This window comes from Paraburkholderia sp. GAS38 (assembly GCF_050434965.1).
GTDB lineage: Bacteria > Pseudomonadota > Gammaproteobacteria > Burkholderiales > Burkholderiaceae > Paraburkholderia > Paraburkholderia phenazinium_A.
The window spans coordinates 57,205-114,875 of sequence record NZ_JBNDJO010000004.1 but is presented as its reverse complement, the minus strand read 5'-3'; the positions used below and the strand labels follow the sequence as shown (position 1 = coordinate 114,875).

The following is a 57,671-nucleotide window of genomic DNA, read 5'->3' as shown; positions in this document are numbered from 1 at the left end:
ATCAGCACAACGTGGATGTGACCTTGCGCGAGTCGATCCAGTTGCCGGTCAACGATCCCACGCTGCTGGTATCGGCAATGGCCGCCGTCACCGAACACCTCGGCTTCGGCGTGACCGTCAATCTCACCTACGAGCAGCCTTATCTGCTCGCGCGCCGCTTCTCGACGCTCGATCATCTGACGCAAGGACGGATTGGCTGGAACATCGTGACCGGCTATCTCGACAGCGCGGCGCGTGCGATGGGGCTCAACGAGCAACTGCCGCACGACGAGCGCTACGAGCGGGCCGACGAGTATCTCGAGCTTCTCTACAAGCTGTGGGAAGGCAGTTGGGAACAGGGCGCGGTGCTGCGCGACAAGGCCGGCCGCGTCTATGCGGATCCGGCTAAAGTGCACGAGGTGAAGCATGCGGGGCGCTACTACAACGTCGAAGGCTACCACCTCGCCGAGCCGTCGCCGCAACGCACGCCGGTGTTGTTCCAGGCGGGCAGCTCTGGGCGTGGCCAACGTTTCGCCGCGCGGCACGCCGAGTGCGTGTTCATCTCGCCGCCGAACCGGACGGTCGGACGCGAGACGGTGCGAACGTTGCGCGAGCAACTGGTTCAGGCCGGCCGGCATCCGGACGACGTCAAGGTATTCGTAGGGGCCGCGGTAGTAACAGGTACGACCGAACACGAGGCGCGCGAGAAATACGCGGACTATCTGCGTTACGCGAGCCGCGAAGCGGGTTTGGCGCATTTCGCGGCCAGCACCGGCATCGACTACGCGCAATACGATCTCGACGCGCCCGTCGACTATGCGCCCACCAACGCCATCGAATCGGCCACGCGGACCGCGAAGCAGCATGGCTGGACGCGCCGCAAGCTGCTGGAGATGTTCGAACTGGGCGGCCGCTATCCGGCCATTGTCGGCACGCCCGCGCAGGTGGCGGACGAACTGCAGGCGTGGGTCGAGGAAACCGGCGTGGATGGCTTCAACCTTAGCCGCACCGTCGTGCCGGAAAGCTACGAGGACTTCATCGATCTGGTCGTGCCGGAGTTGCAGAACCGCGGGCTGTACAAGACTGCTTACGACGAAGGCACCTTGCGCCACAAGCTGTTCAGCGAGGGCGACCTGTTGCCCGGACGGCACGCGGCAGCGAGTTTTCGGCGGCAGACGGCCGAGCTCGCGTAGCGGTGAATACTGCACCGACCTGGCGCCCGCGACTGTGTCGCAGGGCGCCAGTGTGTCTCCATCAAGGAACGAAACGGCCCTCTGCGGCAATTTCAGCCAGCGGCTTGCGTGGGCTCGGCGCCTCGCGGGCCTGCAACGCCTCCGGCAGCACACTCTTGTCGCCGGCGCGTCCGATTGCGATAGCCGCTTCGATCGAATACACATCGGGGACAGCTAGCCCCTGGCGGATCTTGTCGCGTTCGATGCCGGCCAGACCGTGCGCATGCCATCCCGAGAGACTCGCCTGCAGTGCGAAGTAACCCCACGCCGCGCCGGCATCGAACGAGTGCGTTGGAGCCGGCACTTCGGCGCTGCCGCCGGGTGGCGTGAAAGTGCTTTTCGACAGCACGATCACGACGGCCGCCGCGTGTTTGGCCCAACTCTGATTGAACTCGTTGAGAAAACCGAGGAAACGCGTCCAATGCTCCGTGTCGCGGCGGGCGTAAGCGAAGCGCCACGGTTGCGAGTTATAGGAGGAGGGCGCCCAGCGCGCCGCTTCGAAGAACGTCAGCAGCGTCGACTCTGGAATGGTCTCTTGCGTGAAGGCACGGGGCGACCAGCGGTCGAGAAACTGAACGTCGATCGGATGATCCGCAGCACGGGAGTTCGATGTGGTCATGGCTCTATCCAGAAAGAAACGAAAGCTGGCCACGCGGGCCAGATTGGTGAAATGCTAGTACGTTATAGACGATTTGGCGCGGATCGATGCGATCATGCCCGCGCGAGGCGGGCATGATCGTCGTTAAAGCGCCGCCGGATCAACGACGTACAAACATGGCCGCCTTAGAAATCGAAGCCCGGGCCGCCCGCGCCCGGACCGCCCGCAGGTGCCGACGGCGCGGCATCCTTCGGCGCTTCGTAGACAGTCGCATCGGTCGTCAGCAGCAGGCCGGCAATCGAAGCCGCGTTCTGCAGCGCGGTGCGCGTGACCTTGGTCGGATCGAGCACGCCCGATTCCACGAGGTCGCCGTATTCGCCGGTCTGGGCGTTGTAGCCGAAATTACCGGTGCCCTGCGAGACCTTCGCCACCACCACGCTGGCTTCCTCGCCGGCATTCGACACGATCTGGCGCAGCGGCTCTTCAAGTGCACGCAGCACGATCTTCACGCCGGCGTCCTGATCCGCATTGCTGCCTTTCAGATCGATGATCGCGTTGCGCACGCGAATCAGCGCCACGCCGCCGCCCGGCACAATGCCTTCTTCCACCGCGGCGCGGGTCGCATGCAAGGCGTCGTCGACGCGGTCCTTCTTCTCCTTGACTTCGACTTCGGTGGCGCCGCCCACCTTGATCACGGCCACGCCGCCGGCCAGCTTGGCGACGCGTTCCTGGAGCTTCTCGCGGTCGTAGTCGGAAGTGGCTTCTTCGATCTGCACGCGAATCTGCTTCACGCGCGCTTCGATAGTCTTCGGGTCGCCGCCGCCGTCGATCACGGTGGTGTTTTCCTTGCCCACTTCGATGCGCTTGGCCTGGCCCAGCTCAGCGAGCGTAGCCTTTTCGAGCGTGAGGCCGGTTTCTTCGGCAATGACCTGGCCGCCGGTCAGGATCGCGATGTCTTCCAGCATGGCCTTACGACGATCGCCGAAGCCCGGAGCCTTGACCGCGACCGTCTTCAGAATGCCGCGGATGTTGTTCACCACCAGCGTCGCCAGCGCTTCGCCTTCGACGTCCTCGGCGATGATCAGCAGTGGGCGGCCTGCTTTGGCGACCTGTTCGAGTACCGGCAGCAGATCGCGAATGTTCGACACCTTCTTGTCGTGCAACAGGATGAACGGGTTGTCGAGAACGGCGACCTGCTTGTCCGGGTTGTTGATGAAATACGGCGACAGGTAGCCGCGATCGAACTGCAGACCTTCGACCACTTCGAGTTCATCCTCGAGCGACTTGCCGTCTTCGACGGTAATCACGCCTTCCTTGCCGACGCGGTCGATAGCTTCGGCAATCCGCTGGCCGATCGATTCCTCGCCGTTAGCCGAAATCGTCGCCACCTGAGCGATTTCCTTGCTGGTGGTGGTCGGCTTGCTGATCTTCTTCAGCTCGTCGATGGCGGCGATCACCGCCTTGTCGATGCCGCGCTTCAGATCCAGCGGATTGAGGCCGGCCGCCACATACTTCTGGCCTTCACGCACGATAGCCTGCGCCAGCACGGTGGCGGTGGTGGTGCCGTCGCCGGCGGCGTCGCTGGTACGCGAGGCAACTTCCTTTACCAGTTGCGCGCCGATATTCTGCAGCTTGTCGGCCAGCTCGATTTCCTTGGCGACCGACACGCCGTCCTTGGTCACCACCGGTGAACCGAAGCTGCGCTCCAGCACCACGTTGCGGCCCTTCGGACCGAGCGTGACCTTGACTGCATTCGCGAGCAGATTCACGCCTTCGACCAGTTTCGAACGCGCGTTGTCGCTAAAGACGATTTCTTTGGCTGCCATCTTGTGAAGCTCCGTTTATTGGTGGACTACGGCGACGATGTCTTCTTCGCGCAGCACGAGCAGGTCGGCGCCGTCGACCTTGACCTGCTGGCCCGAGTACTTGCCGAACAACACGCGTTCGCCGACCTTCAGATCGGGTTCGATGCGCTTGCCGTCGCTATCGCGCTTGCCGGGACCGACGGCGAGCACTTCACCCTGGTCGGGTTTTTCGGCGGCGCTCTCGGGAATCACGATGCCCGAGGCGGTTTTGGTCTCCTGATCGAGACGCTTGACGATGACGCGATCATGCAAAGGACGTAGGCTCATTTAGACATTCCTGCAGTGGAGATTTGGCACTCTTCGCTGGCGAGTGCTGACCGTGATTGAGTATAAGAATGGGCACGAGGCGGCTCCAATAACGAATCCTCAAATGCTTATCCGCATTTCGCTGTTTAGGTTATGGGGCATGCTGCAAAATCGGCATGCCCTGAAGCAGAGACCAGTAGGGAGTGCCGCGCAAGCGCAGATTTGCATATATGAATTCGTCGTTTTGCCGATGCGGTGTGCATGGCTAATATGCAACGCTTCAGCTACTCGTGCGAAATCCGACATCATGTCCACCGTTGCTTTTCCGTCGACGACCGTCGACACGCCGGCACAAACGGCAGGCGCCGGCCGTCCCGCTGTGATCCGTTCCGCGCAGGACGTCTCGCGTATCGTCAACGCGGGCGCTGCGAAAGGCAGTAACGCACGCATCGTGATTGCGATTGCGCTCGGCGGGGTCTTTCTGGATGCCTACGATCTGACTTCACTCGCTTACGGCATCAAGGACATCGCGCGGCAGTTTTCGCTTTCGCCGGTACAGGTGGGCTTCGTTTCGTCTGCGATCACGTTTGGCGCGATTCTCGGCGCGCTGTTCGGCGGCTATCTGACCGACCGGATTGGACGCTACCGCGTGTTTATGGCCGACATGCTGTTCTTCGTGGTCGCGGCTATCGCGGCCGGTCTTGCGCCGAATGCGTGGGTGCTCGGCGGAGCGCGCTTTCTGATGGGCTTCGGGGTGGGCCTCGATCTGCCGGTGGCGATGGCGTTTCTGGCGGAGTTCTCACGGGTGGCGGGCAAGGGCAACAAGGCGGCCAGCGTGGCCGCGTGGTGCCCCGCGTGGTATGCGGCCACCAGTACCTGCTATCTGCTGATCCTCGGCCTGTATGCGATCCTGCCCGAGCATCATCTGGGCTGGCTGTGGCGTTTGACGCTTGCGTTCGGCGCGGTGCCCGCCATCGCGATCATTCTGGTGCGCAGCCGCTATATCAGCGAGTCGCCGGTGTGGGCAGCGAACCAGGGCGATCTGGACGAAGCCGCGCGCATTCTCAAGCGCTCGTATGGGGTGGATGCGGTGGTCGAACGCAGCAGCGAGCCGGTCAAGGCGCCGCGTGCCGCGTCGTGGCGCAACTATGGCGTGCTGTTTAACCGCACCTACCGCAGCCGCACGATTCTCGCCGCGACCATTGGAGCGGCGTCCTCGTTCGGCTACAACGCGATCATCTTCGGCTTGCCGGTGATCATCACCAGCTTCTTTCATCAAGGGCCGCTGACGACGATCATCGCCGCGCTGACGCTGAATCTGGCCTTTGCTTTTGTGGGCGGATTGATCGGCGTGCGCACCGCGCCGACGGTCGGAGCCTGGAAGATGACGGTGCTGGGGCACTCGCTGCAGTTCGCGTCGCTGATCGGGCTCGCGTTGATCGGCAAGCCGGGCAGCGGCGTACTGGTCGTGCTGGCTATCCTGCTGCTGGGCGGCTATCTGTTCGGACAGGGCTTCGGGCCAGGCTCGCATTCGATGACTTACGCGTCGCTCAGCTATCCGACCTCGATTCGCGGCATTGGTGTGGGGTTCAACCAGACGCTGGTGCGCTCGGCGTCGACGGTGTCGCTGTTTCTGTTTCCGGTTCTCTCGGCCGCGCTCGGGACGAATGTGTTCTGGGTGATCGCGGTGGCGCCGCTGACTTCGCTGCTGGTGTTGCTGGCTATCCGCTGGGAGCCGTCGGGGTACGACATCGACGCGGAGGATTATCTCGATCCGCTCGCGGTGGGCGGGCGTTCGGTTAACGCGGTCAACGCATAACTGACCCGACCTGGTGTGGCCTGGCGCGAGGACGGCACCCGGCGTCGACGCAGGTCGCTGGCTTCCAGGCGCGCTGCATTGGCAGCTAGCCCATATCCATAGCTGCAATGCTTGGTTTGCCGATGCCCGCGGAGAGGATAACTTTCCAGATTGGTCCATCGAGACGAGAGGGGCTCCATGAGCGTCGCAGGTCAGCAGGCAAGAAAAGTGGATGACGCGTCGGTAGGCGCGCGCTACGACGTCGACGTGCTGGTGATCGGCGGCGGCCCCGCCGGCACCTGGGCTGCGATCGGCGCAGCCGCGCGAGGCGCCAGGGTGGTGCTGGCGGACAAGGGGTACTGCGGCACCTCGGGCGCCACGGCGCCGGCCGGTACCGCGCTCTGGTACGTGGCGCCCGATGGCGAGGCGCGCAGCCGCGCCAAGGCGAGCCGCTTTGCGATGGGCGGCGCGTTGGCCGAACACGCCTGGATGGACCGCGTGCTCGAACAGACGTGGGTGAACGTCCAGCAACTGGCTGAGTGGGGCTATCCGTTTCCCGTCGATCAGGACGGCGAACAACGTCGCACCTCATTGCAAGGCCCGGACTACATGCGCCTGATGCGCAAACGCGTCAAGGAGGCCGGCGCGAGGATTCTCGATCACAGCCCGGCACTGGAACTGCTCGTCGACTCTGGCGGTGCGGTGGCGGGCGCGGCCGGCGTCAACCGGCAAACCTCGGAGCGATGGATTGCGCGAGCGCGCGCCGTCGTGATCGCCACGGGCGGATGCGCGTTTCAGAGCCGTGCGCTAGGCTGCAACGTCCTCACCGGCGACGGTCAATTGATGGCCGCCGAAGTGGGCGCCGAACTGTCGGGCATGGAGTTTTCAAACGCGTATGGGCTGGGGCCCGCGTTCTCGTCGGTCACCAAATCGCTGTTCTACAACTGGGCGACCTTCTACGACGCCGATGGCGTGAAGATCGAAGGCGCTGGGTCGTCGCATGGACGCGGCATCATTGCGCGCGAGTTGCAGAAGCGCCCGGTGTTTGGCTGTATCGACAAGGCCGATGCGCAGATCCGCGCATGGATGCGTACCGCGCAACCGAATTTCTTCGTGCCGTTCGACCGGCTCGGCATCGATCCGTTTACCCAGCACTTCCCGGTCACCTTGCGGCTCGAAGGCACCGTGCGCGGCACCGGCGGGCTGCATCTGCTGGACGAGCAATGCGCCACCTCGGTTGAAGGTCTATATGCGGCCGGCGACGCCGCGACACGCGAGCTGATCTGCGGGGGCTTCACCGGCGGCGGCAGTCACAACGCGGCGTGGGCGATGTCGTCCGGCCTGTGGGCCGGTGCTGGCGCGGCCGGGCATGCGCGTCAGGTGACGGGCGCGGCGCGCGCGCGTTCGCTGCGGCATGCCGGAGGTGTTGGCCTGCACGATGGAGGCGGCAGCAGCAGCTACGATAGTCAAAGCGTGGTGCAGGCGGTCCAGGCCGAAGTCTTCCCCTACGAACGCAACTGGACCCGCAGCGCCGATCTGCTCGACGACTCGCTGCAGCGGCTCGATGAGCTGTGGCTGAAACTGCGCGCCAGCGCTCCCGCGCGCGACGTGCAGGAAGCGGTACGCGCACGCGAGGCCGCCGCGATGGTCGCGACGTCGCGCTGGATGTACCGCAGCGCGTTACAGCGGACCGAAACGCGCGGCATGCATCGTCGTCAGGAATACCAGGCACTGGACGATGGGCAGCACCATCGTCTGCTGAGCGGCGGGTTGGACGAAGTGTGGGTGCGCAAGACGCCGGTCGCTGCTTCCCCGGCTGTAGCAATGGGAGCGGCGGCATGATCGAGATCGTCAGCGAATCGCGCTGCACCGGTTGCAATATCTGCGTGCGGGCATGCCCGACCAACGTCTTCGAAGCGGTGCCCGGCGGCATTCCGCGCATCGCCCGCCAGGCAGACTGCCAAACCTGCTTCATGTGCGAGCTTTACTGCCCGGAGGATGCGTTATTCGTGGCGCCGCACGCTGATGGCGCATGCACGGTCGACGAAGCCACCGTAACCGAAGGCGCATTGCTAGGCAGCTATCGCGACGCGGTAGGCTGGGGCCGTGGCCGGCAGTCCACTGCGGTCGCCGACGCGACTTTCGAACTGCTGATTCGAGCCCATTGAAGCGCGCCGTGACCGTGCGTTCGCACTGTAGATGTTTTGCATATGTGCAATGATTGGTTGGAGCGGCGCGATGACGACTTTAGTGTTGATGGATTGGCGTCCACCCAATCCGTCTATCAGGAGTCTTCCATGAGTGCAGCCCTCTCAGCCGCCACGGCCTCGCTCCAGGTCGTGCCGCTCTCGGCGCATATCGGCGCGGAAATTCACGGTGTCGATCTCACGCAGAAGCTCTCGGCCCAGCAGGTCGCCGAGATACGCGCGGCCTTGCTGAAGTGGCGGGTGGTGTTCTTTCGCGAGCAGTTTCTCACGCACGAGCAGCACGTCGCGTTTTCGGCGCAATTCGGCGAACTGACGCTCGGCCATCCGGTATTCGGACACGTGGACGGCTATCCGCAGATCTACTCCATCTCCAAGTTTCGCAAGGCCACGCGCTTCGAGGGCGCCACGCTGCTAAGGCCGTGGACCGGCTGGCATACCGACGTCACCGCAGCGGTCAATCCGCCCTACGCGTCGATTCTGCGCGGCGTCACGATCCCGCCATTCGGCGGCGACACCCAGTGGACTAATCTCGTCATCGCTTACGACAAGTTGTCCGAACCGTTGCGGGCGTTCGTCGACGGTCTGCGTGGCGTGCACCGCTTTACCCCGCCGGCCGGGGCGAGCGGCACGGAGGCGTTTGTGCAGGCGGTGTCGCAACGCACGCTGGTGACCGAGCATCCGCTGGTGCGCGTGCATCCGGAAACCGGGGAGCGTGCCCTGTATGTGAGTCCGAGTTTCCTGAAGCACATTGTCGGCGTGACGCCGCGTGAAAGTCAGGCGCTGCTCGAACTGCTCTGGGAGCACGTGACGCGCCCCGAATTCACGGTGCGTTTCAAATGGGAGCCGGGCAGCATTGCGTTCTGGGACAACCGTGCCACGGCGCATCTCGCGCCCACGGATATCTTCGATCTCGACTTCGACCGCCAGTTGTATCGCACCACCCTAGTGGGCGACGTGCCGGTTGGACCCGACGGCAGGGCATCGATTTCATTGGAAGGCTCGCCGGTCGGCGCGGCGGCCGCCATTGCGTTGAATTGAGGGCGACGCGCCATCGAGGGCGCGTCCCATGCGTTTATACAAGGAAAGCAGGCATGCAGGTCTTACAGGAAACCGCCGCGCAGTCGCGGCTCCAGGCGGCATTGTCCGCGTTGCCCGCATTGGCGGAAGCGATCGGCACAGATGCCGCGCAGCGGGAGGCGCGGCGCGAGTTGCCGTTCGATGCGTTCACGCTGTTTCGGGAGTCGGGGCTAGGCGTGTTGCGTCTGCCGGTGGAGTGGGGCGGTCTTGGCGGCACGCTGGAAGATCTGTTTCAGGTGATCACTACCCTGGCCGCGCATGAGTCGAATGTCGCGCACGCGTTGCGGATTCATTTCGATCTGACCGAAGCCTTGGTGCTGTCGCCGCGCTCCACCTTCAACGATACGCAGATCGAGCGCTTGCAGAAGGGCGCGATTTTCGGCGGCGCATCGACTGAACTGGGCACTTCGCGCCCCGGCGAAATCACCACGAAGCTGGTGCGCGACGGCGCTCACTATCGTGTGACGGGCCGCAAATTTTATTCGACCGGAACCGCGTTTTCCGACTATGCGCGCATCAACGTGCAGGATGAAAACGACCAGAACGTGTCGATCGTGATTCCGGTGGCACGCGAAGGCCTGCAGGTTCTCGACGATTGGGACGGCATGGGCCAGCGCATGACCGCGAGCGGCGGCCTCGTGCTGGACAACGTTCGTGTGTATGCGCATGAAGTCGCGCTACGCGGCAATACGACGCTCGCAGGACGGCACGGCGGCGCGTTGCGGCAACTGCATCTGGTGGCGGTGGCGGCCGGCATCGTGCGCAACATCGTTGAGGATGCGCGCCGCTATGTCACGCAGTTTGGTCGGCCCGTGCTGCATAGTCCCGCACCGTCGGCGCGTGAAGATGGTTTCGTGCAGCAGGTGGTGGGCGATCTCGCGGCGCACAGCCTGTCGATCGATTCGTTAGTGCAGCAAAACGCTCGCACCCTCGACCGCTCCGCGAATGCGATCCGCAAAGGCGCCGGCAACGCCGAAGAGCGGGTGCTGGAAGGCGCGCTAGCTACAGCCAAAACCCAACTGGTGGTCAGCAAACTGGCGCTGTATGCGGGCGAACGTCTGTTCGAAATCGGCGGGGCGTCGGCCACGGCGCGCTCGCATAACTTCGATCGCCACTGGCGCAACCTGCGCACGATCTTCAGCCATAACCCGCTGCTGCACAAGGCGCGGGTCATCGGCGATTACGAGCTGAACGGCGTGACCACGCATCTGACTGAGGGGCGGGTGTTCTGACGCGTGCCGCACGGCACTAGGCGAACGCCACCAAAACCGTCCCGCAGCTTGCAAGCATCGAGCGCACGGTGCTTCAGTCGGCCCCGCATCGCTTCGAGGCGGGTACCGGGAATATCGCAGACGCGGTGGGCAGGGTATTGCGGTGCGAGCCGGCCACCATTGCCCCCAACCCATCTTGCGGCGCTTCGGCCTGGAGGCGACCGTACGGCCTACGCCTGTCGGATGACACCATTCGTGCAAATCTGACCATGCCCTCCCCGTGTAGTGACGGAGCATCCTCCTGCTCGTTCTGAAGCATTGATCGCATGCACCGGCAGAACTGAGCGCCTCGTCGCCCCCTGTGAGCAACCGAAAACGACGTCCCACAACCAGGATGAACGTCCGTTGACATCGAGGCGTACCATGTGTCACATTATAAATATGACACTACTCGATTACAAACCGCAACCGGGTCAGTCGATATTCGACGCTGTGGTTTTTGCTGCCAAGCGCGCCTTCATCAGCGGCGACTACCTGCCCGGGCAGGAGTTTCCGTCGGTCAGGGCGCTAGCGGCGGAACTCAAAATTCACCCAAACACGGCCCACAAGATCATCCAGCACCTTGTCCACGAAGGTTGGCTGGAAGCACGGCCGGGGATTGGGACAGTCGTCTGTGAGCCGCCCCAGGCACGCCCAGGCGAAAAAGCGCAGTTGCTGGGGCACGAAGTCGAGGCGCTGGTGGTTGGCGCGCGTCGCGTCGGTCTGACACAGGCGGAATTGCTCGACGCCATCATCGAACGTTGGAACCGGATCGACATAGCGAGGGGAATACAAAATGATGATTGAGGCCCGGAATGTCGAGAAGCGCTTCGGCTCATATGAGGCGCTTAGTGGCCTGAGTTTTTCGGTCGCGGAGGGGAGTGTCTATGCCCTGATTGGCGCCAATGGCGCTGGCAAAACGACCACGATCAAGATGATGATGAACATCCTCGCGCCGACGCGGGGGGATCTCACCCTGATGGGGACGCCATCACGTGAACTCACAAGCTACCACTTTAGCCAGATCGGCTACGTTTCGGAGAGCCAGGTGCTTCCTGCACAAATGGCCGTGGGCGCCTATCTCGACTACCTGAGACCGTTCTATCCGAATTGGGACGAAGCGCTCGAGAGAGCCATGCTGGAGCGGTTCAAACTGCCGGTGGAGCGCAAAATCCGCGCCCTTTCACATGGTATGCGTATCAAGGTCGCACTGGTTGCCGCGCTGGCCTTCAAACCAAAGCTGCTGGTGCTCGACGAGCCGTTCAGCGGCCTGGACCCGCTGGTCCGCGACGACCTGGTCGAAAGCGTGCTGAGCCATGCCGAAGACCTCACCATCTTCATCTCATCGCACGAACTGAACGAAATCGAGAGTTTCGTTAGCGACGTAGGTTTTCTCGACCAGGGTCGACTGCTGTTCGAAAACTCGATCGAAGTCTTGAACGCGCGCATCCGCCTGATTCGCGTCACATTGCAATCGACGGCCCGTCCTCCCGATACTTTTCCCAAAGCATGGATCGATCCCTGCATGTCAGGCAATGCTCTAAGTTTTGTGCATACGGAGTTTGCTGAAGATCGATTGACATCTGAAATCGCCGCCGTTTTCGGCGACGTCAAGTTCGTTCAGGCCGAGCCGCTGGACTTAAGGTCGATATTTACTGCGTTCGCGCGGGCCGAACAAATCAGGGGGCGATGATATGTGGCTGCATATTCTGAAAAAAGATCTGAGACTGCATTGGCCGTACCTCGTGGCGGTATTGGCCCTGAAGATCGCATCGGCCTCGATGATCGTGCAAATGGGGATGTTCGCCCAGCCACTGCAATTGCTGTTGCCACTTGGGCTCATCGAACTGGCGTGCTCCGGCGCGGCAGGGTTCGCTATCATTCTGGTCGTACAGAGCGACCCCGTTGTGTCGAACAATGACGACTGGCTGATCCGGCCGATCCGTCGAATCGACCTCGCGCTGGATAAAATTAGTTTCGCCGTCCTCGTGACCCTATTGCCGACCTTTGTTTTCAATCTTGGCGTCGGCCTTATGCACGGACTAGATGCGCTACCGGCGATCGGCGCGGCGGCCTATACGGGTCTTGTCACATTTATCGGTGTCGGTCTGCCCGCGTTAGCCATCGGCACGATCACGGCTAGCTGGCGCCAGGCCGCGGGAATCGTTTTCGCGATCTTTCTAACCTGGGCTGTCGGCCTCATCATCGCAGATGGTCAGATGGCCGATCTTGCTGGCTGGCCTGCCCAGCTAGCGCTCCAGATCATCTTTGTCATTGCAACTGCACTCGTCCTTACCCTCCAATACCGCCGCCGGAACACGGCAACGTCGCGTGGTGTCTTCGTCGTGGCGGCAATGTGTGCGTTCGCGGTGATATTCATGCCGAGAATAGCGGCTTACCCGTCCCAACGTATCAGTGCCGATGGCAAAGTGGCGGAGACCGACCCGATCCGCCTGTCGTTCGATGATAAGTCCAAGGTGGAAGTGATCGGCGAGGGCCCGCAGATCATGCCCCCCGTCATCTACGTTCCGCTTAAGGTGGCGGTCGACCCGGACCGTATCGTCACTGTCAATAACATCAACCTAAGTATCGATAGTGGTGACGGCAAGCCGTTATATCGCAGCACCATATCGCTTTTGTCGGGCCAGCCTCCTCACCAGGTCAGCAACGTCCTGGGTGATACCTTCGACGGTTCAAGCAATGGTCACAAATCGAACTATCAAGCGATCAACCTGCCGGCTGACGTGTTCGCTAAATTCAAGAACACGCCGAGACGGGTGTCTCTGACCTATCACCTGAGTTCCTATGCCCCGGCAGCAACCATTAAAGCCTCGCTGCCCTTGGGCGTCCCGCAGAAAATTGCCGGCTTCGGTGTATGCGAAGCACAGGTCAGTCCCGTCAATGACCAGGTCGTCGAACTCTATTGTTTCCCAGCCACGGATAGCTCAAACTGCATCGCAGCAACGGTGCTCGATCTCAACGGCGCTTCGATCGGCGCGCCGCAAACCAGATGTTCGACGACAGCTATGCAGTCGGGTCTCAATACGAAGGCTCTGACCGAACCCGGCCAATTCGTGGTGGCACTCCCTGCGGCGAACGGTGCCGGTATCCAGTCGCTTACCCTTACGACCTATAAGGTAGCGGGTCGCTTCACTCAAACCGTTGTCCTTCCCCAGGTGAGGCTTAAGGATTTGACGGCCCATGCCGGGGCGTGACGATAGATGGGATGTGTGGATCAATCCGCCGGAAAGCGAATGGTTTTCTTGTGAAGGGAGAAAGCCTTCTTCAGCCTCGCGGGATCGCCAGAAAAGCCTTTGCGGAGCACAGAGTCAGGTGGCATCCTCTGCCGCGAGCAATGACGAAACTCGGGCCTGGTAAAGAACTGGCGAACATAGATTGGGTCAGCGTAACGCCGATACAGGGCGTACTCCGTTTCGACGCCCGTATCTTCGAGAAATACAGTTGTTATCGTTATCAGATATCCGATCAGGAGTAGAAATATATGGTCTGTTCAGCCTGACGCGACATCTATGTGCGCGTTAAGGCACCCCCACGATAATTCAACTGGAGATGAACATGACTACACAAGCTACTCTTTCGGAAAAGGGCCGAGTCATCGCCTCGGCAAACCGGGTAAAGGAGGCTTTGGAGCAAACGGACCGGCGGAAGTACGATGACGAACGTGTCGCGGCCAGCACAGGTGGAGCGGTTTACCTGATCATGAATGGCCTGCTTCAGTGGATTCCCAATCCGCCCACGTATGAAAATCTGTTCGTTTCGTGGGACGGTGTCGTCGTTAGCGATTATCTCGTCGATAACGTTCCTCCTGGTCCCGCACTGACTTCGGGGGCTGTACTGTCCAAGGGGGATTCGTCAGCACCCGTGTATCTGGTTACCAACAATCATAAGCAATGGATCCCGGACGAGGCTGCATTCAATAAATTTGCATTCAACTCGGCGAAAATCGCCATAGTGCCCCAAGTCGTCATTGACTATGTGCCCGCTGGGCCGAACGTCGGCTAAACGACGCACGGGCATGGGTAGTCAACGTTCAATTGCGCGAGGCGGCCGGCGCACGATGCACCGGCCGGAGCAGTCATTGGGCGGATCGGGTTCCACGTCCGCAACGGGGAGGACTGTTGACGGAGGCGGACTCAAGCAGGCTCGCGGCAGCTTCCCGCATCGGTGAACTCATACTCCCGACGCGAACCGGACCCTCGCGTCAATCGAGCGACGCACTGACCCGCCAGACGAGGTGCAACCGGAGAAATTCGACGCCCTGTGCGTCCGGTCGGCTATCATGCCTATCCTCTCCGAAGTAGCTCCTTATGATTTCCGTCCGAAATGTCACACTGCGCCGCGGCGTCAATGTCGTACTCGACAGCGCATCCGTCACCTTTACCCCCGGCGAAAAGATCGGCCTTGTCGGCCGCAATGGCGCTGGTAAGTCATCCTTTTTCGGCCTTCTCAACGGCACGCTGCACGAAGACGGCGGCGAGTTTTCGATACCCGCCGCATGGAAGATGGGCCAGGTCGCACAGGAGATGCCGGAGACCGAGCAGAGTGCGACCGACTTCGTCATCGAAGGTGATACCGTCATGCTGGCCGCGCAGGCAGAAGTCGCCGCCGCTGAGGCCAGCGACGACGGCATGCGCATGGCGCACGCCTACATGGCCCTGCACGACGCCGGTGCACACGATGCCCCCGCACGTGCCCAGGCGCTGATCCTGGGCCTTGGCTTCAGCGCTGCGCAGCTCAGCCAGCCGGTCAACAGTTTCTCCGGCGGCTGGCGCATGCGGCTGCAACTGGCGCGCGCGCTCATGTGCCCGTCCGACTTGCTGTTGCTCGACGAGCCGACCAATCACCTCGACCTCGACGCGCTGGTCTGGCTGGAAGCGTGGCTCAAGCGCTATCAGGGAACCATGGTAGTGATCAGCCACGATCGCGAATTCCTCGACGCGGTGACCCAGGTGACGGTGCACGTCGACAACGCCAAGCTGGTGCGTTACGGCGGCAACTACAGCAAGTTCGAAGAGATGCGCGCCGAGCAACTGGTGCTGCAGCAGGCCGCGATGGTCAGGCAGGCGGACAAGATCGCCCACCTGCAGAAATTCATCGACCGTTTCAAGGCCAAGGCCTCGAAGGCGAAGCAGGCGCAGAGCCGGGTCAAGGCGCTCGAACGCATGGAGAAGATCGCACCGGTGCTTGCCGACGCAGAGTTCACCTTCGAGTTCAAGGAGCCGCTCAACGTCCCGAACCCGCTGTTGTCGATGCTGGACGCGAGCTTCGGCTACCCGGCGCCGGCCGGCGCACCGCCGGGCACGCCGCCGACGGTCATCGTGCGGGGCATCAACCGATCCGTGCTGGCCGGGCAGCGCATCGGCATTCTCGGCGCCAACGGCCAAGGCAAGTCCACTCTGGTGAAGACGGTGGCGCACGAGCTGGCGCCGATTGCCGGTGAAATCAGCGAAGGCAAGGGTCTGAACATCGGCTACTTCGCACAGCAGGAACTCGACGTGCTGCGTCCTCTCGACACGCCGATGGAACACATGATCCGCCTTGCCAAGGACACGCCGGCACACATGCGTGCCCCGGGCCAGAGTGGCACCGACCAATCGCTTCGCACCTTTCTCGGCACTTTCAATTTCAGTGGCGACATGGTCCATCAGGCGGTCGGCACGATGAGCGGCGGCGAAAAGGCGCGGCTCGTGTTGTGCATGATCGTGTGGCAGCGCCCCAACTTGCTGCTGCTCGACGAGCCGACCAACCACCTCGACCTGGCCACACGCGAAGCGCTAGGCATGGCACTCAACGAATTCGAAGGCACAGTGATGCTGGTCAGTCACGACAGGTCTCTGCTGCGCGCGGTATGTGACGAGTTCTGGCTCGTTACCAAGGGTGGCGTCGAGCCCTTCGACGGCGATCTGGACGATTACCAGCAGTTCCTGCGCGACGAAGCCCGTCGCATGCGCGAGCAGGCTGCGGGGGAGCAGAAGGTCGTCGCCTGAGTTGACCCCCAAGGCAGTTCCAGTCTGGAAGCTGTCATCGCGCTCGCATCGCGCGTTGCGTTCGCACGTGCGCATCCAGCGCGACCTGACACGCTCGCCAGCACCGAAACGGTGCGCCTGTACCGTTGCGCCGAACGCGATATATCGATAGCAGGATGTGTTGGTTCATTAGCCAATCCGTCGTTGCTACGATCAAGCTCTCCGGCCGGTCTCCCGGGCAAGGACCGATCCCTTCCGACATCTCCGTGTCGCAGGTTTCCTGCGCGTGGAGACGGCCGCATGCAACTCCCCTGAAAACACCTGCACTGCTGGCGAAAGGAAGCGAATTACATGGCTGGGCTGAATCGACGCGAGTTTCTGATTTCATCGGGCGCTGCATTGGCTGCGGCAGGCATGCCGACCCTGGCGCGGGCCCAGGGCGAGAGCGCCGCACCGAAGCGGGGCGGTACGCTCAACGTGCTGATCAACCCCGAGCCGCCTGTGCTGGTGTCGATCTTTCAGACCACCGGACCTGCGCTGGCGGCCAGTTCGAAAGTGCTGGAAGGCCTGCTGGCATACGATTTCGATCTGCGTCCGCAACCTCAGCTCGCCACCGCCTGGACGGTCAGCCCGGACGGCCTGAAATACACCTTCACGCTGCGGCAAAACGTGAAGTGGCACGACGGTCAGCCGTTTTCTTCGGAGGACGTCGCGTTTTCGATCGACCTCCTGAAGTCCGTGCATCCGCGCGGACGCAGCACGTTCGCCAACGTGACACGCGTCTCCACGCCCGACGCGCGCACCGCCGTCATCGAATTGTCGAAACCGGCGCCGTACCTGCTCAAGGCGCTGTCCGCCGGAGAATCGCCGATCGTGCCGAAGCATCTGTATGCCTCGGGCGATCCGCTCAGCAATCCTCACAACAACGCGCCGATCGGCACCGGCCCATATCGCTTCAAGTCGTGGACGCGCGGCGCCAATATCGTCTACGAGCGCAATCCCGACTACTGGGCGCCGGGCAAGCCGTACATCGACACGCTGATCTTCAAGGTGATTCCGGATGCGGCCGCGCGTTCGGCGGCCTTCGAAACGGGCGCGCTGGATCTGGGCGGCGAGAACCCGGTGCCGCTCACCGACTTGCCGCGCCTGACGCAACTGCCGCAGCTTGCGGTCGAAACGCGCGGTTACCGCTTTCTCGAGCCGCTCTCCGAGGTCGACTTCAATCTCGACCATCCGATCCTCAAGGACCTGCGGGTGCGCCAGGCCATTGCCCACGCGATCAATCCGCAGGTCGTGCAGCGCACGATCGCTTACGGTTACGCCGACCTTTCGCCGACCCCGATCACGCCGGCCTCGCCGTATCACGATGCCAAACTCGCGCCGTACGCGTTCGATATCGAAACCGCGGAGAAACTGCTCGACGCCGCGGGCTATCCGCGCAAGGGCGGCGGCGTACGCTTCAGCCTGACTCACGACTACCTGCCGTATGGCGACCTGTACCAGCGCCAGGCGGACTATGTGAAATCGGCCTTGTCCAAGGTCGGCATCGACGTCACGGTGCGCTCGCAGGACTTGCCCGCGTTTCTCAAGCGCGTCTACGCGGACCGTCAGTTCGACTTCACCAGTATCGGCGTGAACACGCTGTTCGATCCGAGCGTGGGCGTGCAGCGTCTCTACTGGTCCAGGAATATCCGCCCCGGCGTGCCGTTTTCGAATGCGCCGCATTACAGCAATCCGGAAGTGGACCGTCTGCTCGAAGCCGCCTCGGTGGAAACCGACGAGAGCAAACGCGTCGTGCTGTATCAGCAGTTCCAGCAAATCGTCTATCGCGACCTGCCGATTCTGAATCTGGTCGCGCCGCGCATGGTTACACTCGCCAACCGTCGCGTGCACAACCATACGGTGAGCGCCCAGGGCCTCGAAGGCAATCTGGCCGACGTGTACCTGAGCGCCTGACCGGGAGCCGCCATGAGCCGACGTTTGCGTTTCAGCACGATTGCGCGGCGCACAGCGTGGCAGGCATTGCCGACGGTGGCCGGCATCGTCGTCCTGAACTTCTTCCTGCTCAAGCTGATGCCGGGCGACGCGGCCGACGTGATCGCCGGCGAGTCCGGTTCCGCGACCGTGGAAACCATGCAGGTGCTGCGTGCGAGGTTCGGTCTCGATCAGCCGGTCCTGCATCAGTTGTGGTCGTACCTGTCGCATCTCGCGCACTTTAGCCTCGGTTATTCGCCGCGTTACGACATGCCGGTGATGCAGCTGATCCTGTCGCGCTTGCCGAATACGCTGCTGCTGATGGGCGTGGCGTTGTCGCTGGCGCTGGTGGTGGGTGTCACGTTGGGCGCGGTGATGGCGCATTGGGCCGGCAAGTGGCCCGACCGCGTGCTCTCGGTGCTGGCGCTGCTGCTCTATTCGACGCCGGGTTTCTGGATCGGCCTGCTGGCGATCGTGCTGTTTTCGGTGCGGCTCGGCTGGCTGCCGAGTGGCGGCAATCTGACCATCGGCGTGCAACTGCATGGCTTCGCGTACTTCGTGGACGCGCTCAAGCATGTCCTGCTGCCGGCTGCCACGCTCGCGACGTTCTTCGTCGCCATCTATGCCCGCCTCACGCGCGCCGCAATGCTCGAAGTGCAGCGGCAGGATTTCGTTCGTACGGCGCAGGCGAAGGGGCTGCATCCGTGGCGCGTGACCGTGCGTCATGTGTTGCGCAATGCGCTGATGCCGCTCACCACGATCGTCGGGATGCACTTCGGCACGCTGCTGGGCGGCGCGGCCGTCACGGAGACGGTGTTTAGCTGGCCCGGCCTCGGCCGGCTCGCGCTGGATGCCGTGATGGCGCGCGATTTCAGCGTGCTGCTGGGCGTGCTGTTGCTGTCCTCGCTGCTGGTGATCGTCGCGAACGTGGTGGTGGATCTGTTGCAGGTGTGGCTCGATCCGCGTGTTGCCTGACGCTGGCCGCCGCTTTGTTTTGTTCAAGAGGCATTGAATGGCTTCCGAATCTCCCAACCTGATTTCCACCCCGGATGATGGGCCCGCAGCGACCTCGTCATGGCGCAGTCAGTTGGGCGGGGCCTTGTTCGGTCAACGTGGCGCGTCCTCGAGCGTGGCCGGCGCCGGAGTGGGACGCGGCGTCTGGCGTGCGCTGCTGCGCAATCCGTCCGCGCTGGCGGGGCTGGTGCTGCTCGCCGCCTTCATCGTGCTGGCGCTGTTGGCGAACCGCCTGTTTCCCGGCGATCCGCTCGACATGGTCGCCGCGCCGTTCGAATGGCCGGGTGCGGACCCGCAATACTGGCTCGGCACCGATTCGCTCGGCCGCGATGTGGCGGCGGGCATTGCCCACGGCACGCGTGTGTCGCTGCTGATCGGCGCTTCGTCCGCGGCAATCGGGCTGGTGATCGGCACGCTGGTGGGGGCGGTGGGCGGCTTTTTCGGCGGTGTCGTCGACGATCTGCTGGTGCGCGTGACCGAACTGTTCCAGACGGTGCCGTCGTTTCTGCTGGTCATCGTGATCGTGGCAATTGGCAGGCCGAGCGTGACGACCATCGCGCTCGCCATTGGCGTGGCCTCGTGGCCGACCGTCGCGCGGATCGTGCGCGCCGAATTTCGCACGCTGCGTCACGCGGATTTTGTGCTCGCGGCACGCAGCCAGGGCTTCAGCAATGCGCGGATCATCTTCGGCGAGATTCTGCCCAATGCACTGCCGCCCGTGATTGTGACGGCCTCGGTGATGGTGGCGAGCGCGATCCTGATCGAGTCGTCCCTGTCGTTTCTCGGCATGGGCGATCCCAACGCGGTGAGCTGGGGCAGCATGATCGGCGCGGGGCGCGACGCGTTACGCACGGCGTGGTATCTGACCGCGATCCCTGGTGTGGCGATCGTCCTCGCGGTACTTGCACTGAACCTGCTGGGCGAAGGACTGAACGACGCATTGAATCCGCGCTTGCGGCAACGGACCTAAGGGCGCGACGTGGCCAATCTGCTGGAAGTACGCGACCTGCGCGTGAGTTTTGGTGCCCATGAGGCGGTGCGCGGCGTGAGCTTCGAGATCGCAGCGGGCGAGACGCTGGCGCTCGTCGGCGAATCGGGCTGCGGCAAATCGGCGACGGCGCTCTCGCTGATGCGGCTGGTGCCGCCACCGGGACGTGTCTCGGGCAGCTTGCGCTTCGACGGCCGGGAGTTACTCGATCTGCCGCCGCGTGAAGTGCGGGCCATCCGCGGGCGGCAGATCTCGATGATCTTCCAGGAGCCGATGACGTCGCTCAATCCTGTGCTGTCGATTGGCGCGCAGATCGTCGAGACGCTGCGGCAACACGAACCGCTGTCGAAGCGGGACGCGTGGAAGCGTGCGATTGAACTGCTCGACCTCGTGCAGGTTCCGGAGCCGCAACGTCGGGCCTTCGATTATCCGCACGAACTGTCCGGCGGCCAGCGTCAGCGGGTGATGATTGCGATGGCGGTGGCATGCCGGCCGCGTCTGCTGATTGCGGATGAACCGACCACGGCGCTCGACGTAACGATCCAGGCGCATATTCTCGAGCTGCTCGATTCGTTGCGGCGCGAATTGTCGATGGCGTTGCTGCTGATTACTCACGACCTGGGCGTCGTCGCGGAGCATGCGGATCGCGTCGCCGTGATGCTGGCAGGCGAGAAGGTCGAGGAAGCACCGGTATCGAAGCTCTTCACGCAACCGCAGCATCCGTACACGCGCGGTCTGCTCGGCGCTTCGCTGAATCTCGCGGACGATCTGCATTACCGCGGCTGGAAGTTGCCCGAAATCCGTCATGGTGTCAGCGACGACGGCAAACCGACCTTCGCCGTCGTACCGCGCGCGGCACGCACCGGACAATACGTGGCCGACTCCGCACCGGGTTTCTCCGCGCTCGGCGATCCCCCACCTTTGCTGGCGCTGCACGATTTGCGCATCGACTATCCGCAGCGGCATAGCAAGTCGGTGTTACGTGCTGTCGACGGCGTCTCGTTGCAGATTGCGCGCGGCGAAACGGTGGGGCTGGTGGGCGAATCCGGTTGCGGCAAATCGACCCTCTCGAAGGCCATCCTGCGCCTCGTGCCGGCTGCCGGCGGCGAGATCCGCTTGCGCGGCACGGACCTGGTGCCGTTGCGCGAACGCGAACTACGGCCGCTGCGGCGCCATGTGCAAATGGTGTTCCAGGACCCGTATGCGTCGCTCAATCCTCGCCGGACCGTGGCGGAGATTCTAGACACCGTGCTGGTGGTGAACGGCGAGGGCGACCGGAACCTGCGTCGTCAGCGCGTGGCAGCGATCCTCGATCGGGTCGGCTTGCCGAGTTCGGCGCTAGGCCGGTTTCCGCACGAGTTTTCCGGCGGGCAACGGCAGCGCATCGGCATCGCACGCGCGCTCGTGCTCGAACCGGATCTGTTGATCTGCGATGAACCGGTGTCGGCACTCGACGTGTCGATCCAGGCGCAGATTCTCAACCTGCTGGTCGAACTGAAGCGCGATCTGGGGCTCGCGTATCTGTTCATCTCGCACGATCTATCCGTGGTGCGCTATATCGCGGACCGCGTGCACGTGATGCAGAACGGCCGCATCGTCGAGAGCGGGCATCATCGCGAGATCTGGCGTCATCCGCAGCATCCTTATACGCGCACGCTGCTCGATGCGATTCCCGGCAAGGATGCGACGCATGAAAGCCTCGACGCGTCGCGGATTTTTACTACCTCGCTTACCGCGTAACCACACGCAACGCAGCTTGCTTCGGGCCGCTGTTGTGGCGGCAGATTCGTTAGGTCTCCATTCATGTACCACGCGCAATGTGTGGTGCCGATTTCACTCGCCGGTTACCCAGGGACGCCGCACCTTATAGCGCAAAACGCGCTTCGTGCCGCTCCCTGCTATGCATATAAGAATTATGTGGTTCCCGCATTTTGTCTTTTGATTAATATGTGAAGCAGTATCGGTCGCTGCGCTGCTGCGTGGGCCGCATCGGTAAGACGCGTGGCTCGCGCAACGCGCTTGATAGGTATCGGGCGCAGACGATCAAAGGAAACATCATCATGGCTGAAACGTTGGGACGCGCACCTGCATCGACTGACTGGTCGGAGGCGGAGCCTGCCGCTGCGAACCGGCAGCAAGCAGTTGCTTCGCGGGCAGATGGCTTGCGGCGCTTGACCGGCGAGCGGGCGCTGCAAGTCATTTCGTGGGCGATGCCGCTGGCGGTCTTCGCGATCTGGGAGGCGCTGGCACGTTGGGGCGCCTTGTCGCCGCAAGTGTTGCCGGCGCCGACCAAGGTCGCGCAAACCGCATTCGAACTGGTGAAGCACGGCCAGTTGCTGCCTGATCTCGCCATCAGCCTGTTGCGCGCCGCAACCGGCTTCGTGATTGGCGGGACGCTGGGTTTTGCGCTCGGCACGGCGGTGGGTTTCTCGCGACTCGCCGAGGCGTTTCTCGACCGCAATATCCAGATGTTACGCGCCGTGCCGTTTCTCGCGGTGTTGCCGCTGGTGATTGTCTGGTTCGGTGTTGGCGAGGTCGGCAAGATTTTTCTGGTCTCGCTGGGCGTGATGTTTCCGATCTATATCAACACGGTGTCCGGCATCCGCCAGGTGGACCCGAAACTGATCGAGCTCGGTCGCGTCACCGGCCTGAGTACTTCGAAGCTGATTCGCCGGATTGTGTTGCCGGGCGCGTTGCCTTCGGTGCTGGCCGGCGTGCGCTATGCGCTGACGACGGCATGGCTCGCGCTGGTCGTTGCCGAAACGATCGCGACCACGAGCGGCATCGGCTTTCTGGCGATGGACGCCCGCGAATTCCTGCGGACCGATGTGATCGTGATGACGATTGTGATCTACGCGCTGATCGGCGTGCTCGCCGATACGATTGCGCGCGCGCTCGAACGCAAGCTGCTTGCGTGGCACAGCAACTACGCACGCGGAGCGAAGGCATGAGCGCGGTCGAAGCGTTCGCACAGGGGGAGCGCGAGGCCGCTGTCGTGGTGCGCAACCTGCGGCGCAACTATGGGCCGCGTACGGTCATCGACCGTCTCAACCTGCGGATCGACCGCGGCGAGTTCGTCGCGCTGCTGGGTGAAAGCGGTTGCGGCAAGACGACGCTGCTACGTTCTCTGTGCGGGCTCGATGCGATCGACGGCGGCACCATCGACGGTCCGCGGCTGCCGGCCGTGGTGTTTCAGGAGCCGCGTCTGTTGCCGTGGGAAACGCTTTGGCGCAATGTCTCGCTGGGTCTGCCGGACGCCGGCGCCAAGGCGCGTGCGGCGAGTGCGCTGGGCGAAGTCGGTCTCGCCGATCGTCTCGACGACTGGCCGCGCAACCTGTCCGGCGGCCAGGCGCAACGCGTGGCGCTCGCTCGCGCGTTGGTGCAGGAACCGCGACTTCTGTTGCTCGATGAGCCGTTCGCCGCGCTCGACGCGTTGACCCGCATCAAGATGCATCGCCTGATCAAATTGCTGGTGGAACGTCATCAACCGGGTGTACTGCTGGTGACGCACGATGTCGACGAGGCGATTGCGCTGGCCGATCGCGCGTTGATCATGCGCGACGGCGCGATTGCCGCCGAATACCGCATCTCTCGCGAAGCGAACGCGCAGCGCGCTCATCCCGCTGCGACTGCCTTGCGCGAAGTGCTGCTGACCGAGCTGGGGGCGGGCGCCGAGTCCGACGCATAACGCTGCGGAGGTCCGCATGCACGGCCTTTTCGAAACACTTCTCTTTACTGTATCCATTCATGCCCAAGTTTTTTGAACCGTCGATGTCACGGGTATCCCGGCGTCGCTTCCTGCAAACCACGCTGGCAGCCGCGACGCTCGCCACCGGGCTCGGCGCCTGCGCGCGTCGCAGCACCGATACCGTGCGCCTCGGTTGGGGCCTGGGAGGTTTGCCGCAGCTCGCCAAAGAGCGCGGCGAATTTGCGAAGCTGCTGGCGAAGGACAATATCAAGGTGGAATGGGTCGGCCCGTTCCCGAACCATGCGCCGTCGCTGCAGGCGGTCACTGGGAATAGCGCCGACTTCGGCTTCGGTGGCAGCACCACGCCTGCGCTGGCGGCGATGATCGCCGGTTCGCCGCTGGTATTCACGCAGTTTTGCGTGGTCGATCCGCGCACCACGGCGGTGATTGCCAAGGACGGTTCGGGCATCGATCGGGTCGAAGATCTGGTGGGTAAAACGGTGGCGGTAAACCGTTCGGGGCTCGGCGAATTCCTGCTGCTGGCCGCGCTGGAAAAACATCATGTCGATCGTCACGCGGTCAATATCGTCTACCTGAATCCGCCTGACGCGGCGCCGGCCTTCGGCCAGGGCAAGATCGACGCGTGGTCGATGTGGAGTCCCGGCGTCGACATTGCGCGCGATCAGTACAAGGCGCATAACGTGTTTCTCGAAGGGCGTGACCTCGACTTCCAGATCGACTTCAACTCCTATGTGACCCGACGTCAATTCGCCGAAGACAACGCCGCGCTGGTCAAGGCCGTCAACGCAGCGTATGCGGCCGAGGCGCAATGGGCCTCCGAACATCCGCAGGAAACCGAAGCAATCGCCCAGCAGAAGGGCGGCTACAGCATCGAGGTCCGCGACACGCTGGCGGCGATGAAACGCACGTACACGATGCACGGTGTCGATGACACCGCCTTCCTGAAGAGCTTCCAGACGGCAGCGGACTGGCTGTCGGCGCGCAACGTGCTGCCGCAGAAGATCACCGTCACGGATTATCTGGCGAAGACTTGAGGCGACAGCCGCCTCGGAAATTTTCCACTCCCTTGCGCTCACCCAGTACAGGACTCGCAGTCGATGAACCCACGATTTTCCCCGTTGCTCGCCATGGCTGCCGCGGCCGTCGCCGTGGTGGCGACGCTGGCGCTATCCGGCTGCGAGAAAAGCGCAGCGAACACTGAACAACAGGCCGCCTCGCATCCCGTCTCGGGCGGCTCGCTCACCTGGGGCGTCACGACCGAGCCAGTGTGTTTCGATCCGCATCGAGCCTCGCAACAGAACGCGTTTTTCCTGATTCGCAACTTCGTCGACTCGTTGATCGCGAAGAAAGCCGACGGCAACTATGGCCCGTGGCTCGCGAAGTCGTGGCAAGTCTCGGACGACGGCAAGCGCTACACCTTCACGCTGCGCGACGACGTCACCTTCACTGACGGCACGCCGTTCAACGCGCAGGCGGTCAAGGCGAACTTCGACTACATTATCAAGAACGCGAGTACCACGTCGGCTTCGGCCTCGCTGCTGGTCCAGTACGACCACACCGAGGTGGTCTCACCGATCGTGGTGACGATCGTGTTGAAACAACCGGACTCGACCACGCTCGAATCGCTCTCGAGCGTGAAGCTCGGCTTTCTCTCGCCACAGTCCCTGGCCTCGAACACCGACCTGTGCGCAGGCGGCCCGGGTCTGGTGGGCACCGGCCCGTTCGTGTTCCAGCGTTACCAGCGCGGCCAATCCGCGACCTTCGTGCGCAATCCGCACTACAACTGGGCACCGGGCTACGCGCAGCATCAGGGCGCGGCGTATCTCGATCAGGTGACCTATCGTTTCCTGCCTGAAGCGTCCGTGCGCACAGGGGCGCTGAGTTCCGGCCAGGTCGACCTGATCGAAGGCGTCCAACCCACCGACATTACCGTATTCGACAAGGCGGAAGGCTTCCAGTATCTGACCGGGCCCTCCGCGGCTACATCGTTCACGCTGAACGTCAACTACACGGCCGCACCCGCCGACGACGTGCGCGTGCGGCGCGCGCTGCGCGACGGCTTCGATCTCGACGCGATCGTCAAGAGTGTTTATCTGGGCACGGTGCAGCGCGCGTGGTCGGACATCGGTCCGGACAACGCGGACTACAACGCGAGCCTGAAGGGCACCTGGGGCAATCGCGTCGCCGAAGCCAACAAGCTGCTCGACGAAGCGGGCTGGACCCAGCGCGATGCGGACGGTTTTCGCACCCGTAACGGCAAGCGTCTGTCCATCGAAGTGGGCTATCCGCAGCCCTATGTGCGCGACAGCCGCGACGTGCTGATTCGCGCCATGCAGTCGGAACTGCGCCAGAACATCGGGCTCGATCTGCGGCTGCACATCAATACGGCGGGTGACTTCGCCAACGAAAAGGCCACCGGTATCTGGAGCATCTATCCGAACACCGACAACCCGTCGGACGTTGCGATGGAACTGTGGGACATGCTCGGCGACAAGGGCTTCCTCTACAACGCGATCCCGAACCCGGACCGCACCATCGTCACGGAGATCAATCAGGCGCGCCTGTTGCCGGTCGGCCCGCAGCGCCGCGCGTTGCTCGCGAAGATCCAGCAACGCGCGGTGGATCAGGCGTTCATCGTGCCGCTGTTCGCGCCGGCGTATCACCTCGCGGCGAAGAGTACGGTGCATGGCATCGGCTTCGAGCCTGAACTCGACTCGCCGACCAGTTCGTACGACCTGTGGATCGCGCATACGGCCGGCTAAGGCTGGCACGCGAATGCGCTTAACGGAGAGGCCATGCTGAAGAGAATCGTCGTGCGCTTGCTCACGAGCCTGCTGGTGTTATGGCTTGCCGCCAGTGCCACGTTTGCCGCGATCCACGCGTTGCCGGGCCGTATCGAAGACGTGCTGGCCGGCGACCTGTCGTATCCGGGACTGCGCGAAGCGATCAGCGCGCAGTGGGGACTCAACCGCAGCCTCGGCTGGCAGTACGGTCACTTTCTGGTGCGCCTGCTGCACGGCGACCTGGGGACGTCGTATGTGATGCAGCAACCCGTCACGGAGGTCCTGGGCAGCCAGGTGTGGCCGACTGTCCAGCTTGCGGTGGCGGCCGGCGCGCTGGCTTTCGCGGTGGCGATCGCGGTGGCGACGCTGACCGCCGGCCGGGGGGCGTGGCGCATCCGTATCGCCTCGGTGCTGGAACTCGCTTTCACGTCGACGCCGGTGTTCTGGCTAGGAATGTTGTTGCTGATCCTGCTCTCGTTCCAGTGGCGGCTCTTTCCGGTGTCGGGCGCGGCGGGCTGGCGTTCGCTCGTATTGCCGGCGGTCACGCTCGCGCTGCCGACGGCCGGCGTGCTGTCGCAAGTGATGCGCGAGGCGCTCGAACAGGCGCTCGACCAGCCGTTCGTCACGACCGTCCGCGCGCGTGGGCTGGGCGAATTCGCGCTGCGCGTGCGGCATGTCTTGCGGCACGCGTTGCTGCCGGTCGTGACGCTCGGCGGCTGGCTGATCGGCAGCCTGCTCGGCGGTGCCGTCATCACCGAGAAAATGTTCGGGCGGCCCGGCATCGGCACGGTGACGTTAAACGCGGTGATGTCGCAGGATCTGCCGGTGGTGCTGGCGGTCGTGCTGCTGGCCGCTTTCATCCACGTGGCGATTTCGACGCTGCTCGATGTCGCCTACCTGTTTATCGACCCAAGGCTGAATACCCGATGAGTGCATCCCAATCCGCCCAGCACGAACGGGTGCTGGGCCGCGATACGCAAGCGGGCGCGACGGTGCAGGCCGCTCGCCGCCGGCGCATATTCTGGCCGCCTGGCGTGATTACCGCAGTGGTGTTTCTCGGGCTGCTGGCGTTTGCGCTCGTGCTGCCGCAGTGGGTCACGCACTACGATCCGCTTGTGAGCGTGGTCACGCAGAGTCTCCAACCGCCTGATGCGGCACACTGGTTCGGCACCGATCGCATCGGCCGCGATGTGTTTGCACGAGTGATCTACGGCGCGCGTTATTCGCTGCTGATTGGGCTCGCCAGCATGATCGTGAGTCTGGCAATCGGCCTCGTCTTCGGGATTGCGGCCGGGCTCGGCAACCGCTGGGTCGACGAGCCGGCTTCGCGTGCGTTCGACGTGCTGTCCGCGTTTCCGTCCATTCTGCTGTCGCTGTTCGTGGTGACCTTCCTCGGGCAAGGGATCGTCAATATTGCCATTGCTGTGGGCATTGCCGGCATTCCGAAGTTCGGACGCGTGGTCCGCAGCCGCACGCAACAGGTGCGGCGCGCCGATTATGTGACGCATGCCGTGACGTATGGATTCAGCCGGCGGCGGGTGTTTTTCAGGCATCTGCTGCCGAACGTGTTGAGCGCGGTGCCAGTGATTGCGACCATCGATATCGGCGCGGCCATCATCGCGGTATCGGGCCTGAGCTTTCTCGGCCTCGGTCCGCAGCCGCCGACACCGGAGTGGGGTGTCATGCTGGCGGAAAGCCGCGACGTGCTGCGCGTCGCCTGGTGGCCGAGCGTGTTTCCGGGGCTCGCGATCACAATGACGGTGATCGCATTCTCGGTCCTCGGGAAATTTCTGCAACGTAACTTCGAAGGACGGGCGCGATGACGGCGGCTGCCTTGATCGACATTGCGGGTCTGAGTATTGGCTTTCGCCATGCCAACGGCGGCGCGCCGCTCGTGCGAGACCTGGACCTGACCATTCACGCGGGCGAATGCGTTGCGCTGGTCGGCGAGTCGGGTTCGGGCAAGAGCCTGACCGCGCGCAGCCTTCTCGGGTTGGCGGGCCACGACGCGCTCGTGCACGCGGCACGCTTTCGCATCGACGGCCGCGATGCCTTGACGTTCGGCGAGCGCGACTGGCGAGCCTTGCGCGGCACGTTTGCAGGGCTCGTGATGCAGGATGCGCTGGTGTCGCTCGACCCGTTGCGGACGATCGGCGCGGAAGTCGGCGAGGTACTGGCGCATCACCGCTTGCTGCGCACGCGCAAGGCGATCGCCGCGCGGGTGCAGCAGGTGATGGCGGACGTCGGCATCCCCGAGCCGGCGCAGCGAGCGCGGCAGCATGCGCACGAGCTGTCCGGTGGTTTGCGGCAGCGCGCGTTGATTGCAGCGGCAGTGGCGGGTCAGCCTGCGTTGATCGTTGCGGATGAGCCCACCACGGCGCTCGATGTCACCGTCCAGGTGCAGGTGCTGGCCGTGCTCAAGGAGCGCTTGAAGCAGGGCGTCGGCGTGCTGCTGATCAGTCATGACCTGTCGGTGGTGGCGGGAATCGCCGATCGCGTGCTGGTGATGCATGACGGAGTTGTGGTCGACGCGGGTACTCATGACGAAGTGCTGACGCACCCGCGTCATCCGTATACGAAGCAACTGCTGGCCGCGCGGCCGTCTGCGAGTTCGAAAGGGTATCGGCTCGGCTCGGCGCGCTTTGTCGGGAGTACGGATGAAGCGCCGGCGTCCGGGACTGAGCAGACCGCGACGACGACCGCTGGCGCGGTCTCTATCCTGCGTGAGCCGCTGCCTGTTCGTCATCGCGACACGAGCCGAACGGTGCTGGAGGTGCAGGGCATCGGCAAGCGTTATCGCCGCCCCGGTGCGGATTCCAAAGAACGTTTTACCGCGCTCGAAGACGTATCGTTCACGGTCGGTGCAGGCGAGGTGGTCGGGATCGTCGGCGAGTCCGGTTCCGGCAAGAGTACGTGCGCGAGCATCGTGCTGGGTCTGCTGGAACCCGATGCGGGTGAAGTGCGCCTGCTTGGCGCGAAGTGGAACGGCCACGCGATACGCGAGCGCGATCGCACGGCACTGCGAACCCGCTTGCAATACATCCCGCAGGATCCGCTCAGCGCATTCGATCCACGCTACACCGTACGGCGCCTGCTTGAGGAGAGCCTGTTCGCGCAGGGCTTGTCGAAGCCGCAGACGACAGCACGCGCCGTGGCGTTGCTCGAGCGGGTCGGCCTTTCGGCGGCGTTTCTGGACCGGCGTCCACCGTCGCTATCGGGTGGGCAGCGTCAGCGGATCGCGATTGCCCGGGCGCTCGCACCGGAACCGGCACTGATCGTGTGCGACGAACCAGTGTCGGCACTCGACGTGTACGTCCAGGCGCAAGTGCTCGACCTGCTCGGCGAATTGCAGGCCAAGCTCGGCACCGCGCTGCTCTTTATCTCGCACGATCTGGATGTGGTTCAGCACATCAGCGACCGGGTGCTGGTGTTCAAGGAAGGACGACTGATCGAACAGGGCGAACCGGAGCAGGTGTTTGGCAGTCCGGTTCATCCGTATACGCGCTTGCTCGTGTCTGCGGTGCGTGGCAGCGGGGTGGCGGCTACCGCGCTTGCGGAGGCGGACGCGGTGTTCTGAGTCCGCGCGCCGCTAAATGTTATGCATGGGCGGGATGCTGGACGGTCTGGCTCAGGTAGTCGCCATCGCGCTGTTATTCGGTATCGTCACCGCCGGAGATCACGTGCACGGCGACCCGGCCCGCGCTGAAACGGCCACGATGGGCTGAGCGCCGGTCCTTGCGGCAAATGGATCCCGTTCTCCTAAACCCGCTGTGGCAGCGCCTTGGCAAAAAACTCGGTCGCGCAGCGCACGCGGGCCGGTACAAAGCGACGTTTAGGCCAGATGAGGCTGACGTCTCTCACCTCGCTGATGAATTCGTCGAGGACCGTGATCACGTCCGGATGCTGGAGTTCATCGGCAAGAGAGACCTTGGCAAACAGGCCGATGCCAACCCCAGCCAGCACGCCCGCGCGGATAGTTTCGACACTGTTGGACGAGAGATTGCCGTGCACGGACACGCTGAACGGACCGTCCGGCCCGACGAACGGCCAGTTCACCGACTCCACCAGGCCGCCATATAAGAGGCAATTGTGATCGACGAGCTCGGCGGGCGTCTTCGGTATGCCGTATTGCTCGAAGTAGCGGCGCGATCCGACGCATACGAGAGGCGTGCTGGCCACGCGCCTGACGATCGCGTCAGGTTCGTCGACAGGGCCCACGCGGATCGCCAGATCGATCCGGTCGTCCACCATATCCCGCACGAAGTCAGAAAGAACAAGGTCCACCTGAAGACCGGGATTGAGCGACAACAGCTCGGGTATGAGCGGAAGAATGTGCAGGCGCCCGAAAGTCGAGGCGACGGCGATCCTGATCAGACCGGAGGCATTCTGCGTGCTGCTGGTCAGCTCGCTGTCGGCATCGTCCATCTCCTCGACCAGCGGCTTCGTCCGGTCATAGTACCGCTGGCCCTGGTCGGTCAGCGTCACGCTGCGCGTGCTGCGGTTGAAGAGCATCACGCCGAGGCGCCTTTCCAGTGCACCAACGGCCTTGCTGACGGCGGACTGTGTGTCGCCGGTTCGACGCGCCGCGGCGGAAAAACCACCCGCTTCAACGACGGCGATGAAGGCATTCAACTCATGAAACCGGTCCATTGCAATCCTCACGAGGGGCGGCTGTTTGATCCATTCTTTTCTAGCATAGATCTTATGGGCAATTCGCGGATTATCAACGCCGGCGACCGCAATTACCATGAACCTGTCATTCACGAACAGGCAGCAGGTCACAATGTCCACTCTCGCAGGCAAGATTGCCGTCATTAGCGGCGCAACAAGCGGTATCGGTTTGGCGGTCGCCCAGCGCTTCGTCGCTGAAGGTGCTCACGTGTTTATCTTCGGCCGCCGGGAAGCGCAGCTTGATGAGGCCGCCGGACTGATCGGACGCAACGTCACAGCGATTCAGGCTGACGCCGCGAACCTGGATGACCTCGACCGTGTCGCTGCGGTGGTGAGGGAAGAAAAGGGCGCCGTCGACATCGTCGTGTCGAACGCGGGCTTTACGGAGCAGGCTTCCATCGACACCCTCACGCCCGAGCATTTCGACAAGGCGTTCAACCTCATGGCTCGCGGCCCCGTCTTTCTCGTGCAGAAGTTGCTGCCGCTGATGACAGGGAGCGGTTCGATTGTGCTGGTGTCGTCGGCCATGCACGTCATGGGCATTCCTGGCCACACCGCCTACGCGGCGACCAAGGCGGCGTTGCGTTCCTATGCCCGCACCTGGGCCGCGGAGTTCAAGGATCGCGGCATTCGCGTCAACATGCTGAGCCCCGGCGTTACCGACACGCCGATTCTCGACTCGCAGTCGGCGACCCGCGAGGATCTGGTGAACATGTACCAGAGCATGGTCCCGCTTGGCCGGCTCGCGCAGGCCGAGGAGATCGCCAGCGCGGCGCTTTTCCTCGCGTCAGACCAGAGTTCGTACGTGACGGGTGCGGACCTGATGGCCGATGGCGGTATCGGTCAGGTTTGAGACCCGAGGGCCGATGCGAAACCCTTTGGAATGCTTAGTGCTGTAGCCACACATCCGCAAAACTCGCATCCATACCGTCCGGTATTAATGCCGCAGACCTGCCTCGCGCAGCAACGGCAGAACCCGTTGGCCAAAGAATTCGAGGTCCGGCTGAAAGTCGAAGAAACTGAGCTGAACTCCGTCGACGCCTGCCTGGTGCAGGCGGACGATGTATTCGGCAATCTGTTCCGGCGAGCCCACGATGGTAATGTTGCCGCCCACGGCGCGAGCCGCCGCCTGGGTGCGTTGGGCGCTGCCACCGCGCCAGGCATGAGCGTCGCTGTCGAAGCGGTGGAAGCTGCCTTCATCGCCGTGTGCGACGATGGCGTCGTGATAGGCATGTGCCTCGGCGGCGGTTTCGCGGCAGATCACCATGGGGTTGATGAGCGTGCGGATCGCGCGTCCTTTGGCGGCAGCCTCGGCCTTCACGCGCGCCGTGTGGGCAGGCAACGCCTGTAGCGCCGCTTCGATCTCGGAGCCGTTCGGGCTGGTGATGAAGACAATGTCCGAGTAACGCGCGGCGAAATCGATGCCCGCGTCCGAACCCGTTGCGTTGACAAGCAACGGGCGTCCAAAGCGCGGCTTGGGCGTCACGAAGGCGCCGTTCAGACTCCAGTTCGACAACGCCGGCGCAAACGTAAAGTTGTCGGGCTGTGCCCATAGTTGCTGAACGGCGTCGAGAAACTCGGCGGCCAGTTCATAGCGTTTGTCGTGTTCGATGCGTTGCCAGCCGAACATCTCATGTTCGACCGCGCGATGGCCGGTCACGACATTGATCCCCCACCGTCCCTGCGAGATGTGATCGAGCGTAGCGGTGAATTTCGCAAAATGAAGCGGATGCCATGGACCATAGAGGACGTGACTGGTCGCCACCAGAATGATCCGTTTCGTGAGCGCGGTCATCGCCGCCAGCGACATGAACGAATCCAGTGCTTCTCCATTGAATACGCCGCCATAGCCGCCTTTGGGCAGCCATTGCGACAGCGCAAACACCAGATCGAAGCCGAAGTGCTCGGCCCGCTGCACTAGCGCGGCGTTGTAGTCGAACGACCAGTCTGTGCTGCGCGGCAAGGTGGAGGCGCTCCAGCCGCCCGCCTGGATCGGCAGAAACAGGCCCAGCATCAGCGGTTGCGCGAGTACGCGCGACACGGGACTGTCGGCGAAGCCGGCAGGCGAGGGCACCGGGACAAAACGCGCAGGCGAAGCGTCTGTGGAAACCGGGACAGTTATCGAAGGATCAAGCGTTTGCTCAACGGGCGTCGAATGGGTCACAGTAGGTATCCATAGCGGCTCGCGGCATAACCGGAGTGCGGCGCGGCGAAATGACGGGAGAGCTTAATAGTTAAGCACGCAATAACCATCAACTCCAAAGAACGAATTCTGCTATTCAATTGAGCCGCATTTCTACGTGGCACCGCGCTGCTATAGCGTCGAAAATGGCGGATACGCACCGGCTCAGGAAGGCACGTACCTCGCCCGCCCGATTACATATGCAATCCTGAATTTAATCGTTCAAATGAGCGTGCAACGCTTGCTATCGTGCAGCGTCCGGCAGATATCGTAGAGCGCGCCACGTTGGTTCGCGCTCTCTTTCGTAAGGAGCCAGCATGCCGCATCGCCACCCGTTTCATTCCGGCCGTCGCACGGCGTTGCTCGGCCTCGCCGGCAGCGCCGCAGGCGTGGCGTTCGGGCCGTTCGCCTCGCTCGCCCACGCCGCTGCAGAAACAACGGCCATCGCACCGCGCCGCGGCGGCCGCTTGACCTTGCTGGTGAATCCCGAACCGAACGTGCTGATCAACTTCGCGACCACGGCCGGCGCGGAGCAAAAGGCGAGTCCCAAGGTAACCGAGGGGCTACTGAGCTACGATTTCAACGTGCGGCCGCAGCCGCAACTGGCCACCGCGTGGACGATCAGCGCCGACGGCTTGCAGTACACCTTCAAACTGCGCCAAGGGGTGCGCTGGCATGATGGCGAGCCGTTCACCTCGAAGGACGTTGCGACGTCGATTGGTCTGCTCAAGCAATACCATTCGCGCGGCCGTTCTACGTTCGCCAACGTCGTCGAAGTCCGCACGCCCGATCCGCACACCGCGCTGCTGCAACTATCCAGGCCTGCGCCGTATCTGATCTACGCGCTCGCAGCGTCCGAGTCCCCCATCGTCCCGGCGCATCTCTACGACAGCGGCGATCCGCTCAACAACCCGCATAACATCGCGCCGATCGGCACCGGGCCGTTCCGCTTCAAGAGCTGGGAGCGCGGCAGCCACGTCGTACTCGTGCGTAACCCCGACTACTGGGATGCCCCCAAGCCCTATATCGACGAACTGGTCCTGCGCTTTATCGGCGATCCGGCGGCCCGTGCCGTGGCGCTGGAAACCGGCGAACTCGACCTGGCCGGCGAAAACCCGGTGCCGCTGCTCGACATCCAGCGGTTGCAGGCGCTGCCGCATCTGGCGCTGGAATCGCGCGGCTATAGTTACGATGCCGCTCAGACCCAGTTGCAGTTCAACCTCGACAACCGCTATCTCGCCAACCCGAAGGTGCGTCAGGCGATCGCCCATACGATCGACCGCGAGGCGATCCTGCGGGCCGTCTGGTACGGCTATGGAATTGTCGCGCCTTCGCCGATCAGTCCATTGCTGACGCAGTTCTACGATCCGCATGCGCCCACCTGGCCGCACGATCCCGCCAAGGCGAACCAACTGCTCGACGAGGCCGGACTGCCGCGCCAGTCGAACGGTTATCGCTTCGCGCTGAACGTCGACTACAACCCGTACGATCCGACCTTCGCGCGGCTGGCCGACTATCTGCGGCAGACGCTGCGCGGCGTAGGCATCGAGGCGACGGTGCGTTCGCAGGACTTCGGGGCCTACGTCAAGCGTATCTACACCGACCGCGATTTCGATCTGGACGCGAACTTCCTCGGCAATACCTTCGATCCCACTGTCGGCGTACAGCGCCTGTATTGGTCGAAGAACTTCAGGAAAGGCGTGCCGTTCTCGAACGCGACGCACTACAGCAATCCGGAAGTCGACCGCTTGCTCGAAGCCGCTGCCGTGGAGAACGACCCGCGCACCCGCGTGGCGTATTTCAGGCGGTTCCAGCAGGTGGTCGGGCAAGACCTGCCGATCGTCGATCTGGTGACGCTCAAGCAGGTGACGATCTATAACCGGCGCGTGCACAACCATACCGTCACGGCGGATGGTCTGGACGGCAATCTCGCCGACGTGTTTGTGGCCTAAGCCTCAGAAAGCGGCACGATAAAGTGCTCGCCATTTCTTATCAATGGAAAGCGGAATTCAGACATGACGCAAGCAGTGAACCCCGATCACGACGCCCTCAACACGCTGAAGCTGCTGGGTCCGGCGCCTGATAACTGGGTGCCGGATCGCGAGGGTGTCGATCACAATGTCCTGATTGTCGGCGCTGGCCAGACGGGCGCGGCATTTGCGTTCGCGCTGCGGCGCGCGGGAATCGGACGTGTCAGCGTGATCGACGCGGCGCAGGACGAATCGAAAGCCGGCGTGTGGCTCACGCGGGCGCGCATGAACAAGCTGCGTACTCCGAAGTCTTTGGTTGGCCCCGAGACCGGTTTGCCGGGATTGAGTTTTCAGGCATGGTACGAGGCGCGTTTCGGCAGTGATTCCTACGCAACCATCGACCGGATTCCGCGCACGCGCTGGGCCGAATATCTGGCGTGGTTCCGGCACTTTCTCGACATCGCTATCCGTTACGACACACGTCTCACGCGCATCGAGCCTGTGGATGGACTGTTTCGCGTGCTCCTGGAGGTGAGCGACGGCAAGAAGGTTCGGCAGGTCGTCGAAACCGCCCGCAAGGTGATTCTGGCCAACGGCGTTGCCGGCAATGGCGGTGCGTACGTGCCCGCCGTGTTGAAGCACTTGCCGGCGGCGTTTCATGCGCATACGTCCAGCGAGATCGATTTTGCCGCGCTGCGTGGGAAGTCCGTAGCCGTACTCGGCGGCGCGGCGTCCGCGTTCGACGCTGCCGCAACCGCGCTCGAGGCCGGCGCAGGCGACGTGCATCTGTTCGTGCGGCGCGCCACGCTGCCGTCTGTGCCCATCACGCGAACCCGTGCTTATCCCGGCGCCTACGACAACTATTTTCAGTTGCCCGATGCGATCCGTTGGGCTCAGGCACGGCGCTTCCGGCGTTCCGGTTCTACGCCGCCGGTCGATGCCGTCGAGCGTGCCACGAACTTCGCCAATTTCCATCTGCATCTCGGCGCGCAGTGGAGCGAGGCGCGCATTGCTAACGGCGCGATTGAGGCAAGCGTGGCAGGGGAACGGCTCACCTTCGACTTTGCCATTGCCGGGACCGGTTACTTCATCGATCCCGCGGCGCGGCCGGAGCTAGCCGATTTCGCCTCGCATATCCGCTTGTGGCGAGACCAATATGTGCCGCCCGTGGATGAGACCGACGACTATCTCGGGGCGCATCCCTATCTGGGCGCCGCGCTCGAATATCTGGAGAAAAGCGCGGGCGACGCACCTTACCTGCGCGATATCCACGTCTACAACCCGGCGGGTTTTGTCAGTTTCGGCTTACCGGTCGGCGACGTTCCGAGCATGCGGCGCGATATTCCGGCGGTCGTGCAGCGCATCAGCCGCGACCTCTTTCTGGCGGATCTCGATGCTCACGTCACGCGGATGAACGGCGACGTGCCGGCGGATTTCGACGCGGCACTGTATGCGAACCGTCTGTGGCAGGGCGATCGGGCAGATGTGACGTGACGGTCAATGATGCCGGCGGAGGGGCGAAACTTCCGCCGCTGGCAGCGATGGGCGCTTACCTTTCGTCGGACGCCTGCAATTGGGCCGCCGCACCAAAGCGCCGATAAAGCAGGCGTGCCATGGAGTCCAGCAAAAAGCCCAGCGCGCCGATCACGAGAATCACCGCGGTCAACTCGGAATAGGCGAGGCGGTCACGGGTATCGAGAATCAGATAGCCGAGCCCCGAACTGACGCCGAGCATTTCCGCCGGCACCAGCACGATCCACACAATGCCGATGGCGAGTCGCACACCGGTCAGCACATGCGCGGCAATGCCCGGCACGTAGACATGCCAGAGCATTTCGCCGCGTGTCGCTGCGAGGCTCTCGCCGAGTTGCACCCAGCGCCGGTCGATCTGCGCGACGCCGGCCGCTGTGCTCATCACGAGCGGCCATACGGCGGCGAATGCCAGCAGGAAATACACCGCACGATCGCCGACACCGAGCGACATCACCGCTATCGGCATCCACGACAGCGGCGAGATCATGCGCAGAAACTGCAGGGTGGGCGACAGTGCCGTGTCGAGCGCGCGCACCCGCCCCAGCAGGAATCCTAAAGGAACACCGACCAGCAGCGCCCAGACGAGGCCAACGGCGATTCGTCGCAAACTGGTGACGATATGGACCAACAGGCGATCGTCGACGATCAATGACGGCAGTGTCGCCAGCGCTCGAGTGGGGGAAAACTGCGCGGCCAGACCGTTGGGGTCGGCGAGCAGCGTAATGGCGAGCCACCAGATCACGACGACGCCCACGAGGCCCGCCAATCCGGACAGCGCGCGCCGCACCCAGCCATGCGCACGCGACGCGGGCCGCGCGGCGCGCACAGTGCCCATACGGACAGGGGCGGACACGGTCTCCAGAGGCGCGTTAGACAACGATCGTCTCCGTGCGCTCAAAGCCCTCCGGCAGACCGAACGCGCTCATGCCGCCGACGGCCGCAATGCTGTTACGGACAAAGCGGTCGTCGACCAGATCGCGCGCCACAAACGCCGGATCCAGCTTGCCCAGAAACTGGCCGTTGCCTTCGAGCTGGGTCGCTTTCAGGCGCTTCACCAGTTCCTCGGTGTAGTCGGGATATGGGTAGGGCTGGAAGTCGATGCGCTTCGCGTGCCAGTCGGCGTGGACGATGGCGCGGTCGGCCAGATAGCGGCCCTGATCCGCAGCAGACGGCGCCAGCACGTTGCCAAGTACTTCTGCCGAATGAGGCGTGTAATGGTTCTTGCCGGACTTGGACAGCAACTGCGCCGCTTCCTGCGGATGCGCGCGCGTCCACAACTGCGCCTTGACTACGGCATCGACCACCTTCTGCGACCAGGCGGCCCGCTCAGTCAAATCGCGCTCGTGCATGAAGACGACGCAGCAGGCGTGATTCTTCCAGACGTCGCCGGTAAAGCGCAGCACCTTGCCGATCTTGAGACCTTCGGCCGCGGCATTGAACGGCTCGGCCACGATAAAGCCGGCGATCTGTTTCGATGCCAGCGCGGGCGGCATGTCCGATGGCGACATCACGGTGAGCCTCACTTCGTTCGGCTTGAGATCGCCGTCCTTTTTCAGCACGGGCACGAGTCCTTGTGCGCGCAACATATCCTGCACCACGACGTTGTGAATCGAATACCAGAACGGTACGGCCACGGTCTTGCCGCCGAGGTCGCCAATCTTGTCGATCTCAGGCGACACGGTCAGCGCCGACCCGTTCACATGGTTCCACGCAACGACCTTGGCCGGCGCCTGGCTGCCGTAGCGGGCCCAGATCGTCATGGGCGAGAGCAGATGCACGACGTTGACCTGACCGGACAGAAACGCTTCCACCAGTTGCGCCCAGCTGCGCAGTAACGTAGGCGCTTCCACGGCAAGGCCGGCTGCTTCGAAATAACCGTTGTTGTGCGCAACGAGCAACGGGGTCGCGTCGGTGATCGGCAGGTAGCCGATGCGGACCGGCGCGTTGGGATCGGTGGCAGCGCGTGCGTTGAGTGCGCCCAATAGCGGCGCCGCTCCTGCAACGGTGAACATCGAGGCGAGTTTGAGCCACTCGCGGCGAGACATCGGAAGCTGGCACATGCTGTTTGGCCTTTATGCGTGAGCGAAGGGCTGCGTGTTGGAGACGGGGGAAATTGGCGAGGCGTTCGGCGCTGTCGACATCGAGTCGTGCAGCGCCTGAAGAATCTGGATGCGCAACGCGCCGAGCGCCGGCACATGGGCTTCGCGCGGCGCGGCAACGTCGACCGCGAGATGCAGGATCAGCGTGCCGCGACTGCCGAGGACCACAATCCGGTCGGACACCAGCAAGGCCTCGTCGATATCGTGCGTGACCAGAACGGTAGCCGCCCCCGTGTCGCGCACCACTTGCAGCAGCAGGCGTTGCATATCGGCACGGGTGAGTTCGTCGAGCGCACCGAAGGGTTCGTCGAGCAGCAACGTGCGCGGTTGGCGGGCGAGGCAGCGGGCCAGCGCGACGCGCTGCGCCATGCCGCCGGACAGTTGTCGCGGCGCATAGTGACGGGCATGCTCGAGGCCCACCTCGGCGAGCGCCGCGTTGACGCGTTCGCGGCGGGCGGCGCGCGTCAGGTGCGGCTGACGGGCAAAGCCGAGACCGAACGCGACGTTCCGATCCACAGACAGCCAGGGCAGCAGGCAAGGATCCTGAAAGGCGAGCGCCACGTCGGGACGCGGGCCGCCAACCGCTTCGCCATCAACCAGAACTCGGCCGCTGGTGGGCTTTTGCAGACCTGCAATGATGCGCAACAGCGTGGATTTGCCGGAGCCGCTCGGCCCCAGTATCGACACCAGTTCTCCGGGCCGCACGCTCAGGTCGACGGCGTGCAGCACATGCCGGTCCGCGTAGCTGAGGCCAATTTCGCGTAGCTCGACGCGCGATGCGGGCGTACCGGTTGCGTGACTCATGCCGCTTTCGTCTGTCGATGCTGGGCCAACTGGTGTTTCAGTTGCACGATGCTGGGCGTGACAATCGGTACGAACGCCGCTTCGCGTGTGCGCCGGGCGCAGCCGCTCTGACCGCGCAAGTAACCGCGTCCACCGGTTGTCTGCACTTCGAGCCGGACGGCGGCATCCACGAGCGCGGCGAGTGCGATACGCACTTCGAACAGCGCGGCCGGCGCAGCGAGGAACGTGCCGTGCTCGACACCGTCGAACAGGCGCTTTGACAGCACAGCGAGTTCGTTCGCCAGTTCCGGGGCCTCGTCTTCGACCGCCGCGCGGGCGGCCGCGCTGCTTGCGTCAATGGCGGCGAGAGCGCGGCGCGCGAGGCCGATTGACATGCCGCACTGCAGCCCCAGAAAAGCGGGGCGCACGCGCACGAGAAATCCGCGCGCGTCGTTGGTGATCTGCCAGGCCGAGTCCAGTACCGCGCCGTCGAGCCGCAACGCCGCCGTATTGCTCGAACGCAGCGCGATCAGGTCGAGGTCGTCGCTGCGCACGAGGCCGGGTGTGTCGTGCGGCAAGGCAAAGATCGACGGCGGTGCGCCGTCGCTATGATCGAAGGCGGCCGCAGCCAGAAACCCTTCGCGGCGCAGGTTCGTAATCCACGGCAGGCTGCCGTTCAAGGTCCATCGCCGGGTGGCCCCGTCGCCGTTCAGCGGCGTCGCGTTCATCTGCAGCGGCTCCAGACTCGACAGGTACTTCATCGCGTTCGAAAGACCTGTCGCACCAGCCAGTTCGCCGCTCAGGAGCGAGGGCAGCCAGCGCTTGCGCAACGCTTCGTTAGGACTATGGAGCAGATATTCGATGAAGGTCCGCTGTCCCCAGAATACAAAGGCGCTCGCGAGCGAATGCGCCGCCACGCTCGCAATGGCTTCAATCGCTTCGACCGTGCTGCCGTCGTCGCCGCCCAGGCTGGCCGGCACGCCGATCCGGAACAGGTGCGCGCGAGCGAGCTGAGGCAGGATCTGGGCGGCGAAGTCCTGGTGGGCATCGATCGCTTCGGCATGCTCATCGAGCCATGCCGCGAGTTCCGGCGCGCGTTGCTGCAACGACGGCGTCGGCGCCTTCATGCGAGTTGTTCCTGCGGCGCCCAACGATAGGCGGCGAGCTCCGGGTTCAGCTCGTTTTGCGCCAGATTGTTGGCGAAGTTGCACAGCGTGGCGAGACTCACGCCGAGGATCACTTCCAGCGCATTGGCATCGCTAAAGCCGGCTGCATGGAACGCCGCAAGCGTTTCGTCGGAAACAGCGCCACGGGTGGCGATCACCGCCCGCGTGAACACGGCCACCGCGTCGAGGCGCGGGTCGGACAACGGCGTCTGGGCCCGAATGGATTCGACAAGCTGCGGTTCAAGTTGCGCCTTCTTCAATGCAACGGCCGTATGCCCCGCTACACAGAAACCGCAGCCATGGATAGCGGCAGCGGTGATCTGCACCGTTTCGCGCTCGGCCAGTGAAAGGCCGCTGCGTCCGTTGATTTCCGCCACCGTCAGATAGGTTTCGAGCGCAGTGGGTGCGTTGGCGAGCGACGCGACCAGATTCGGCAGGAAGCCATTGGCAGCTTGCGCGCGTTGCAGATAGGGGCGGCTCGCCTCAGGGGCGCTCTCGGGGGTGTGCAAACGGAGACGGCTCATGGGAGTTCCTCACAGATAAGGCCTCATTGTGAGTCCGGCAAGCGTGACGGAACAATGCGCGCCTGTCTGCGAATCCTGCGAGTTTGTCCAGCTTCGAGCGGTGCGGTGGTGCAACTCGCCGCGCTTCGCTCAATGCAGTGCGGCGACCGGCCTATTTATGGCGGCCGGAGCCTGCTTTTCAGGGGATTTCACGGCGCGGCGGCGATACGCGCCAGGCTGTACGCCGGTGACGCGCTTGAACGCCTGCGCGAACGCCGACTCCGACTGATAGCCGACCCGTTCGGCCGCATCCGGCATGCTCGAGCCGCCGCGCAGCATGGCCGCGGCCATTTTCATACGGACCAGCGTGACGAACTGGGCGGGCGGCTGGCCGGAGATATCGACGAACTGCTTGCAAAAGCGCGCCCGCGACATGTGGACGAAGCTCGCCATCGTATCGGTGGTCCAGCGTTCGGCGGGCGCCTCGATAATCGCCGCGACGAGCGGGGCAAATTCCGGGCGGCGCATCAAGGACCAGAAGCACGGCGCAATCTCGTCGCGTCCGGCCACCGCACGCAGCACGTAGACGAACAGCAGGTCGGTCAGACGGGCGATCAGCGGAGACGGGGTCTGCACGTCGCGCAGCGCTTCGGCGCGAATCAGATCGAAGATCGCCCGTGCGCCATCGAGTGAGGGATTGTCGCGCCGCGCCACGATGTGATCGGGCAACAGGCTGAGCAGCATATCGTCGAGTCCCGAGTTGAACTCGAAGAAGCCGCAGGCGATCCCCACGCTGCCGTCGGCGGGCGCGAGCGCATCCGCAGGCGAGATCAGCGGCGACATCGTGCCGATCCGTTCGCTTTCATGGCCGCTTGCCGGCGGGCGCGGATCCGGCGACAGGCAATGCGGCATGTCGTGCAGCAGGAACACGGCGTCGCCGGGCGCGAGGCGCAGGCTTTGCGCCGCGCGCTCCGCATTGGCGGGCAGGTGCAGCCAGCATTCGCCGTGCAGCGCGAGATGGAAGCTGGCGCGATGGCGTCCCGCCGTCGATGCTTGCCAGGCGCCGCAATATTGACCGACGTGAAAGATCGTACTTTTCAGTTCGAGACCGGATAGCAGCCAGTCGGCAATCGTTTCGGCGTGGGGGGACATGGGACTCGGGTGCGGCGAAGCAGGGCGGACCCATTACATTAGAGTTTCGTCGGTGCGATGCAACGAATTTTTTGTTGGAAGCTTATGCCTTGCGAAGGGGAGGATGGATGCCCGACGCCAGGGCATCCGTCGTGTCGCGCTAAGTTGCGGAGCGCATATCGTTGTGCGGATTTATTCGTGGCGCAATGCCATGCAAGGGCTGAGAATCGTTCGACTCATCCTCTTCTGGACCGCCGCACATCATGAGCCGAGACCTCCTCTTACTCCTTGAACCTGGCTTTACCGATCCAAAGTACCCCGGCGAGCGCTTCATTTGCCCGCACGGCGCGCCGATCGAAGGACTGCTCGCCAGCGACCCCGCGAAGACCGCGAGCCTCGATATCCAGCGCTTGCCGTTTGCACGGCCGCGCGAGGTGGCGATCCAGGCGCTCGACGCGGATCACCAGGGCTTGCCCGTGCTGATCCTCGGCGACGAGGGAGCGGTGCCCGACGATGCGCAGACGCTAGGCGAAACACGCTTTGTCACCGACACCCAGCGCATTCTCGCGTTGCTTGCTGAGCGCCACGGCTTTCCGAAAGTTCATTGACGCGGCCTAGCAAAGTTATCGGTCTGCGATTACGGTCAGGCCGGTGTTCGAAGGCCACGCTGCCCGCTCCCGCTTTGGTTCGCGCTCATCCGCACGAAGCGGGCAAAGCTGATCCCGCCACGGAGACTTTCACATGAGCCACGCTGCAGGCCCGCAGCCGCCGCGCCAGTTGCATCTGAACATCAATATCCTGCACTCGGGCTTTGTTCCCTCGGCATGGCGCGTCGCAGAGGCCGACCCGCATGCGTTCATCGACGTGGCCCATTACGTGCGCGTCGCGCAGATTGCCGAGGCGGCCAAATTCGATGCCGTGTTCCTCGCCGATAACGCGTCGATTGCCGACCAGATCGGCTTCCGGCCGATCACGGCGCTCGAACCGACCGTCCTGCTGGCGAGCATTGCCGCGGCGACGTCGCACATTGGCGTGATCGGGACCGCTTCGACCAGTTACAACGAGCCGTACAACATCGCGCGTCGTTTCGCGACACTCGATCACGTCAGCGCAGGGCGTGCCGGCTGGAACGTCGTCACGACCGCCGATCTCGGCTCGGCGCGCAATTTCGGCCGCGAGGCGGTGCCGGACCACACCGAGCGCTACGCACGGGCGGCAGAGTTTACCGAAGTGGTGAAAGCGCTGTGGGATAGCTGGGAAGACGACGCGTTCATTGGCGACAAGATCAACGGGCATTTCGTCGACGCCGACAAGATCCATCCCATCGCGCATCACGGCAAGTATTTCGACGTGCAGGGGCCGCTGAATCTGCCGCGCTCGCCACAGGGACATCCGGTGCTGGTGCAGGCGGGTGCGTCGCCGGATGGCCGCGATCTGGCGGCACGCCATGCGGAAGCGGTGTTCTCCGCCTCGCAGTCGTTCGACGAATCGCTTGCCTATGGACGCGAACTGAAGGCCCGTGCCGCCGCTTACGGACGCAACGCCGTCAAGGTGCTGGCCGGCCTGACGACGATCATCGGCGCCACGGAAAGCGAAGCCTTGCGGCGGCGCGACGAACTGGTCGACCTGATTCCCTGGAGCTATAGCTTGACCCGCCTCGCCGGTACGCTGGGCATTCCGGCAGACAGGCTCAAGCTCGACGAGAAACTGCCCGACAACCTCACCTTGCCCGGTGGCGGCAACGGCAACCATACGTTCTTTCACGCAACGATCGCGCAGGCGCGGCGGCACGGCTATACGGTGCGCGAGTTGATCCGCTCGCTTGCGGGCGGTGGGGGACATCGCGTGATCGTCGGGACACCTGAGCAGATTGCCGACGACATCGAACACTGGTTCAAGGCGGGCGCGGCCGATGGTTTCAATCTGATGCCCGATGTGCTGCCGGGTGGCCTGCAGGACTTCGCCGACGGCGTGGTGCCGCTGCTGCAGCAGCGCGGCATTTTCCGCACCGAATACGAAGGCCGCACGCTGCGCGAACACCTCGGTCTCGCGCGGCCCGATAACGCCCGTGTGTGGCAGAAGAGCGCCTAGGCGTTCACGCTGAAACTTCATTTCCACCGTCCATCACCATGACCAAACGCACTGGCCATTTGCGCCTCGGCGCCTTTTTCTACCCTGCCGGGCATCACATTGCAGCATGGCGCCATCCCGAGGCGCAGGCCGATGCCGGCGTCAACTTCAGACATTACGTCAGGCTTGCCCAGGCTGCGGAGGCCGCGAAGTTCGATCTGCTGTTTCTCGCCGACGGCGCCGGCACGCGGGGCGACAACGTGGACTTTCTCAGCCGCACGGCGCACAGCTACGTGGCGCAATTCGAACCCATTACCTTGCTGTCGGCGCTGGCAGCCGTCACGGACCACGTGGGTCTGGTGGCCACGGCGTCGACCAGTTTCAACGAGCCGTACCATATCGCCCGCAAGTTCGCGTCGCTCGATCACATTAGCGGCGGGCGCGCCGGATGGAATCTGGTGACGTCTTCGAACGAGCATGAGGCGAAGAACTTCAACCGCGACACGCACTTCGATCATGCGGAGCGCTACGAGCGCGCCATCGAATTCGCCGAGGTCGTGGGAGGCCTGTGGGACAGTTGGGAGGACGACGCTTTTCTGCGCGACAAGGCGCAAGGGCGTTTCTTCGATCCGGCCCGGCGGCACGTACTCAACCATAAGGGCCGTTTCTTCCAGGTGCGGGGGCCGCTTAACGTGGCCCGTGCGCCGCAAGGTCACCCGGTGGTGGTGCAGGCCGGTTCGTCGGAAGCGGGCAGGGAACTCGCGGCACGTACGGCGGAGGTGATCTTTACCGCGCAGCAGACACTGGACGACGCCGTCGCTTTCTATGCGGACGTCAAAGGACGCCTCGCGCGCTATGGACGGCATCCCGACGACCTGAAGATCATGCCGGGCGTCTTTCCGATCGTGGGCCGCAGCGAAAGCGAAGCGAAGGAGAAGTTCGAACAGTTGCAGGCGCTGGTCGACCCCAAGGTGGGCCTGGCGCTCGTCTCGGGACTGACCGGCGGCTTCGATCTGTCCGGCTATCCGCTTGATGGTCCGATCCCCGAATTGCCCGAGACGAATGCGAGCAAGAGCCGTCAGGTGCTGACACTGGAGTTGGCACGGCGCGAGAACCTGACGATTCGCCAGCTCTACCTGCGAGTAGCGGGCGCACGCGGGCACTGGCAACTGGTGGGCACGCCCGCGCAGATCGTCGACGAGCTCGAAGCCTGGTTCGTCAACGGCGGCGCGGACGGTTTCAATGTCATGCCGCCGTTGTTGCCGGCGGGGCTCGACGATTTCATCGAGCTCGTCATTCCCGAGTTGCGGCGGCGTGGGCTATTCCGCAGCGAATACGAGGGCCGTACGTTGCGCGAGAATCTCGGACTCAAGCGGCCGGCCAACCGGCACGCGGCGCACGGAGCGGCTGCGCACGCGGTGGCATAAACCGCGCCCGGAGCCGTTCCTTTGCATGCTGCGGTGTCCTACTGGTTTTGCGCCACCCCAATCGCCGATTGAGCGCCAAGACTGCCGCGAACCTTCTTGACGTCGTCCGCGGAAATCGGCGCCGCCGCATTGCCCCAGCTATTGCGGACATACGTGGAGACGGCTGCGATATCGGCGTCGGTCAGTTTCCAGCTGAAGTTCGGCATGGCCGCGCCGGTCGGATTGCTTTGCGTGACGGCGCCACGGCTGCCGATCAGGATTGTGCGCAGCATATTGGCGGGATCGGGTGCGCGCACGCCTGCGCTATCCGCCAGTGACGACACCATTCCCGTTACACCTTGACCCGACGAGCGATGGCAGGCCGCGCAATTCGCCATGAAGAGCGAGTGGCCGAGCGTCATCGTTGCGTCGCTCGCGTCGAGTGCAGCCGGCGCCTTGCGGTCCGAGCCCGGGAAGCTCTTCAAATATACGCCGACGGCATGCAGGTCCGCCGTACTCAGATGCTGCAGCGAGTTGCTCACCGCTTCCGCCATCGGACCCGATGCGACGCTACGCGCGTTGCCGCCCGTATGCAGATACTCGACGATATCCTCCGTCGACCAGTTGCCCAGGCCCGTATACGGATTGCTCGTAATTTCCGGTGCGTACCAGCCCTGCAGCGAGCCGCCTTGCAATGCCGCCTCATCGCCGCCAAGGAAGTTCTTCGCGGTATGGCAGGACGCGCAGTGTCCGAGCCCTTGCACCAGGTAAGCGCCGCGATTCCATTCCACGGACTGCTTATCGTTGTTTTTGAAGGACGTCTTGTCGAAGAACAGCAGGTTCCAGCCGAACATCAGCATGCGGATGTTGAACGGGAAGGGCAACTGATTCGCCTCGACCTTGTTGTGCACGGGCGGCACGGTATCCAGATATGCCTTGATGTCGCGCAGGTCCTGATCGCTGACCTTGGCGTAGGCCGTATAAGGCATGGCCGGATAGAGGTATTCGCCGTGCTTGCCGCGGCCTTCCTTGACTGCGCGAATGAACTCGGCGTCGCTCCAGGTGCCGATGCCGGTGTCCTTGTCGGGCGTGATATTGCTCGCGACGATCTTGCCGAACGGGGTTTGCAGCGGCAGGCCGCCTGCAAACGGTTTGCCGCCCTCGGCGGTGTGACAGGCAATGCAGTCGCCGGCGCGGGCCAGATACAGGCCTCGTTCGGCCGAGTCGGCGTCCCCGTCTGCGTTTGCGGAAGCGGGCGGCGCGGCCTTCGCAGCAGGCGCGTTCAATGCGCTCTGCGCGGAGGGCGTGTCCTGAGCATGCACCTCGCCTGCATGATTCCACGCCAGGAAAGCGGCGGCGAGTGCCAGCGCGCTGAATGAACCAATGAGTGTCTTGACGCGCACTTTCTAGCTCCTCACCAGGGGGCCAGGCGACTTCAGATACTGCGTCTTGATCGCTTCCGCGGCCCACAGCGTGGTGGCGCCGACGGTGCCGGTTGGATTGTAGCCACCGTTGTTGGCGAACGCGGACGCACCCACCACGAAGGTGTTGTGCACGTCCCAGCTTTGCAGGTAGCGATTGAGCGCGCTCGTCTTCGGATCGTCGCCGATGATCGCGCCGCCTGTGGTGTGCGAGGACAGGTTGTCCATCGGCGAGAACGGCTTCGCGGTCGGTTCGCTACGCACGACGGTTTTCGCGCCCATGGCGTGCCCGAGTTCTTCCGACTTGTCGGCCATGAACTTTGCCGAGCGCTTGTCGTTTTCGATCCAGTCGAAGGTCACGCGCAATAACGGCCGGCCGAAGCGATCCTTGTACTCGGGATCGAGATCGAGGTACACGTCGCGATGTGGATAGCTGTTGCCCATCACGTAGATCGAGTTGTAGTTCTGGTAAGCGTGCTGATACGCCTTCTTCCACTCGCTGCCCCAGCGTGGCGTGCCGGGCGGCACGCCATTGGCGAGACCGATGGGCCGGCCGTTGGTCGAGTGCACGAGCGCTACGCCACCGCCGATGAAATCGTGCTCGCTGTGATCGAAGTTGTCGCTGTTGAAATCGTCGATGGCCTGCGCCAGCGCGCCTGCGCCGATGAACGGATTGAGGCGCTCGTTCTCGAAGAAGATCGACGCGCCCGAGATGGTCTGATACGCGTAGTTGCGTCCCACCACGCCTTCACCCGTATCGCGGTCGTAAGGCTTGCCGATGCCCGAGAGCAGCATCAGGCGTACGTTGTCCATCTGATAGGCCGAGATCACGACGATATCGGCGGGCTGTTCCCACTCGTTGTTGTCGTGATCGACGAAGGTGACGCCTGTGGCCGTCTTCTTGTCTTCGGCGAGGTTCACGCGCAGCACTTCGGACTCGGTGATCACGCTGAAATTCTTGCGCTGCATGAGCGCGGGCATGATGCAGGCCTGCGGGCTGCTCTTCGACCAGTTGCCGCAGCCGAAGAATTCGCAGTAGCCGCAGTACGTGCACGGCGCCATGTGAATACCGAGCGGGTTCACATACGCACCCGAGGTATTGCCCGCCGGCACCGGAAACGGGTGATAGCCGAGACCGCGCGCGGCCTTGTCGAACAGGGTGGCGACACGTGTGCGCTCGAGCGGCGGCAGCGGATAGTCGCGATGGCGCGGCCCTTCGAACGGATTGCCGCCTTCCTGGATCTTGCCCTGAATGTTGCCCGCGCGTCCCGAGGTGCCGGCCAGGCGTTCGAACCTGTCGTAGAACGGTTCGAGGTCGGCGTAGGTCACGCCCCAGTCCTGCACCTGCATGCCTTCGAGGAATTTGCCCTTGCCGTAACGTTCGACCGTGTTCGAGTAGGTCTGAAAGTCGTTCGGCTGGAAACGCCACGTCATGCCGTTCCAGTGCGTGCCCGCGCCGCCCACGCCGATACCGAACTGGTACGTGTTCCAGTCGCGCAGCGGCAGTGCGGTCTGGTCTGGCGTGTTGCGGAAGGTGAGCGTTTCGATGGCAGGCGGCTGCATCAGCGCGCGGCGCGTCGCAAAACGCAGTTCGTCGGTGTCGACCGTGGTGGGGAAGTCGCTGCTGGTGTCGCGCCAGGCACCGCGTTCGATCGCGACCACGTTCAGACCGGCCAGGGTCAGTTCGTTCGCCATCAGCGAGCCGGCCCAGCCGAGCCCGACGATCACAGCGTCGGCTTTAGCACGTTTGAGTGCCATGTGATTCTCCGCTTGTTGCAGTGGGGGTGCAGTCGGGCTGCACGGGAAACAGTGCGCGCCTCAGCTCTTGCGGCTGATGAGGCTGATCGGAATGATCTTCAGGTCTTCGCCCTGACGACCGATCACGTCACGGAAGTCATACTGGGCGCCGGGGAAGCCGAGCATCTTCCAGCCGGCCATGTCCTTGTTGCCGCCGTAGATCGGGTCGGCGAAGAAACCTTCGCGCACGTTCTGCAAGACCAGGTTGAAAAAGGCTTTTGCATCGACGCCGGCGAGTGCGAGTTCGCCTGCTTCGAGCTGTTTCAGCACGCTGTCCTGCTGTTCGGCTGCAAGTGCACTGAAGGCTGTGCCCCCGAAGCTTTGCTTGCAGTGGTCGTCGAGCGACTTCAGGCCGGCGCGATAGCGTTCGGCCGGTGTGTCCTTGATTTGCGGTCCCTGACTCGGCGTGCCCGGCTTGAAGGTGCCCAGCCGATACTGCGTGGCCGCGCGGCCGTAGTCGCCGCTCAATTGACGGTCGATAAAGAGCGCGCAGCCGGCTTCCTTGCCGCCGATGCTCAATTCGTCCGAGGGAATCAGCCGGTCGGCGATCGCCTCGACGGCTGCGACTTCGCCGGCTGTGAAGAATTTCCAGCCATCCGGCACTACGGGCTCGGGCAGAACCACCGGATCCTTGAACCACGGCATGCCGCCGAAAATCACGCGGGCCTTGGCCACCGCAATGCCTGCAGCCATCAAGATCATTGACGACAAAAACTTGCGCCGTAACACGTCGTTCTCCAGGGAATCATCGTAGAGGCGAGAGAAACGGGATGCGCGTGAGCGCTCCCGAAGCTTCGTTCCGGCAGTATTCTAACTGGTTAGTTAAAAATGCGCCAAGAAAATCCACATGGCGTTTTTGCGGCTCGCACGTACCCCAGCCGCGTCGGCGCACGCTTTTTGCTACGAGGTAAGGATTGGTGAGGGACGACGCGCGGCTTCAGGCCGCGTAGCGGCCCCGGCGCCCCGGCTGGTCAACGAGGAGTGGTAATGCGAGCAATCCATGGCAAGGTACGCGTTGCAATTTGTTCCGTGGCGATTTCACTGTTTTCGGCATGCGGCGGTGGCGGCCACGGCGGCAGCTCTGGTAGCAGCACGTCCACGGCGCCAGGCGGCGTCAATCTGCAAGTGGTCTCGTTCGGCGACAGCCTGTCCGACGTCGGGACTTATGCGCCGCTCGCCAGCGCGGTGGGCGGCGGGCGCTTCACGACCAACCCCGGCCAGGTGTGGACGCAGAACGTCGCACAGTATTACGGCGGCACGTTAAGCGCCGCGTACACGATCGACTTCACGCATAAGCTCAGCGCGCAGAGCGGCCTCGGTTATGCGGAGGGCGGCGCCACGGTCGCGACGCCCGCGGACCAGAACGACTTCCTGACCGACGTGATCGGCAACGTCGAAATGCCGATGAATCAGCAGGTGTCGAGCTATCTGGGCACACACGGCAGCTTTAACTCGAATCAACTGGTGCTCGTCTGGGCCGGCGCGAACGATGTGCTGCGGGCCGGGGCGCCGCCGGCCGGATCGAGCATTGTGCAGACCGCGGCAACCACGCTTGCGCAACTGGTGGCGCAGATCGTGCAGAACGGCGCCACGCATGTGGTGGTGGTCAATCTGCCGAACATCGGACTCTCGCCGGACGGTCTCTCCCAGTCCGATGGCGGCGCGAATTACACCCAGCTATCGCAGCTCTTCAACAGTACGCTGAACAGCGCCTTGCAGACCGACGGCGTGCAAAGCAAGGTCATCCAGGTGGATGCCTATACGTGGTTGAACGGGATCATCGCGAACTTCCAGGCGAATGGCTTCTCCGTATCGAACACGGGCCAGGCCTGCGATCCTTCGAAAACGCCCGATGACACGTCATTGCTGTGCTCGCCGGCCACCTACGTGAGCGCCAACGCAGACCAGACCTACATGTTCGCCGACGACCTGCATCCGACGACGCATCTGCACGCCCTCTTCGCGCAGTACGTGGAGCAGCAGATCGCCGCCACCGGCCTGGGGCACTGAGCCCGGCGTGGTGCCGCTCGACGCAGCGACGGGGCACAAGGTCCGGTTGCCCAGCGATTGTGGGCCTGTTTGCAGGCGAACGCGCCGATGGACCCGTCGCTGTCCTGAACAGATACAAAGTTAGGTGACCTGCTGGGATGCCCATCCCACTCATGGTTGCAGCACAACGCGCTGCGCGAGCGACGAAAATCGCATTGCCGCACGTGAATCGACACATAAATAATATATACGGATTGTGCGGAATAACGATTCGTTAAATGTTTGGTTCAATGCAGATTGACTGCCTGTTATCGTATTTTCGGTTCGACGGAAATTCAGGTCGAACGGCATAGAAATTCAACGACAGGATCAGCGGGGCCGTGAAATAGCCCCTATCTGCCATGACCTACACCATTATCGATACCACGTTGTCGGATCCGCTTGCGCGGCCCCTGCTGGATGGACTGCAGGTCGAGTACGCGACACGCTATGCCGAGTTTCGGCCGAACAGTGCCGCGTTGGCGAGCGAAGAGCTGGTGCGTTATCCGGCCGAGTTATTCGCGCCGCCCGAAGGCGCGTTCATCGTGATCGTACGCGACGGCGAGACGGTCGGCGGCGGTGCGTTCAAACGCTACGACGCAACGACCGCGGAGCTCAAGCGTATCTGGACGCATGCGGGCGAGCGTCGTCAGGGGCTGGCCCGTCGCGTCGTGCAGGAACTCGAAGCACGTGCATTGCGGCAGGGCTATCGCCGCGTCTATCTGACCACAGGCTTCAGGCAACCCGAGGCGGCAGGACTTTATGTGAGCGCGGGTTACGAGCGCCTGTTCGATCCTTCGATTCCGCCCGAGGTTCATTTTCGTCTGCCGTTCGGCAAGGATTTGCTGGAACCCGGCCGCACGGATTCGCTGAGCGATCTGGTCCAGCTCGAACCGCTCGGCCAACGCTAGTCAAGCGCGCTGCGCCTGGCACACATTGTCTATTTCAACAGGGCATAACCATTCATGAGACACAGCCGGAAGATTCTGTCGGCAGTGGCCGCTACGCTCGTCGCTTTGGCGATGGGTTTGACGGCCACAGCACAAGCGGCAGGCACCACCTCAAGCGGATTCAATCTGAGTCCGGATCAGCCAAACCGCGTTCGGACCACGCCCGACACGGCAGCCATCCTGGCTGTTCCTGCAACGTTTCATTTTGCGGAAAAAGACGAACTGGTCATCGGCTTGACGGTAGCGTTTCCACCGCTTGGCGCGTATGCGACGGATGCAAAGACCGTGGTGGGCTTTGACCCGGACCTGTCGCAACTGATCGCGGACGGCCTGGGGCGCAAGCTGAAGCTCGTTCCGCTCGCGTGGGAAGACTGGCCGCTTGCCTTGCAATCGGGCAAGGTCGACGCGGTGGTGTCGAACGTCACGGTGACCGAGGAGCGCAAGGAGAAGTTCGACTTCTCGACCTATCGGCGCGACGTGCTCGGATTCTATGTGAAGGATTCCAGCCCGATCAAAACGATCCGTGAACCGAAGGACGTGGCGGGCCTGCGTGTGATTACCGATTCCGGCACGAACCAGGAAAAGATCCTGCTGGCATGGGACAAGGACAATGTCGCGCATGGGCTGAAGCCGGTGCAGGTTCAGTACTACGACGACATCGCCGTGCGGGACGTGGCGCTGCGCTCGGGGCGTGCCGACGTCATCCTGAGCGTCAACTCGGCGCTCGCCTACGAGGCGGCGCAGAAAGGCGGGATCCGCTCGGTGGGCACCATCAGCGGCGGCTGGCCGATTCTGGCCGATGTGGCGGTCACGACGCGCAAGGGGAGTGGGCTCGCCGCTCCCGTCACGCTGCTGCTGAACGATCTGATTCACAGCGGAAAATACACGCAGGTGCTCGACCGCTGGAGTCTGGGCAGCGAAGCGATCGACAAGGCCCAAACCAATCCGCCTGGCTTGCCAAAAAGCTAACGATAACCGGGCAGCGCTTGCTGTCTGGTAGATGGTCCGCTGTAAATCATCAGTATGACTAAAAAATGGCTCCTCACACCGTTGCGTTCAACCGGTGTGCGGGAGAGTGGTGTTCGCTGACAATCAACGGGACAGTGCGATGCGCAGGAACAGTAATAGAAAGAGTCGGGCCGGTCAGGCCGCCACCGGATTTCGCAGGACGATGTTATCCGCCGCTGTGCTGGCGATTACGTGCAACGGCGCCGCATGGGCGCAGAGCGCGGCTGCACCGGCGCAGGCAAGCGATGCCGCGGCGGCCAACGGCGCTCAGCCCGCCGCAGTCCAATCCGCAACGAGCCGGGCAGCCACGAAGCAGGCCGCCGCAACCGGTACCGTGCAGCAGGACACCGTGGTGGTGACCGGCACGCGCACCAGTACGAAGGCGAGCCAGAGCCTGACGCCGGTGGATGTGATCAGCGGGGCCCAGTTGCAGGCCACCGGGCAAAGCAATCTGCGCGATGCGCTCGTCAAGCTGTCGTCGTCGATCACGCGGGAGACCTATGCCGGCGATACGGCGCAGTTAACCGACGCGCTGTCTCTGCACGGTCTGACGCCGGACCACGTGCTGGTGCTGGTGAACGGCAAGCGTCGCCATACCACGGCGAATATCGCGCTCGACGGCGGCCTGAACCAGGGGTCGACCGGCGTCGACATCGACATGATCCCGGTCGGGCTGATCGACCACATCGAAATCCTGCGTGACGGTGCCTCGGCGCAGTATGGATCCGACGCCATCGCCGGAGTGATCAACATCATTCTGAAGACGAGCTCGCATGGAGGATCGCTGCAGACGAGCAACGGCCAGACCTATGCAGGCGACGGCTTCAAGAACGGCGAGTCCGCCAATATCGGCCTGAATCTCGGCGACAAGGGCTACCTCGACCTGGCGGCGGAATACGACCGCCAGAATCATACGGTGCGCACCGGCCCCGACGACTACTTCGGCACCTTCCAGCCGGGGCATGGCTACTACAATCCGATCGAGGGCGACCCGGCCAGTACGCGTGAGTCGGTGGGCTTCAATGCGGGCTATTACCTCGGCGACGATGTCGAACTGTACGGCTTCGGCACCTATGCGCATCGCAATGCCGAGGCTTACCAGAACTACCGTCCGCCTGCCGTGCTTCCCGAGGTCTATCCGAACGGCTTCGTGCCGACGGAGACGGTCAACGAGAACGACTATTCGGTGACGTCCGGTATCAAAGGCCAGAACCTGTTCGGCTGGTCGTGGGATCTTAGCTCGACCTATGGCGGCGACCACGAAGGCATCGGCATGGACAATTCGGCTAACACCGGACTGTATGCCGCGCAAGGCTATACGCCGACCAGTTTCCATCTGGCCACCGTCAGCAACACGCAACTGACGAATAACTTCGACCTGTCGCGCGCCTTCCATCTTCCGCTGTTGCCGGCGCCGGTGAACGTTTCGGTTGGGGTGGAACAGCGGCGCGAGACCTACACCGTGGGGGCGGGCGACGAGGCTTCCTATCTGGATGGCGGCTCCCAGGCGCTGCCGGGTCTCGCGCCTGTCAGCGCGAGCGACAATTCGCGCAACGTGCTGGGCACGTACATCGACCTGTCGACCCACCTCGCGCCGAAATGGACGGTGGATCTGGCCGGACGCTTCGAGCATTACAGCGATGTCGGCGATACGACGAACGGCAAGATCTCGACGCGTTACGACTTCACGCCGCAGATCGCCGTGCGCGGCAGCGTCAGTACCGGATTTCGCGCTCCGTCTCTCGCTGAGGAGTACTACAGCAATGTCAACGAATCGCCGGCTTCGGTCAGCGGCCTGCTGGCGGCCAACTCGGCGGCGGCAAAGTTGATCGGCGCACAGCCGCTGAAACCGGAAGAGTCGACCAACTACAACCTCGGCCTCGTGCTGACGCCTGCCAAGGACCTGCACCTGACGATCGACGCGTATCAGATCGACATCCGCAACCGCATCGTCGAAGGCGGCACGGCCTCGGGCGCGGCGGCGATTGCCGCCATGGAGGCTGCCGGGCTGTCGGTGCCGGGGTCGATCCCGGCGTCGGCGGTGTCCGCGAGCTACTTCACGAATGGTGCGAGCACGCGTACCCGTGGCATTGATCTGTCCGGTACCTGGCACACCAGTTTTGGCGGTTATGGCCAGGTGGACTGGGATCTCGGCATCAACCTGAACACCACCTCGGTCACGCAGGTAGCCAACGGCGCCAACGGTCAGCCGGAACTCAACGCACAGCAGATTGCGTGGCTGAGCACGGCGACGCCGAAGAACAAGATCATCATCGGCGGCAACTGGCATCTCGACAAGTGGGGCGTGAGCCTGCACGAGACGCGCTTTGGTTCGACCTCAAGCGAGGAGACCTACATCGTCGGACCCAATGCGTTCTCGACGACACAGTTCATCCACTTCGAGAATGCAGCGCGCTACACCACCGATCTGGAGGTCCGTTACGACGTGACGAAGCGGTTCCAGATAGCGGTGGGGGCGAACAACCTGTTCGACGTCTATCCGACCAAGCTGCCTTATGCGGCACAGCTCGAAGGTGCGCAGTACGACGCCTTTGCTTCGACGATCGGCGAGGACGGCGGTTTCTACTACTTGCGTGCACGCTATACGTTCTGACGATTTACTCATATGCATAGCAAAATTTGCTCGAACGAGGTTCGTTCCTGATGACGATAATGGAACAAGCGGATCTCGCCCGGCAGATCTCTTTCACCTTTTTCCCACGCACCTGCCGGTGCGCTGGGAGGTATCGATATGTCCTACTCACTTTCGATTCTCGACAAAAGTCCGATTGCCGACGGAACCAGCGCGCACGATGCGCTGCGCTTCACGGTGCGGCTCGCACAGCGTGCGGAAGCGCTGGGTTACAAACGCTACTGGATCGCCGAGCATCATGGCGCACCAGGGCTCGCCAGTTCCGCACCGGAGATCGTCGTGTCGCATCTGCTCGCGCGCACGTCGCGCATTCGCGTCGGCTCCGGCGGCGTGATGTTGCAGCACTACAGTCCGTTCAAGGTGGCCGAGTCGTTCCGGGTGCTGGCGTCGCTGGCGCCGGGCCGCGTCGACCTTGGTGTCGGCAAGGCGCCGGGCGGCTTGCCGCTTACGACGCGTGCCTTGCAGTGGTTTCACGACAAGACGAAGAAGCCTGATTTCGCCCACCAGCTTGCCGAACTCGACGCGTTCCTGAAGTCCGGTGTAGCCGAAGATCATCCGCTCGCTGGCGCCGTGGCATTGCCGACGCCGCCTGAGGCACCGCAGGGCATTCTGCTGGGCGGTAGCCCTGAGAGCGCGTTGCTTGCCGCGAAGCACGGCTGGCAATTCTGTTATGCCGGTCACTTCAATGGCGATAACGACAGCATCGAGCGTTCGATTGCCGCGTATCGCGATGCGACAGGACGCACGCCGCTGCTCGCGCTGTTCGCGTTTGCCGCGGAGTCGAAAGCGCAGGCCCAGCGTCATGTCGGTCCGCTGCGCATTTTCAAACTGCGGCTTGCAACGGGGCAGAGCGTGAACCTTCCCAGTCCCGAGGCCGCGGCGGAATTCGCGCGGCAAACCGGTGTAAGCGACTACCGGCTCGACGAATTGCACCCGCATGTCATCACCGGCACGGCGGACGAGGTGCATCAGGAACTCGACGTATTGCACGAGCGCTTCGGTATCGAAGAATTCGTGATCGACACCCCCGTGGCGGACTACGCGCTGCGCCTCGCTTCGGTCGAGGCGCTGGCCGGTGCGGAACAGGCCGCGCGCGTCTGATTGTCCCGTCTCTCATCCCTGCTCATTTTTGTCTAACGGACCCCACATGACCCAGCGAAACCTCACTTTCGGCATCATGCTGCATGGCGCAGGCGGCCATATGAATTCCTGGAAGCATCCCGCCGGCCCCGCCGATGCCAGCGTCAACCTCGATTTCATCACGGGTATCGCCCAGAAGGCGGAGGCCAACGGCGTGGCGTTCGCGTTCGTAGCCGACGGCCTGTATATCAACGAGAAATCGATTCCCCACTTCCTGAACCGCTTCGAACCGATCTCGATCCTCTCGGCTCTCGCGACCGCGACCACGAAGATCGGTCTGGCGGGCACGTTGTCGACGTCGTACAGCCATCCGTTTACGGTGGCGCGGCAGTTCGCCTCGCTCGACCTCATCAGCGGCGGCCGCGCGGGATGGAACGTCGTGACGTCGCCGCTCGAGGGGTCCGCGAAAAACTATGGCGGCGAGCATCCGGATCACGAACTGCGCTACGAGAT

The 57,671-nt window shown here is 63.3% G+C and carries 48 protein-coding genes and 1 pseudogene (2 of these 49 only partly in view); 35 read left to right on the top strand and 14 right to left on the bottom strand.

The window, feature by feature from the left end; genetic code table 11:
• Positions 1 to 1,172 carry the 3' portion of an LLM class flavin-dependent oxidoreductase gene (locus P3T42_RS10945; protein ID WP_429306043.1) on the top strand. 199 nt of this gene lie to the left of the window's left edge, so only the last 1,172 of its 1,371 coding nucleotides appear in the window; its start codon lies off the left edge, out of view; it ends in the stop codon at positions 1,170 to 1,172.
• A 61-nt stretch (positions 1,173 to 1,233) separates the two neighbouring features.
• Here P3T42_RS10945 and P3T42_RS10940 read toward each other — a convergent pair whose 3' ends face one another.
• The 3 genes from P3T42_RS10940 to P3T42_RS10930 all read right to left on the bottom strand — a co-directional run bounded on the left by P3T42_RS10940 (position 1,234) and on the right by P3T42_RS10930 (position 3,941).
• Positions 1,234 to 1,830: a nitroreductase family protein gene (locus tag P3T42_RS10940; protein ID WP_429306042.1), complete on the bottom strand. Its 597-nt coding sequence runs from the start codon at positions 1,828 to 1,830 to the stop codon at positions 1,234 to 1,236.
• A 164-nt stretch (positions 1,831 to 1,994) separates the two neighbouring features.
• Complete coding sequence (gene groL / locus P3T42_RS10935; protein ID WP_429306041.1) at positions 1,995 to 3,635, bottom strand: chaperonin GroEL; 1,641 nt, start codon at positions 3,633 to 3,635, stop codon at positions 1,995 to 1,997.
• Between the two features lie 15 nt (positions 3,636 to 3,650).
• Entirely contained in the window at positions 3,651 to 3,941 is a 291-nt protein-coding gene (locus P3T42_RS10930; RefSeq protein WP_074295314.1) for a co-chaperone GroES, read from the bottom strand.
• Between the two features lie 286 nt (positions 3,942 to 4,227).
• On the opposite strand from P3T42_RS10930, the gene P3T42_RS10925 reads away from it, so the two are divergent.
• The 22 genes and pseudogenes from P3T42_RS10925 to nikE all read left to right on the top strand — a co-directional run bounded on the left by P3T42_RS10925 (position 4,228) and on the right by nikE (position 30,284).
• On the top strand, positions 4,228 to 5,739 hold the full coding sequence (locus P3T42_RS10925) for an MFS transporter (RefSeq protein ID WP_429306040.1): 1,512 nt from the start codon (positions 4,228 to 4,230) through the stop codon (positions 5,737 to 5,739).
• Between the two features lie 177 nt (positions 5,740 to 5,916).
• On the top strand, positions 5,917 to 7,560 hold the full coding sequence (locus tag P3T42_RS10920) for an FAD-binding protein (protein ID WP_429306039.1): 1,644 nt from the start codon (positions 5,917 to 5,919) through the stop codon (positions 7,558 to 7,560).
• On the top strand, positions 7,557 to 7,886 hold the full coding sequence (locus P3T42_RS10915) for a 4Fe-4S dicluster domain-containing protein (RefSeq protein WP_429306038.1): 330 nt from the start codon (positions 7,557 to 7,559) through the stop codon (positions 7,884 to 7,886). The genes P3T42_RS10920 and P3T42_RS10915 overlap by 4 nt, the downstream gene beginning before the upstream one ends.
• 129 nt (positions 7,887 to 8,015) lie before the next feature.
• Positions 8,016 to 8,963, top strand: coding sequence for a TauD/TfdA dioxygenase family protein (locus tag P3T42_RS10910; protein WP_429306037.1), 948 nt, complete (start codon positions 8,016 to 8,018; stop codon positions 8,961 to 8,963).
• A gap of 53 nt (positions 8,964 to 9,016) precedes the next feature.
• On the top strand, positions 9,017 to 10,234 hold the full coding sequence (locus P3T42_RS10905; RefSeq protein WP_429306036.1) for an acyl-CoA dehydrogenase family protein: 1,218 nt from the start codon (positions 9,017 to 9,019) through the stop codon (positions 10,232 to 10,234).
• A gap of 130 nt (positions 10,235 to 10,364) precedes the next feature.
• Positions 10,365 to 10,448 (top strand): annotated as a pseudogene (locus P3T42_RS10900) (aminotransferase class V-fold PLP-dependent enzyme); the annotation flags it as partial.
• Between the two features lie 206 nt (positions 10,449 to 10,654).
• Positions 10,655 to 11,059 carry a GntR family transcriptional regulator gene (locus P3T42_RS10895; RefSeq protein WP_429306035.1) on the top strand — a complete coding sequence of 135 codons (405 nt, stop codon included), beginning with the start codon at positions 10,655 to 10,657 and terminating at the stop codon, positions 11,057 to 11,059.
• Positions 11,049 to 11,945, top strand: a complete 897-nt coding sequence (locus tag P3T42_RS10890; RefSeq protein ID WP_429306034.1) for an ABC transporter ATP-binding protein — start codon at positions 11,049 to 11,051, stop codon at positions 11,943 to 11,945. The genes P3T42_RS10895 and P3T42_RS10890 overlap by 11 nt, the downstream gene beginning before the upstream one ends.
• A 1-nt stretch (position 11,946) precedes the next feature.
• A complete protein-coding gene (locus P3T42_RS10885) occupies positions 11,947 to 13,467 on the top strand; it encodes a hypothetical protein (protein WP_429306033.1) in 1,521 nt (506 codons plus the stop codon).
• 361 nt (positions 13,468 to 13,828) lie between these two features.
• The gene (locus P3T42_RS10880; RefSeq protein ID WP_429306032.1) at positions 13,829 to 14,275 is read left to right on the top strand and encodes a hypothetical protein; all 447 of its coding nucleotides are present in this window, start codon (positions 13,829 to 13,831) and stop codon (positions 14,273 to 14,275) included.
• Positions 14,276 to 14,580: 305 nt separating this feature from the next.
• On the top strand, positions 14,581 to 16,260 hold the full coding sequence (locus tag P3T42_RS10875) for an ABC-F family ATP-binding cassette domain-containing protein (protein WP_429306031.1): 1,680 nt from the start codon (positions 14,581 to 14,583) through the stop codon (positions 16,258 to 16,260).
• A 330-nt stretch (positions 16,261 to 16,590) separates the two neighbouring features.
• The gene (locus P3T42_RS10870) at positions 16,591 to 18,195 is read left to right on the top strand and encodes an ABC transporter substrate-binding protein (protein WP_429306030.1); all 1,605 of its coding nucleotides are present in this window, start codon (positions 16,591 to 16,593) and stop codon (positions 18,193 to 18,195) included.
• Positions 18,196 to 18,207: 12 nt separating this feature from the next.
• Positions 18,208 to 19,188 carry an ABC transporter permease gene (locus P3T42_RS10865; RefSeq protein ID WP_074295322.1) on the top strand — a complete coding sequence of 327 codons (981 nt, stop codon included), beginning with the start codon at positions 18,208 to 18,210 and terminating at the stop codon, positions 19,186 to 19,188.
• Between the two features lie 37 nt (positions 19,189 to 19,225).
• Entirely contained in the window at positions 19,226 to 20,197 is a 972-nt protein-coding gene (locus tag P3T42_RS10860; RefSeq protein ID WP_429306029.1) for an ABC transporter permease, read from the top strand.
• Positions 20,198 to 20,206: 9 nt separating this feature from the next.
• Positions 20,207 to 21,955 (top strand): ABC transporter ATP-binding protein, encoded by a 1,749-nt coding sequence (locus tag P3T42_RS10855; protein WP_429306028.1) that lies wholly within the window; start codon positions 20,207 to 20,209, stop codon positions 21,953 to 21,955.
• Between the two features lie 320 nt (positions 21,956 to 22,275).
• Positions 22,276 to 23,166 (top strand): ABC transporter permease subunit, encoded by an 891-nt coding sequence (locus P3T42_RS10850; RefSeq protein WP_429306027.1) that lies wholly within the window; start codon positions 22,276 to 22,278, stop codon positions 23,164 to 23,166.
• Positions 23,163 to 23,903, top strand: a complete 741-nt coding sequence (locus P3T42_RS10845) for an ABC transporter ATP-binding protein (RefSeq protein WP_429306026.1) — start codon at positions 23,163 to 23,165, stop codon at positions 23,901 to 23,903. Before P3T42_RS10850 ends, P3T42_RS10845 begins: the two co-directional genes overlap by 4 nt.
• Positions 23,904 to 23,986: 83 nt before the next feature.
• On the top strand, positions 23,987 to 24,958 hold the full coding sequence (locus tag P3T42_RS10840; protein ID WP_429306025.1) for an NrtA/SsuA/CpmA family ABC transporter substrate-binding protein: 972 nt from the start codon (positions 23,987 to 23,989) through the stop codon (positions 24,956 to 24,958).
• A 63-nt stretch (positions 24,959 to 25,021) separates the two neighbouring features.
• The gene (locus tag P3T42_RS10835; protein WP_429306024.1) at positions 25,022 to 26,686 is read left to right on the top strand and encodes an ABC transporter substrate-binding protein; all 1,665 of its coding nucleotides are present in this window, start codon (positions 25,022 to 25,024) and stop codon (positions 26,684 to 26,686) included.
• A 33-nt stretch (positions 26,687 to 26,719) separates the two neighbouring features.
• Positions 26,720 to 27,637 (top strand): ABC transporter permease, encoded by a 918-nt coding sequence (locus tag P3T42_RS10830; protein WP_429306023.1) that lies wholly within the window; start codon positions 26,720 to 26,722, stop codon positions 27,635 to 27,637.
• Positions 27,634 to 28,530: an ABC transporter permease gene (locus tag P3T42_RS10825; protein WP_429306022.1), complete on the top strand. Its 897-nt coding sequence runs from the start codon at positions 27,634 to 27,636 to the stop codon at positions 28,528 to 28,530. Before P3T42_RS10830 ends, P3T42_RS10825 begins: the two co-directional genes overlap by 4 nt.
• Positions 28,527 to 30,284: a nickel ABC transporter ATP-binding protein NikE gene (gene nikE / locus P3T42_RS10820; RefSeq protein ID WP_429306021.1), complete on the top strand. Its 1,758-nt coding sequence runs from the start codon at positions 28,527 to 28,529 to the stop codon at positions 30,282 to 30,284. Before P3T42_RS10825 ends, nikE begins: the two co-directional genes overlap by 4 nt.
• A gap of 182 nt (positions 30,285 to 30,466) precedes the next feature.
• Here the strand turns inward: nikE and P3T42_RS10815 are convergent, their stop codons facing one another.
• Positions 30,467 to 31,357 carry a LysR family transcriptional regulator gene (locus P3T42_RS10815; RefSeq protein WP_074295329.1) on the bottom strand — a complete coding sequence of 297 codons (891 nt, stop codon included), beginning with the start codon at positions 31,355 to 31,357 and terminating at the stop codon, positions 30,467 to 30,469.
• Between the two features lie 133 nt (positions 31,358 to 31,490).
• Here P3T42_RS10815 and P3T42_RS10810 point away from each other — a divergent pair, with 133 nt between their 5' ends.
• Positions 31,491 to 32,231 (top strand): SDR family NAD(P)-dependent oxidoreductase, encoded by a 741-nt coding sequence (locus tag P3T42_RS10810; RefSeq protein WP_429306020.1) that lies wholly within the window; start codon positions 31,491 to 31,493, stop codon positions 32,229 to 32,231.
• Positions 32,232 to 32,315: 84 nt separating this feature from the next.
• Here P3T42_RS10810 and P3T42_RS10805 read toward each other — a convergent pair whose 3' ends face one another.
• Positions 32,316 to 33,500, bottom strand: coding sequence for an LLM class flavin-dependent oxidoreductase (locus P3T42_RS10805; RefSeq protein WP_074297290.1), 1,185 nt, complete (start codon positions 33,498 to 33,500; stop codon positions 32,316 to 32,318).
• A gap of 377 nt (positions 33,501 to 33,877) precedes the next feature.
• Here P3T42_RS10805 and P3T42_RS10800 point away from each other — a divergent pair, with 377 nt between their 5' ends.
• Positions 33,878 to 35,512, top strand: coding sequence for an ABC transporter substrate-binding protein (locus P3T42_RS10800; RefSeq protein ID WP_429306019.1), 1,635 nt, complete (start codon positions 33,878 to 33,880; stop codon positions 35,510 to 35,512).
• A 63-nt stretch (positions 35,513 to 35,575) separates the two neighbouring features.
• Positions 35,576 to 37,024, top strand: coding sequence for a SidA/IucD/PvdA family monooxygenase (locus P3T42_RS10795; protein WP_429306018.1), 1,449 nt, complete (start codon positions 35,576 to 35,578; stop codon positions 37,022 to 37,024).
• 55 nt (positions 37,025 to 37,079) lie between these two features.
• Here P3T42_RS10795 and P3T42_RS10790 read toward each other — a convergent pair whose 3' ends face one another.
• From P3T42_RS10790 to P3T42_RS10765, 6 genes are all read right to left on the bottom strand, one after another.
• Positions 37,080 to 37,898: an ABC transporter permease gene (locus P3T42_RS10790; RefSeq protein ID WP_429306295.1), complete on the bottom strand. Its 819-nt coding sequence runs from the start codon at positions 37,896 to 37,898 to the stop codon at positions 37,080 to 37,082.
• Positions 37,899 to 37,932: 34 nt separating this feature from the next.
• Positions 37,933 to 39,123 (bottom strand): ABC transporter substrate-binding protein, encoded by a 1,191-nt coding sequence (locus P3T42_RS10785; protein WP_429306017.1) that lies wholly within the window; start codon positions 39,121 to 39,123, stop codon positions 37,933 to 37,935.
• A gap of 12 nt (positions 39,124 to 39,135) precedes the next feature.
• Positions 39,136 to 39,966: an ABC transporter ATP-binding protein gene (locus P3T42_RS10780; RefSeq protein ID WP_074295334.1), complete on the bottom strand. Its 831-nt coding sequence runs from the start codon at positions 39,964 to 39,966 to the stop codon at positions 39,136 to 39,138.
• Positions 39,963 to 41,072 (bottom strand): acyl-CoA dehydrogenase family protein, encoded by a 1,110-nt coding sequence (locus tag P3T42_RS10775; protein ID WP_429306016.1) that lies wholly within the window; start codon positions 41,070 to 41,072, stop codon positions 39,963 to 39,965. The genes P3T42_RS10780 and P3T42_RS10775 overlap by 4 nt, the downstream gene beginning before the upstream one ends.
• Complete coding sequence (locus P3T42_RS10770) at positions 41,069 to 41,635, bottom strand: carboxymuconolactone decarboxylase family protein (protein WP_074295336.1); 567 nt, start codon at positions 41,633 to 41,635, stop codon at positions 41,069 to 41,071. Before P3T42_RS10770 ends, P3T42_RS10775 begins: the two co-directional genes overlap by 4 nt.
• Positions 41,636 to 41,764: 129 nt before the next feature.
• Positions 41,765 to 42,766 carry an AraC family transcriptional regulator gene (locus P3T42_RS10765; protein WP_429306015.1) on the bottom strand — a complete coding sequence of 334 codons (1,002 nt, stop codon included), beginning with the start codon at positions 42,764 to 42,766 and terminating at the stop codon, positions 41,765 to 41,767.
• A gap of 242 nt (positions 42,767 to 43,008) precedes the next feature.
• Between P3T42_RS10765 and P3T42_RS10760 the strand changes: the two genes are divergently transcribed.
• From P3T42_RS10760 to P3T42_RS10750, 3 genes are all read left to right on the top strand, one after another.
• Positions 43,009 to 43,353: a DUF3088 domain-containing protein gene (locus tag P3T42_RS10760; RefSeq protein WP_429306014.1), complete on the top strand. Its 345-nt coding sequence runs from the start codon at positions 43,009 to 43,011 to the stop codon at positions 43,351 to 43,353.
• 133 nt (positions 43,354 to 43,486) lie between these two features.
• Entirely contained in the window at positions 43,487 to 44,836 is a 1,350-nt protein-coding gene (locus P3T42_RS10755) for an LLM class flavin-dependent oxidoreductase (RefSeq protein ID WP_429306013.1), read from the top strand.
• Positions 44,837 to 44,874: 38 nt separating this feature from the next.
• Positions 44,875 to 46,242 carry an LLM class flavin-dependent oxidoreductase gene (locus P3T42_RS10750; RefSeq protein ID WP_429306012.1) on the top strand — a complete coding sequence of 456 codons (1,368 nt, stop codon included), beginning with the start codon at positions 44,875 to 44,877 and terminating at the stop codon, positions 46,240 to 46,242.
• 38 nt (positions 46,243 to 46,280) lie between these two features.
• Here P3T42_RS10750 and P3T42_RS10745 read toward each other — a convergent pair whose 3' ends face one another.
• The 3 genes from P3T42_RS10745 to P3T42_RS10735 are packed head-to-tail and all read right to left on the bottom strand — an operon-like array spanning position 46,281 to position 50,132.
• Entirely contained in the window at positions 46,281 to 47,624 is a 1,344-nt protein-coding gene (locus P3T42_RS10745; RefSeq protein WP_429306011.1) for a c-type cytochrome, read from the bottom strand.
• A gap of 3 nt (positions 47,625 to 47,627) precedes the next feature.
• Entirely contained in the window at positions 47,628 to 49,400 is a 1,773-nt protein-coding gene (locus tag P3T42_RS10740) for a GMC family oxidoreductase (protein WP_074295342.1), read from the bottom strand.
• Between the two features lie 60 nt (positions 49,401 to 49,460).
• On the bottom strand, positions 49,461 to 50,132 hold the full coding sequence (locus tag P3T42_RS10735; RefSeq protein WP_429306010.1) for a gluconate 2-dehydrogenase subunit 3 family protein: 672 nt from the start codon (positions 50,130 to 50,132) through the stop codon (positions 49,461 to 49,463).
• Positions 50,133 to 50,426: 294 nt separating this feature from the next.
• Here P3T42_RS10735 and P3T42_RS10730 point away from each other — a divergent pair, with 294 nt between their 5' ends.
• The 6 genes from P3T42_RS10730 to P3T42_RS10705 all read left to right on the top strand — a co-directional run.
• Positions 50,427 to 51,449, top strand: coding sequence for an SGNH/GDSL hydrolase family protein (locus tag P3T42_RS10730; RefSeq protein ID WP_074295344.1), 1,023 nt, complete (start codon positions 50,427 to 50,429; stop codon positions 51,447 to 51,449).
• Positions 51,450 to 51,829: 380 nt separating this feature from the next.
• Positions 51,830 to 52,378, top strand: a complete 549-nt coding sequence (locus tag P3T42_RS10725; protein ID WP_074295345.1) for a GNAT family N-acetyltransferase — start codon at positions 51,830 to 51,832, stop codon at positions 52,376 to 52,378.
• A 54-nt stretch (positions 52,379 to 52,432) separates the two neighbouring features.
• Complete coding sequence (locus tag P3T42_RS10720; protein WP_074295346.1) at positions 52,433 to 53,386, top strand: ABC transporter substrate-binding protein; 954 nt, start codon at positions 52,433 to 52,435, stop codon at positions 53,384 to 53,386.
• A gap of 202 nt (positions 53,387 to 53,588) precedes the next feature.
• A complete protein-coding gene (locus P3T42_RS10715) occupies positions 53,589 to 56,039 on the top strand; it encodes a TonB-dependent receptor plug domain-containing protein (RefSeq protein ID WP_429306009.1) in 2,451 nt (816 codons plus the stop codon).
• 138 nt (positions 56,040 to 56,177) lie between these two features.
• Complete coding sequence (locus P3T42_RS10710; RefSeq protein ID WP_429306008.1) at positions 56,178 to 57,179, top strand: LLM class flavin-dependent oxidoreductase; 1,002 nt, start codon at positions 56,178 to 56,180, stop codon at positions 57,177 to 57,179.
• Between the two features lie 46 nt (positions 57,180 to 57,225).
• Positions 57,226 to 57,671, top strand: the beginning of a protein-coding gene (locus P3T42_RS10705; protein WP_429306007.1) for an LLM class flavin-dependent oxidoreductase. It continues 877 nt past the right edge of the window; only the first 446 of its 1,323 coding nucleotides appear in the window; the start codon lies at positions 57,226 to 57,228; the stop codon falls past the right edge of the window.

What these genes read in the sequence shown, in the direction of transcription:
- P3T42_RS10940 (WP_429306042.1), bottom strand. Translation starts at nt 1,830, where the DNA reads ATGACCACATCGAACTCCCGTGCTGCGGATCATCCGATCGACGTTCAG.
- groL (WP_429306041.1), bottom strand. Translation starts at nt 3,635, where the DNA reads ATGGCAGCCAAAGAAATCGTCTTTAGCGACAACGCGCGTTCGAAACTG.
- P3T42_RS10930 (WP_074295314.1), bottom strand. Translation starts at nt 3,941, where the DNA reads ATGAGCCTACGTCCTTTGCATGATCGCGTCATCGTCAAGCGTCTCGAT.
- P3T42_RS10925 (WP_429306040.1), top strand. Translation starts at nt 4,228, where the DNA reads ATGTCCACCGTTGCTTTTCCGTCGACGACCGTCGACACGCCGGCACAA.
- P3T42_RS10920 (WP_429306039.1), top strand. Translation starts at nt 5,917, where the DNA reads ATGAGCGTCGCAGGTCAGCAGGCAAGAAAAGTGGATGACGCGTCGGTA.
- P3T42_RS10915 (WP_429306038.1), top strand. Translation starts at nt 7,557, where the DNA reads ATGATCGAGATCGTCAGCGAATCGCGCTGCACCGGTTGCAATATCTGC.
- P3T42_RS10910 (WP_429306037.1), top strand. Translation starts at nt 8,016, where the DNA reads ATGAGTGCAGCCCTCTCAGCCGCCACGGCCTCGCTCCAGGTCGTGCCG.
- P3T42_RS10905 (WP_429306036.1), top strand. Translation starts at nt 9,017, where the DNA reads ATGCAGGTCTTACAGGAAACCGCCGCGCAGTCGCGGCTCCAGGCGGCA.
- P3T42_RS10895 (WP_429306035.1), top strand. Translation starts at nt 10,655, where the DNA reads ATGACACTACTCGATTACAAACCGCAACCGGGTCAGTCGATATTCGAC.
- P3T42_RS10890 (WP_429306034.1), top strand. Translation starts at nt 11,049, where the DNA reads ATGATGATTGAGGCCCGGAATGTCGAGAAGCGCTTCGGCTCATATGAG.
- P3T42_RS10885 (WP_429306033.1), top strand. Translation starts at nt 11,947, where the DNA reads ATGTGGCTGCATATTCTGAAAAAAGATCTGAGACTGCATTGGCCGTAC.
- P3T42_RS10880 (WP_429306032.1), top strand. Translation starts at nt 13,829, where the DNA reads ATGACTACACAAGCTACTCTTTCGGAAAAGGGCCGAGTCATCGCCTCG.
- P3T42_RS10875 (WP_429306031.1), top strand. Translation starts at nt 14,581, where the DNA reads ATGATTTCCGTCCGAAATGTCACACTGCGCCGCGGCGTCAATGTCGTA.
- P3T42_RS10870 (WP_429306030.1), top strand. Translation starts at nt 16,591, where the DNA reads ATGGCTGGGCTGAATCGACGCGAGTTTCTGATTTCATCGGGCGCTGCA.
- P3T42_RS10865 (WP_074295322.1), top strand. Translation starts at nt 18,208, where the DNA reads ATGAGCCGACGTTTGCGTTTCAGCACGATTGCGCGGCGCACAGCGTGG.
- P3T42_RS10860 (WP_429306029.1), top strand. Translation starts at nt 19,226, where the DNA reads ATGGCTTCCGAATCTCCCAACCTGATTTCCACCCCGGATGATGGGCCC.
- P3T42_RS10850 (WP_429306027.1), top strand. Translation starts at nt 22,276, where the DNA reads ATGGCTGAAACGTTGGGACGCGCACCTGCATCGACTGACTGGTCGGAG.
- P3T42_RS10845 (WP_429306026.1), top strand. Translation starts at nt 23,163, where the DNA reads ATGAGCGCGGTCGAAGCGTTCGCACAGGGGGAGCGCGAGGCCGCTGTC.
- P3T42_RS10840 (WP_429306025.1), top strand. Translation starts at nt 23,987, where the DNA reads ATGTCACGGGTATCCCGGCGTCGCTTCCTGCAAACCACGCTGGCAGCC.
- P3T42_RS10835 (WP_429306024.1), top strand. Translation starts at nt 25,022, where the DNA reads ATGAACCCACGATTTTCCCCGTTGCTCGCCATGGCTGCCGCGGCCGTC.
- P3T42_RS10830 (WP_429306023.1), top strand. Translation starts at nt 26,720, where the DNA reads ATGCTGAAGAGAATCGTCGTGCGCTTGCTCACGAGCCTGCTGGTGTTA.
- P3T42_RS10825 (WP_429306022.1), top strand. Translation starts at nt 27,634, where the DNA reads ATGAGTGCATCCCAATCCGCCCAGCACGAACGGGTGCTGGGCCGCGAT.
- nikE (WP_429306021.1), top strand. Translation starts at nt 28,527, where the DNA reads ATGACGGCGGCTGCCTTGATCGACATTGCGGGTCTGAGTATTGGCTTT.
- P3T42_RS10815 (WP_074295329.1), bottom strand. Translation starts at nt 31,357, where the DNA reads ATGGACCGGTTTCATGAGTTGAATGCCTTCATCGCCGTCGTTGAAGCG.
- P3T42_RS10810 (WP_429306020.1), top strand. Translation starts at nt 31,491, where the DNA reads ATGTCCACTCTCGCAGGCAAGATTGCCGTCATTAGCGGCGCAACAAGC.
- P3T42_RS10800 (WP_429306019.1), top strand. Translation starts at nt 33,878, where the DNA reads ATGCCGCATCGCCACCCGTTTCATTCCGGCCGTCGCACGGCGTTGCTC.
- P3T42_RS10795 (WP_429306018.1), top strand. Translation starts at nt 35,576, where the DNA reads ATGACGCAAGCAGTGAACCCCGATCACGACGCCCTCAACACGCTGAAG.
- P3T42_RS10790 (WP_429306295.1), bottom strand. Translation starts at nt 37,898, where the DNA reads ATGGGCACTGTGCGCGCCGCGCGGCCCGCGTCGCGTGCGCATGGCTGG.
- P3T42_RS10785 (WP_429306017.1), bottom strand. Translation starts at nt 39,123, where the DNA reads ATGTGCCAGCTTCCGATGTCTCGCCGCGAGTGGCTCAAACTCGCCTCG.
- P3T42_RS10780 (WP_074295334.1), bottom strand. Translation starts at nt 39,966, where the DNA reads ATGAGTCACGCAACCGGTACGCCCGCATCGCGCGTCGAGCTACGCGAA.
- P3T42_RS10775 (WP_429306016.1), bottom strand. Translation starts at nt 41,072, where the DNA reads ATGAAGGCGCCGACGCCGTCGTTGCAGCAACGCGCGCCGGAACTCGCG.
- P3T42_RS10770 (WP_074295336.1), bottom strand. Translation starts at nt 41,635, where the DNA reads ATGAGCCGTCTCCGTTTGCACACCCCCGAGAGCGCCCCTGAGGCGAGC.
- P3T42_RS10765 (WP_429306015.1), bottom strand. Translation starts at nt 42,766, where the DNA reads ATGTCCCCCCACGCCGAAACGATTGCCGACTGGCTGCTATCCGGTCTC.
- P3T42_RS10760 (WP_429306014.1), top strand. Translation starts at nt 43,009, where the DNA reads ATGAGCCGAGACCTCCTCTTACTCCTTGAACCTGGCTTTACCGATCCA.
- P3T42_RS10755 (WP_429306013.1), top strand. Translation starts at nt 43,487, where the DNA reads ATGAGCCACGCTGCAGGCCCGCAGCCGCCGCGCCAGTTGCATCTGAAC.
- P3T42_RS10750 (WP_429306012.1), top strand. Translation starts at nt 44,875, where the DNA reads ATGACCAAACGCACTGGCCATTTGCGCCTCGGCGCCTTTTTCTACCCT.
- P3T42_RS10740 (WP_074295342.1), bottom strand. Translation starts at nt 49,400, where the DNA reads ATGGCACTCAAACGTGCTAAAGCCGACGCTGTGATCGTCGGGCTCGGC.
- P3T42_RS10735 (WP_429306010.1), bottom strand. Translation starts at nt 50,132, where the DNA reads ATGGCTGCAGGCATTGCGGTGGCCAAGGCCCGCGTGATTTTCGGCGGC.
- P3T42_RS10730 (WP_074295344.1), top strand. Translation starts at nt 50,427, where the DNA reads ATGCGAGCAATCCATGGCAAGGTACGCGTTGCAATTTGTTCCGTGGCG.
- P3T42_RS10725 (WP_074295345.1), top strand. Translation starts at nt 51,830, where the DNA reads ATGACCTACACCATTATCGATACCACGTTGTCGGATCCGCTTGCGCGG.
- P3T42_RS10720 (WP_074295346.1), top strand. Translation starts at nt 52,433, where the DNA reads ATGAGACACAGCCGGAAGATTCTGTCGGCAGTGGCCGCTACGCTCGTC.
- P3T42_RS10715 (WP_429306009.1), top strand. Translation starts at nt 53,589, where the DNA reads ATGTTATCCGCCGCTGTGCTGGCGATTACGTGCAACGGCGCCGCATGG.
- P3T42_RS10710 (WP_429306008.1), top strand. Translation starts at nt 56,178, where the DNA reads ATGTCCTACTCACTTTCGATTCTCGACAAAAGTCCGATTGCCGACGGA.